General features: G+C 69.8%; 40 protein-coding genes and 1 pseudogene (1 of these 41 cut by a window edge). 22 read left to right on the top strand and 19 right to left on the bottom strand.

Going from position 1 to position 43,274, the window contains the following annotated elements; all coding sequences use genetic code 11:
• Window positions 1-1,893 (top strand): aminomethyl-transferring glycine dehydrogenase (gene gcvP, locus G4X40_RS15120; RefSeq protein WP_277833589.1); only part of this gene is annotated, 1,893 nt, incomplete at its 5' end.
• A 201-nt stretch (window positions 1,894-2,094) separates the two neighbouring features.
• Window positions 2,095-2,268 (top strand): hypothetical protein, encoded by a 174-nt coding sequence (locus tag G4X40_RS15115; protein WP_277833587.1) that lies wholly within the window; start codon window positions 2,095-2,097, stop codon window positions 2,266-2,268.
• 114 nt (window positions 2,269-2,382) lie between these two features.
• Here G4X40_RS15115 and G4X40_RS15110 read toward each other — a convergent pair whose 3' ends face one another.
• Window positions 2,383-4,566 (bottom strand): malate synthase G, encoded by a 2,184-nt coding sequence (locus G4X40_RS15110; RefSeq protein ID WP_277833586.1) that lies wholly within the window; start codon window positions 4,564-4,566, stop codon window positions 2,383-2,385.
• Between the two features lie 255 nt (window positions 4,567-4,821).
• On the opposite strand from G4X40_RS15110, the gene dapF reads away from it, so the two are divergent.
• The 3 genes from dapF (at window position 4,822) to G4X40_RS15095 (ending at window position 8,438) form a co-directional block, all read left to right on the top strand.
• Window positions 4,822-5,709, top strand: coding sequence for a diaminopimelate epimerase (gene dapF, locus G4X40_RS15105; RefSeq protein WP_277833641.1), 888 nt, complete (start codon window positions 4,822-4,824; stop codon window positions 5,707-5,709).
• Between the two features lie 75 nt (window positions 5,710-5,784).
• A complete protein-coding gene (gene hflX / locus G4X40_RS15100; RefSeq protein ID WP_277833585.1) occupies window positions 5,785-7,260 on the top strand; it encodes a GTPase HflX in 1,476 nt (491 codons plus the stop codon).
• Between the two features lie 104 nt (window positions 7,261-7,364).
• Window positions 7,365-8,438, top strand: coding sequence for an SdiA-regulated/phytase-like domain-containing protein (locus G4X40_RS15095; RefSeq protein WP_277833584.1), 1,074 nt, complete (start codon window positions 7,365-7,367; stop codon window positions 8,436-8,438).
• 21 nt (window positions 8,439-8,459) lie between these two features.
• Here the strand turns inward: G4X40_RS15095 and lexA are convergent, their stop codons facing one another.
• Window positions 8,460-9,161 (bottom strand): transcriptional repressor LexA, encoded by a 702-nt coding sequence (gene lexA, locus G4X40_RS15090; RefSeq protein ID WP_277833583.1) that lies wholly within the window; start codon window positions 9,159-9,161, stop codon window positions 8,460-8,462.
• 288 nt (window positions 9,162-9,449) lie between these two features.
• On the opposite strand from lexA, the gene G4X40_RS15085 reads away from it, so the two are divergent.
• Both G4X40_RS15085 and nrdR read left to right on the top strand, forming a co-directional pair.
• Window positions 9,450-9,959, top strand: coding sequence for a LysM peptidoglycan-binding domain-containing protein (locus tag G4X40_RS15085; protein WP_277833582.1), 510 nt, complete (start codon window positions 9,450-9,452; stop codon window positions 9,957-9,959).
• 305 nt (window positions 9,960-10,264) lie between these two features.
• The gene (gene nrdR, locus G4X40_RS15080) at window positions 10,265-10,747 is read left to right on the top strand and encodes a transcriptional regulator NrdR (protein ID WP_277833580.1); all 483 of its coding nucleotides are present in this window, start codon (window positions 10,265-10,267) and stop codon (window positions 10,745-10,747) included.
• 25 nt (window positions 10,748-10,772) lie between these two features.
• On the opposite strand, the gene hrpA is transcribed toward nrdR, so the two are convergent.
• Window positions 10,773-14,693, bottom strand: coding sequence for an ATP-dependent RNA helicase HrpA (gene hrpA / locus G4X40_RS15075; protein ID WP_277833578.1), 3,921 nt, complete (start codon window positions 14,691-14,693; stop codon window positions 10,773-10,775).
• A 72-nt stretch (window positions 14,694-14,765) separates the two neighbouring features.
• Between hrpA and G4X40_RS15070 the strand changes: the two genes are divergently transcribed.
• Window positions 14,766-15,995, top strand: coding sequence for an aminotransferase family protein (locus G4X40_RS15070; RefSeq protein ID WP_277833577.1), 1,230 nt, complete (start codon window positions 14,766-14,768; stop codon window positions 15,993-15,995).
• A 4-nt stretch (window positions 15,996-15,999) separates the two neighbouring features.
• Here G4X40_RS15070 and G4X40_RS15065 read toward each other — a convergent pair whose 3' ends face one another.
• Window positions 16,000-16,248, bottom strand: a complete 249-nt coding sequence (locus G4X40_RS15065) for a hypothetical protein (RefSeq protein ID WP_277833575.1) — start codon at window positions 16,246-16,248, stop codon at window positions 16,000-16,002.
• A 17-nt stretch (window positions 16,249-16,265) separates the two neighbouring features.
• On the opposite strand from G4X40_RS15065, the gene G4X40_RS15060 reads away from it, so the two are divergent.
• Window positions 16,266-16,949: a C40 family peptidase gene (locus tag G4X40_RS15060; protein WP_277833574.1), complete on the top strand. Its 684-nt coding sequence runs from the start codon at window positions 16,266-16,268 to the stop codon at window positions 16,947-16,949.
• Between the two features lie 350 nt (window positions 16,950-17,299).
• Window positions 17,300-17,863, top strand: coding sequence for a LysM peptidoglycan-binding domain-containing protein (locus G4X40_RS15055; protein WP_277833573.1), 564 nt, complete (start codon window positions 17,300-17,302; stop codon window positions 17,861-17,863).
• A 96-nt stretch (window positions 17,864-17,959) separates the two neighbouring features.
• On the opposite strand, the gene G4X40_RS15050 is transcribed toward G4X40_RS15055, so the two are convergent.
• Window positions 17,960-18,550 (bottom strand): dihydrofolate reductase family protein, encoded by a 591-nt coding sequence (locus G4X40_RS15050; RefSeq protein ID WP_277833571.1) that lies wholly within the window; start codon window positions 18,548-18,550, stop codon window positions 17,960-17,962.
• 69 nt (window positions 18,551-18,619) lie between these two features.
• Between G4X40_RS15050 and G4X40_RS15045 the strand changes: the two genes are divergently transcribed.
• Window positions 18,620-19,192, top strand: a complete 573-nt coding sequence (locus tag G4X40_RS15045; RefSeq protein WP_277833570.1) for a TetR/AcrR family transcriptional regulator — start codon at window positions 18,620-18,622, stop codon at window positions 19,190-19,192.
• Between the two features lie 84 nt (window positions 19,193-19,276).
• Here the strand turns inward: G4X40_RS15045 and G4X40_RS15040 are convergent, their stop codons facing one another.
• Entirely contained in the window at window positions 19,277-19,810 is a 534-nt protein-coding gene (locus G4X40_RS15040) for a carboxymuconolactone decarboxylase family protein (RefSeq protein ID WP_277833569.1), read from the bottom strand.
• Window positions 19,810-20,397: a peroxiredoxin gene (locus G4X40_RS15035; RefSeq protein ID WP_277833567.1), complete on the bottom strand. Its 588-nt coding sequence runs from the start codon at window positions 20,395-20,397 to the stop codon at window positions 19,810-19,812. Before G4X40_RS15035 ends, G4X40_RS15040 begins: the two co-directional genes overlap by 1 nt.
• Window positions 20,398-20,544: 147 nt before the next feature.
• Between G4X40_RS15035 and G4X40_RS15030 the strand changes: the two genes are divergently transcribed.
• Window positions 20,545-21,459: a hydrogen peroxide-inducible genes activator gene (locus G4X40_RS15030; protein ID WP_277833566.1), complete on the top strand. Its 915-nt coding sequence runs from the start codon at window positions 20,545-20,547 to the stop codon at window positions 21,457-21,459.
• 9 nt (window positions 21,460-21,468) lie between these two features.
• Here G4X40_RS15030 and G4X40_RS15025 read toward each other — a convergent pair whose 3' ends face one another.
• Window positions 21,469-22,692, bottom strand: a complete 1,224-nt coding sequence (locus tag G4X40_RS15025) for an MFS transporter (protein ID WP_277833565.1) — start codon at window positions 22,690-22,692, stop codon at window positions 21,469-21,471.
• 91 nt (window positions 22,693-22,783) lie between these two features.
• Window positions 22,784-23,527, bottom strand: a complete 744-nt coding sequence (locus tag G4X40_RS15020) for a LysR substrate-binding domain-containing protein (protein WP_277833564.1) — start codon at window positions 23,525-23,527, stop codon at window positions 22,784-22,786.
• A 33-nt stretch (window positions 23,528-23,560) separates the two neighbouring features.
• On the opposite strand from G4X40_RS15020, the gene G4X40_RS15015 reads away from it, so the two are divergent.
• From G4X40_RS15015 to G4X40_RS15000, 4 genes and pseudogenes are all read left to right on the top strand, one after another.
• Window positions 23,561-23,983, top strand: coding sequence for a DUF5997 family protein (locus tag G4X40_RS15015; protein WP_277833562.1), 423 nt, complete (start codon window positions 23,561-23,563; stop codon window positions 23,981-23,983).
• Between the two features lie 45 nt (window positions 23,984-24,028).
• Window positions 24,029-24,814, top strand: a complete 786-nt coding sequence (locus G4X40_RS15010; RefSeq protein WP_277833561.1) for an isocitrate lyase/PEP mutase family protein — start codon at window positions 24,029-24,031, stop codon at window positions 24,812-24,814.
• A 271-nt stretch (window positions 24,815-25,085) separates the two neighbouring features.
• A pseudogene (locus G4X40_RS15005) lies at window positions 25,086-25,385 on the top strand (IS30 family transposase); the annotation flags it as partial.
• 56 nt (window positions 25,386-25,441) lie between these two features.
• A complete protein-coding gene (locus tag G4X40_RS15000; protein ID WP_277833559.1) occupies window positions 25,442-25,615 on the top strand; it encodes a hypothetical protein in 174 nt (57 codons plus the stop codon).
• Between the two features lie 45 nt (window positions 25,616-25,660).
• Here G4X40_RS15000 and G4X40_RS14995 read toward each other — a convergent pair whose 3' ends face one another.
• The 4 genes from G4X40_RS14995 to G4X40_RS14980 form a co-directional block, all read right to left on the bottom strand.
• Entirely contained in the window at window positions 25,661-26,245 is a 585-nt protein-coding gene (locus G4X40_RS14995; protein WP_277833558.1) for a DUF3558 family protein, read from the bottom strand.
• Window positions 26,242-26,568, bottom strand: coding sequence for a hypothetical protein (locus tag G4X40_RS14990; protein ID WP_277833556.1), 327 nt, complete (start codon window positions 26,566-26,568; stop codon window positions 26,242-26,244). The genes G4X40_RS14995 and G4X40_RS14990 overlap by 4 nt, the downstream gene beginning before the upstream one ends.
• 76 nt (window positions 26,569-26,644) lie before the next feature.
• Complete coding sequence (locus G4X40_RS14985) at window positions 26,645-29,194, bottom strand: DEAD/DEAH box helicase (protein WP_277833554.1); 2,550 nt, start codon at window positions 29,192-29,194, stop codon at window positions 26,645-26,647.
• A 9-nt stretch (window positions 29,195-29,203) separates the two neighbouring features.
• Window positions 29,204-30,172 carry a proteasome assembly chaperone family protein gene (locus G4X40_RS14980; protein ID WP_277833553.1) on the bottom strand — a complete coding sequence of 323 codons (969 nt, stop codon included), beginning with the start codon at window positions 30,170-30,172 and terminating at the stop codon, window positions 29,204-29,206.
• A 263-nt stretch (window positions 30,173-30,435) separates the two neighbouring features.
• Between G4X40_RS14980 and G4X40_RS14975 the strand changes: the two genes are divergently transcribed.
• Together G4X40_RS14975 and G4X40_RS14970 are read left to right on the top strand one after the other, a co-directional pair.
• Window positions 30,436-31,113: a sensor domain-containing protein gene (locus G4X40_RS14975; RefSeq protein ID WP_277833551.1), complete on the top strand. Its 678-nt coding sequence runs from the start codon at window positions 30,436-30,438 to the stop codon at window positions 31,111-31,113.
• A 134-nt stretch (window positions 31,114-31,247) separates the two neighbouring features.
• Complete coding sequence (locus G4X40_RS14970; RefSeq protein WP_277833550.1) at window positions 31,248-32,396, top strand: DUF4192 domain-containing protein; 1,149 nt, start codon at window positions 31,248-31,250, stop codon at window positions 32,394-32,396.
• Here the strand turns inward: G4X40_RS14970 and galE are convergent.
• Both galE and G4X40_RS14960 read right to left on the bottom strand, forming a co-directional pair.
• Window positions 32,373-33,362: a UDP-glucose 4-epimerase GalE gene (gene galE, locus G4X40_RS14965; RefSeq protein ID WP_277833549.1), complete on the bottom strand. Its 990-nt coding sequence runs from the start codon at window positions 33,360-33,362 to the stop codon at window positions 32,373-32,375. The genes G4X40_RS14970 and galE overlap by 24 nt on opposite strands.
• 14 nt (window positions 33,363-33,376) lie before the next feature.
• Window positions 33,377-34,069 carry a metal-dependent transcriptional regulator gene (locus G4X40_RS14960; RefSeq protein WP_277833548.1) on the bottom strand — a complete coding sequence of 231 codons (693 nt, stop codon included), beginning with the start codon at window positions 34,067-34,069 and terminating at the stop codon, window positions 33,377-33,379.
• A 268-nt stretch (window positions 34,070-34,337) separates the two neighbouring features.
• On the opposite strand from G4X40_RS14960, the gene G4X40_RS14955 reads away from it, so the two are divergent.
• Together G4X40_RS14955 and G4X40_RS14950 are read left to right on the top strand one after the other, a co-directional pair.
• Window positions 34,338-35,510, top strand: a complete 1,173-nt coding sequence (locus tag G4X40_RS14955) for an acetoin utilization protein AcuC (RefSeq protein WP_408642218.1) — start codon at window positions 34,338-34,340, stop codon at window positions 35,508-35,510.
• Window positions 35,494-38,208: a bifunctional acetate--CoA ligase family protein/GNAT family N-acetyltransferase gene (locus tag G4X40_RS14950; RefSeq protein WP_408642212.1), complete on the top strand. Its 2,715-nt coding sequence runs from the start codon at window positions 35,494-35,496 to the stop codon at window positions 38,206-38,208. The genes G4X40_RS14955 and G4X40_RS14950 overlap by 17 nt, the downstream gene beginning before the upstream one ends.
• Before the next feature lie 72 nt (window positions 38,209-38,280).
• Here the strand turns inward: G4X40_RS14950 and G4X40_RS14945 are convergent, their stop codons facing one another.
• The 3 genes from G4X40_RS14945 to G4X40_RS14935 form a co-directional block, all read right to left on the bottom strand.
• Entirely contained in the window at window positions 38,281-39,252 is a 972-nt protein-coding gene (locus G4X40_RS14945) for a sigma-70 family RNA polymerase sigma factor (protein WP_277833546.1), read from the bottom strand.
• A gap of 194 nt (window positions 39,253-39,446) precedes the next feature.
• Entirely contained in the window at window positions 39,447-40,949 is a 1,503-nt protein-coding gene (locus G4X40_RS14940; RefSeq protein WP_408642211.1) for a DUF7782 domain-containing protein, read from the bottom strand.
• 42 nt (window positions 40,950-40,991) lie between these two features.
• Complete coding sequence (locus tag G4X40_RS14935; RefSeq protein ID WP_277833545.1) at window positions 40,992-41,366, bottom strand: DUF3099 domain-containing protein; 375 nt, start codon at window positions 41,364-41,366, stop codon at window positions 40,992-40,994.
• Window positions 41,367-41,500: 134 nt separating this feature from the next.
• On the opposite strand from G4X40_RS14935, the gene G4X40_RS14930 reads away from it, so the two are divergent.
• A complete protein-coding gene (locus G4X40_RS14930) occupies window positions 41,501-41,740 on the top strand; it encodes a DUF3039 domain-containing protein (protein WP_277833543.1) in 240 nt (79 codons plus the stop codon).
• On the opposite strand, the gene G4X40_RS14925 is transcribed toward G4X40_RS14930, so the two are convergent.
• Window positions 41,710-42,792: a YihY/virulence factor BrkB family protein gene (locus G4X40_RS14925; protein ID WP_277833542.1), complete on the bottom strand. Its 1,083-nt coding sequence runs from the start codon at window positions 42,790-42,792 to the stop codon at window positions 41,710-41,712. The two genes, G4X40_RS14930 and G4X40_RS14925, sit on opposite strands and share 31 nt — an antisense overlap.
• Before the next feature lie 175 nt (window positions 42,793-42,967).
• Here G4X40_RS14925 and G4X40_RS14920 point away from each other — a divergent pair, with 175 nt between their 5' ends.
• A protein-coding gene (locus G4X40_RS14920) for a DEAD/DEAH box helicase (RefSeq protein ID WP_277833637.1) crosses the window boundary here: on the top strand, window positions 42,968-43,274 show its 5' portion. 1,442 nt of this gene lie beyond the right edge of the window; the window shows 307 of its 1,749 coding nt (coding positions 1-307); the start codon lies at window positions 42,968-42,970; the stop codon falls past the right edge of the window.

Below are 43,274 nucleotides of genomic sequence, written 5' to 3'. Positions count from 1 at the left end.
GCGCTGCAGACCCGTGAACAGCACATCCGTCGTGAGAAGGCGACCTCCAACATCTGCACCGCGCAGGTGCTGCTGGCGGTCGTCGCCGCGATGTACGCGAGCTACCACGGCGCCGAGGGGCTCAAGGCGATCGCGCAGCGGGTGCACGGGCACGCCCGCGCGATCGCCGAGGGGCTCGAGGCCAAGGGCGTCGAGATCGTGCACCGGCGGTTCTTCGACACCGTGCTCGCGCGGGTGCCCGGCCGGGCGCGGTCGGTCGTCGACGGCGCGAAGGCGTGGAACATCAACCTGCGGCTGATCGACGCCGATCACGTCGGCATCGCCTGCGACGAGGCCACCACCGCGCAGCACGTCGGGACGGTGGTCGCCGCCTTCGGGCCGGGCCTGGGATCGACCGCGCCGCTCGAGGAGATCGCCGACCGCACCTCGCCGTACCTGCAGCACGAGGCGTTCACCAGGTACCGCACCGAGACCGCGATGCTGCGGTACCTGCGGGCATTGTCGGACAAGGACATCGCGCTCGACCGCAGCATGATCCCGCTCGGCTCGTGCACGATGAAGCTCAACGCGACCGCCGAGATGGAGCCGATCACCTGGCCCGAGTTCGGCGGGCTGCACCCGTTCGCGCCCGGCGAGGACGCGCCCGGCATGCTGTCGCTGATCCACGACCTCGAGGACTGGCTGGTCGCGATCACCGGCTACGACCGGGTGAGCCTGCAGCCGAATGCCGGTAGCCAGGGCGAGTACGCGGGCCTGCTCGCGATCCGCAACTACCACCTGTCCCGCGGCGACGAGCACCGCACGATCTGCCTGATCCCGTCCAGCGCGCACGGCACCAACGCCGCGTCCGCGGTGATGGTCGGCATGAAGGTGGTCGTCGTCGCGTGCCGTGAGAACGGCGACGTCGACGTCGACGACCTGCGCGCGAAGGTCGGCAAGCACGCCGGCGAGCTGGCGGCGATCATGATCACCTACCCGTCGACCCACGGCGTGTACGAGCACGAGATCCGCGAGATCTGTGCCGCGGTGCACGACGTCGGCGGTCAGGTGTACGTCGACGGTGCGAACCTGAATGCGCTTGTGGGCCTTGCCCGTCCGGGACGGTTCGGCGGCGATGTGAGCCACCTGAACCTGCACAAGACCTTCTGCATCCCGCACGGTGGGGGCGGTCCGGGTGTCGGCCCGATCGGCGTGCGCGAGCATCTGGCCGAGTTCCTGCCGGGGCACCCGTTCGTCCCGGAGCTCGGCAAGGGCGGGGCGGTCTCGGCCGCGCCGTACGGCAGTGCGTCGATCCTGCCGATCACGTGGGCGTACATCCGGATGATGGGCGGGGACGGATTGCGCCGCGCGACGCTGACCGCGATCGCGTCGGCGAACTACATCGCGCGCCGGCTCGACGAGCACTTCCCGGTGCTCTACACCGGCGAGAACGCGATGGTCGCGCACGAGTGCATCCTGGATCTGCGGCCGTTGACCAAGGAGACCGGGGTGACGGTCGACGACGTCGCGAAGCGGTTGGCCGACTACGGTTTCCACGCACCGACGATGAGCTTCCCGGTCGCCGGGACGCTGATGGTCGAGCCGACCGAGAGCGAGGACCTCGCGGAGATCGACGCCTTCTGCGAGGCGATGATCGCGATCCGCCGCGAGATCGACCGGGTCGGCGCGGGTGAATGGCCGGTGGACGACAACCCGCTGCGCGGGGCTCCGCACACCGCGGCCTGCCTGGTCGGAGAGTGGGAGCACCCGTACTCGCGGGAGATCGCCGCCTATCCGCTCGGCGTGGACGCGCCGCGGCCGAAGGTGTGGCCGGCGGTGCGCCGCATCGACGGCGCCTACGGCGACCGCAACCTGGTGTGCTCGTGCCCGCCGCTGGAGGCGTTCTCGGAGTAGATCCGCGTCGACCGCGCGCACGGGCGGTTGTGTGGACGTGAGCCCGGCGCCGATCGGTGCCGGGCCCACGTCGTGCAGGATGGTTTAGTCGGCCGAAGGACCGTTGTGTCCCGGCCGATGCCGGAGGACGATGAGGTGATCGTCTCGGTGGTGTAGGTCGCCTGCGACGTGCAGCCGGGACCATCCCGAAAGGCAAAGAAGATGCGTACGACCCTCGCACGAGCTCTCGCCGTCGGTGCCATCGTCGTCTCACTCGGTGCCGTCGCTGCCCCGGCAGCCTCAGCGCAACAGCAGCGTCCGCTGGGTAACGGCTCTCTGAACATCTGCTTCGTCGTGCCGCTCCCCGGCTCGGCGAACCTGCTCTGGTGCCTGTGATCTGACGATCGGCATCGCAACAGCGGTACACCCGAACACGCGAACGCCGCGCGAGCGCTGAGGGTCAGCGGTCGCGCGGCGTCCGGAGTCGCGGTCTGATCAGGCAGATACCGATCAGGCGCCCACGGCCTTGTACTCCCGGCGACGGCGGTGCAGGATCGGCTCGGTGTAGCCGTTGGGGTCCTGACCCTCGAGGATCAGTTCCTTGGCGGCCTGCCAGGCGATGTTGGTGTCGAAGTCCGGAGCCATCGGCCGGTAGTCGGCGTCGCCGGCGTTCTGGCGGTCGACGACCGGTGCCATCCGCTTGAGCGACTCGACGACGAAGTCGGCGCTGACCACGTCGTGCCGGATCCAGTTCGCCAGCAGCTGGCTCGAGATCCGCAGCGTGGCACGGTCTTCCATCAGGTCGACGTCGTTGATGTCGGGCACCTTCGAGCAGCCGACACCGTGGTCGATCCAGCGGACCACGTAGCCGAGGATCGACTGGCAGGAGTTGTCGACCTCGTTGCGCTTCTCCTCGTCGGTCCAGTCGGTTTTCGGCGCGAGCGGGATCTGCAGGATGTCGTCGACGGTGGCGCGCGGGCCACCGTCGACGATCTCCTGCTGCCGCTCGAACACGTCGACGCGGTGGTAGTGGGTGGCGTGCAGGGTCGCGCCGGTGGGCGAGGGCACCCAGGCGGTGTTGGCGCCGGCCTTGGGCTGGCCGATCTTCTGGTCGAGCATCTCGGCCATGAGCTCGGTCATCGCCCACATGCCCTTGCCGATCTGCGCCTTGCCGGGCAGCCCGGTCGCCAGGCCCTTGTCCACGTTCCAGTCCTCGTACGAGGTCATCCAGTGGGACTTCTTCATCTCGGCCTTGCGGATCATGGCGCCGGCCTCCATGGAGGTGTGGATCTCGTCGCCGGTGCGGTCCAGGAAGCCGGTGTTGATGAACACGACGCGCTCGGACGCGGCCTTGATGCAGGCCTTGAGGTTGACGGTGGTGCGCCGCTCCTCGTCCATGATGCCGACCTTGAGGGTGTTGGCCGTCAGGCCGAGGACCTGCTCGACCCGGCCGAACAGCTCGGTCGTGAAGGCGACCTCCTCGGGACCGTGCTGCTTGGGCTTGACGATGTAGATCGAGCCGGTGCGCGAGTTGCCGAGCTCGTTGTCGGCCTTGAGGCCGGGGATGGCGCACAGGCCGGTGATCAGCGCGTCGAGGATGCCCTCGGGCAGCTCGTTGCCGTCGGCGTCGAGCACGGCGGGGTTGGTCATCAGGTGGCCGACGTTGCGCACGAACAGCAGCGACCGTCCGTGCAGGCGCAGCTCGGAGCCGTCCGGCGCGGTGAAGACCCGGTCGGCGTTGAGCTTGCGGGTGAAGGTCTTGCCGCCCTTGGCGACCTCTTCGGTCAGCGTGCCGGCGTTCAGGCCCAGCCAGTTGCGGTAGCCGATGACCTTGTCGTCCGCGTCGACCGCGGCGACCGAGTCCTCGAAGTCCATGATCGTGGTGATCGCGGACTCGAGCACCACGTCCTTGACGCCGGCGGTGTCGGTCGAGCCGATGGGGGAGTCGGCGTCGATCTGGATGTCGGCGTGCAGGCCGTTGTTGCGCACAAGCACGTTGGTCGGCGCGGCCTTGTCGCCGAGGTAGCCGACGAACTTCTCGGCGTCCTTCAGTCCGGTGGTCGTGCCGTCGGTCAGCTCGACCTTCAGCGCCGCACCGTCGACGAAGTAGCGCTTGGCGTCGGCGTGGCTGCCGTTCGCCAGCGGCGCCGCCGTGTCGAGGAACTCACGCGCCCAGGCGATGACCTTGTCGCCGCGGACCTTGTTGTAGCCAGGCTTGCCGCCGGGCGCCTTCTCCGCGCCGTTCTCCTCGGAGATCGCATTGGTGCCGTAGAGCGCATCGTAGAGCGAGCCCCAGCGCGCGTTCGCGGCGTTGAGCGCGAAGCGGGCGTTGAGCACCGGCACCACCAGCTGCGGGCCGGCGGTCGCGGTGATCTCGGTGTCGACGTTCGCGGTGGTGGCCTCGAAGTCGGCGGGCTCGGGGACCAGGTAGCCGATCTCGGTCAGGAACTGCTTGTACGCGGGCAGATCCACGGTGCCGGGGTTGGCGCCGTGGTACGCGTCGAGCTTGCTCTGCAGATCGGCGCGCTTGGCCAGCAGCGCCCGGTTCTTCGGAGCCAGGTCGGCGAAGACCTGGTCGGCGCCCGCCCAGAAGGCGTCGGCCTCGATGCCGGTGCCGGACAGGGCCTCGTTGTTGACGAAGTCGTAGAGGACCTCGGCGACCTGCAGGCCGCCGACGGAAATTCGCTCGGTCATGTGTGCCTCACTGTCGGGTGCGAAGGATACGGGCCCATCGCAGAACGGACTCACGGGTGGATCGTCACCGCGGTGGCATCAGCATCGTGAAGTTTCACGATGTGAAATCCATGCGCTGTCTGGTGAAATTCTACGCGGGGCGGGTTGGGGCGGACAAACAATGTCGGGGTCAGGGTGGTGAGCATCTCCCTCCGGTGACCGGGAGCGGGTGGCCGCGCCCCTACAGTGGTGTGCATGAACCTCGGCGGTAACGGGATCGCATTCCTCAAGGGTCACGGTACGGAGAACGACTTCGTCGTGTTGCCGGACCGCGAGGTCGACCTGGACCTGTCCACGGCGCGGGTGACCGCGCTGTGCGACCGTCGCCGCGGCATCGGCGCGGACGGCGTCCTGCGGGTGGCCAGGACCGGTGCGCTGGTCGAGCGCGGAGTGCTGCCCGGAGAGGTGCTCGACGAGGTGGCCGCCGACGACTGGTTCATGGACTACCGCAACGCCGACGGCTCGATCGCCGAGATGTGCGGCAACGGCGTGCGCGTGTTCGCACACTTCCTGCACGCCTCCGGCTGGGAGGAGCGCGCCGAGTTCGTCGTCGGCAGCCGCGCCGGAGCCAGGCCGGTCCGGGTGCACGGGGGAGTCGATGCGGGGGGCGCCGCGACGGTCGGCGACGTGACGGTGTCGATGGGCCGGGTGCGTGAACTGGGGACGTCGTCGGCGTCCGTGGGCGGGGCGACGCGCACGGGACTCGGCATCGACGTGGGCAACCCGCACCTCGCCTGCGTCGACCCTGCGCTGGACGCGGCGGCGCTGGCGGCCCTCGACCTCACGGTCGCGCCGGTGTTCGACCACGACATGTTCCCGTCCGGGGTGAACGTCGAGGTGCTCACGCCGCTCGCCGACGGCAGCGTCGACATGCGGGTGTTCGAGCGGGGCGTCGGCGAGACCCGCTCCTGCGGCACCGGGACGGTCGCGGCGGCGGCCGCGGCTCTGCGGACCGCGGGGGAGTCGGCGGGATCGGTGCAGGTCCGGGTGCCCGGCGGTGCGGTGTCCGTGACGATCGGGCCCGACGGTGCGACGCTGCGCGGCCCGTCGGTGCTGCTCGCCCGCGGCGAGCTCGACGCGCGCTGGTGGGACTCGCTCGGCTGATCCGGCCGTGTCCGGCTACGCCCACAGGTAAACGGAGTGCGCACGGGAGCGTCAGCGTGGGACCATGGGTTCTGTATGACGAACTCAGAACAGACTCCCGCCTCGCCGTCCGCATTCGAATCGCGACACGACCGTGACCCGTCGGTCGGCGAGCTGCAACTCGAAGATCGCAGCTCGCTCAAGCGCGTCGCCGGGCTGTCCACCGAACTGACCGACGTCACCGAGGTCGAGTATCGGCAACTGCGACTCGAACGCGTGGTGCTGGTAGGCGTGTGGACCTCGGGCACGGCTGCGCAGGCGGAGGCAAGCCTCGCCGAGCTGGCCGCACTGGCCGAGACTGCCGGCTCGGAGGTGCTCGAGGGGCTGATCCAGCGCCGCGACAAGCCGGACGCGTCGACGTACATCGGCTCCGGCAAGGCCGAGGAACTGCGCGAAGTGGTCCAGGCCACCGGTGCTGACACCGTGATCTGCGACGGCGAACTGACCCCGGCGCAGCTGACCGCGCTGGAGAAGGTCGTCAAGGTCAAGGTCGTCGACCGCACAGCGCTGATCCTCGACATCTTCGCCCAGCACGCCACCTCACGCGAGGGCAAGGCGCAGGTCTCCCTGGCGCAGATGGAATACATGCTCCCGCGGCTGCGCGGCTGGGGCGAGTCGATGTCGCGGCAGGCCGGCGGGCGAGCCGGCAGCAACGGCGGCGTCGGTCTGCGCGGTCCCGGCGAGACCAAGATCGAGACCGATCGCCGTCGTATCCGTGAGCGCATGGCGAAGCTGCGCCGCGAGATCAAGGGCATGAAGCAGGCCCGCGACACCAAGCGCACCCGCCGGCACCGCACCGAGATCCCCGCGGTCGCGATCGTCGGCTACACCAACGCGGGAAAGTCGAGTCTGCTCAACGCGCTCACCGGGTCCGGCGTGCTGGTGCAGAACGCGTTGTTCGCGACCCTGGACCCGACCACCCGGCGCGCCGAGTTGCCGGACGGGCGCGAGTTCGTGCTCACCGACACGGTCGGTTTCGTCCGTCACCTGCCCACCCAGCTGGTCGAGGCGTTCCGCTCGACGCTCGAGGAGGTCACCGAGGCGGACCTGCTGCTGCACGTCGTCGATGGGTCAGATCCGCTGCCGCTGGACCAGATCAAGGCGGTGCGCGAGGTCGTCACCGAGGTGCTGCGCGAGAACGCCGGCGGTACCGCACATGTGCACGGCTCCCCGAACTCTGCTCCGGCGGAATTGTTGGTGGTCAACAAGATCGATGCCGCCGACCCGGTCATGCTGACGCAGTTGCGTGGTGCTCTGCCCGGTGCGGTGTTCGTGTCGGCGCGCACCGGCGAGGGGCTCGCCGAGCTCCAGTCGGTGCTGGCGGAGCGGTTGCCGCGGCCCGATGTCGAGGTCAGCGTGCTGCTGCCGTATACGCGCGGTGATCTGGCGGCGCGGATCCACAGCGACGGGCAGGTGCTCGAGTCCGCGCACGAGCCGCACGGGACGCTCATCCGGGCGCGGGTGCCGCGCGCCCTGGCGCCGGCGCTGGCAGAGTACGCCCACCGCAGTTGATGCGTCGCGGGGTCGCGGCGGCGGTCGCCGTGCTGGGGGCCGCGGTGGGGGCGGCGGCGCCCGCCGGACATGCCGATCCGGCGTCGGCCGTGGATCCTGTGCCGGTGTCCGATAAGCGGTTCGAGGTCCTGTGTACCCCGGACCTGCGGGGCGCCGACCCCGGTGACCGACCCGGATTGATCGAGTTGTCGGGGTTGACATGGCGGGACGGAACGCTGTTCGCCGTCGGCGACAGTGGCTCGGACGATCGTGTGCTCGCACTCGACGGTGAATGTCGTGTGCGGCGAGGGCTCCCTGTCACGGCTGCGCACGTCGACGTGGAGGATCTCGCGAGCGGTCAGGACGGCACGCTGTGGCTGGCCGACACGGGGGACAACGGTCGCCGCCGCGCATCAGTGGCCTTGCTGGGCATGGGCCCGGATGATCGGTCCCGCATGCTGATCCGGCGTCTCGCCTATCCGGACGGCCCGCACGACGCGGAGGCGTTGCTCGTCGGTCGCGACGGACGTCCGGTAGTCGTCACCAAGGAGTTGCTCGGCGACAGCGGTGTCTATGTGCCCGCGGACGGTGCCGCATCGAACGCGCCTGCGCCGAGTGCTGATACCGGTCATGGCGTCGCCGACACGAGGGCGCCGCGGCAACTCGTGCGCGTGGCGACTGTCCGCCTGGGGCCGACGGACACCCCGGGCGGGCCGCTGCCACTGGCGAACTCGGTACTGGTCACCGGCGGCGCGGTGAGTCGCGACGGCACCGTGTGCGCGCTGCGGACCTACACGGACGTCTACCTCTATTCGGCGCCGGACGGAGACCTGGTGCGGGCGCTGGACCGGCCGGTGCTGCGTGTGCCGCTGCCCGATCAGCCCCAGGGCGAGGCGATGACCTTCAACGACGCGGGCGACCTGATCGCCGGATCGGAGGCCGACTACGCAGTCGGGTCAGAGGCTGGCGACGGGCCTTTGCCGGCATTGCCGTCGCTGGTGGTGCTGCGCGGCGCCGTCGGTTTGGTCGGCGCCGCGCGACCGACCGGCGCTCGTGTGGGCCGGTCGCCGACTGAACACTCGCGACCGGATGAGGGCGCCGTTGGTGGGGCGATTGCGGTGGCGGTCGGCGGTGCCGCGCTGGCGGTGGCGGTGGCGGTGGCGGTCGGCGTCGCCGCTTGCGTTCGCCGTCGACGCTGAGTCGATCGTCCGCAGAAGTGCTCAGACCTTGCGCATCACGGTGACGACCTTGCCGAGAATGGTTGCGTCGTTGCCGGGGATCGGTTCGAACAGGGGGTTGTGCGGCAGCAACCAGACTTTGCCCTTGGTCTGTTTGAAGGTCTTGACGGTGGCCTCGCCGTCGATCATCGCGGCGACGATGTCGCCGTTCTCGGCGACATTCTGCTGGCGCACCACGACCCAGTCCCCGTCGCAGATCGCGGCATCGATCATCGACTCGCCGACCACCTTGAGCAGGAACAGCGACCCGGTGCCGACCAGCTCACGCGGGAGCGGGAAGACGTCCTCGACCGCCTGTTCCGCGAGAATCGGTCCGCCCGCGGCGATTCGGCCGAGCACCGGGACGAATGCCGGGGACGGGGCGTCACCGTTCGGTCCCGCCGCAGATTCGGACGCCTCGGGGAAGAGCCCCGAGTCGCGGACGTCGACCGCCCTGGGCCGGTTGGGATCTCGACGCAGGAATCCCTTGCGTTCGAGGGTGCGCAATTGGTGGGCGACGGAAGAGGTCGAGGTGAGCCCGACCGCGTCGCCGATCTCGCGGATGCTCGGCGGGTAGCCACGCTCGTCGACCGATTTGGCGATGACCTCCAAAACCCGTCGCTGCCGATCGGTCAGTGACTCGATCGGGGCCCGCTCGGCAACCCCCTCGCCGGAGCCTGTTCCGCTCGACTTCGCGCCTGCCATGGTGGGGCCTCCTGAGTTGTCGCTGTGACTGCCCTCGGCCGGGTGGCCGTGGACGATGGCCCCGGGATGGGACGCGTGTGGTTCAACTGTCGTCCAATGTAGCCACGAAACCGCTTCGTCTCAAACATCTGTTCGAGATTTATTTGGCGTGTCGCAGACATTGTCGTATCGGTCTGGTAGACATCGAACATGCGTTCCCTCGAACGCGTGATCGAGACCCGGTTTCGGTCTCCGGTGGGCGCCGGTCCGGCGACCCCGAAGGCCGATCGACGAAGGCGGAGAACAGCGATGGACGCGTACACAGTGTTCCCGAACCGCATGGGCGAACCGGTGTTCCGGGCCGGCAATGGCGTCGATGGGCACGGGGGTTCGGTCGGTGGTGGATGCCGGCCGGCCGCGGACCGGCGGCGGGTGGCGTCGGACGGGTGCAGGCCCGGTGGCATGCCGATGTGCTATCCGTCGGCGGGCGTGCGGTTCTCCCGGGAGCGGCACCGACCGGTCGCGGACTCGGGCGGGGTCGGCGTCGTGCTGCTCACCGCGCTGATCACCGTGGCAACGGTGCTGGCGTTGGTCGGTCTCGCACATGTGCGCGCCGGCGACACGGGCTCGAACCTGCCGACGTCGGTGGGTGTCGTTCAGGTGCGCTCCGGTGAGGGGCTGGGTGAGCTCGCGCATCGGGTGGCGCCCGGAGCGGGTACCGGGGTGATGGTCGAGCGGATCAAGGAGCTCAACGGCCTCGCCGATTCGACTGTGCGGCAGGGTCAGCAGTTGCTCGTGCCGATGGCGCAGGTGAGGTGACGTCATCCGTGCGCAGCCGCGACCGGGTGACCTGCTGCGTCGTCCGGGTGGTCGGAGGAAAAGGGGGATTGCATGAGGCGGAGTCGGGCCGTCGCGGGGCCCTGGTTGCACCGGGAGGTCTCGGCGCATAACGTCGACAAGCCACAGGTGAAGTCGTCGACGCCACCGTCCGGCGTGGATCCGGCGACGATCGGATCGGCGCCGCCGAGGTCGGCGGCGACGAGCAATCCGGTCGGGACTCACTCGGTGTGCGACCACACTCCGGTCGGCACCCAGGCGGCACCGCCCGGAGCGAAGGAGTCCAGATGCACTGTCCGTTCTGCCGATACCCCGACTCGCGGGTGGTCGATTCGCGGGAGGCAGACGAGGGGCAGGCCATTCGCCGCCGTCGCTCGTGTCCGGAATGCGGGCGCAGGTTCACCACTGTCGAGACCGCTGTCCTGTCGGTCGTCAAGCGCAGTGGGGTCACCGAGCCGTTCAGCCGCGAGAAGATCGTGCGCGGGGTCCGCAGTGCGTGCCGCGGCCGCAAGGTCGACGACGACGCACTCAACCTGCTCGCGCAGAAGGTCGAGGAGACGGTGCGCGCCTCCGGATCGGCGGAGATCCCGAGCCAGGAAGTCGGCCTGGCGATCCTCGGGCCGTTGCGGGATCTGGACGAGGTCGCGTACCTCCGCTTCGCCTCGGTCTACCGGTCCTTCAGCTCCGCGGAGGACTTCGAGAAGGAGATCGGCGACCTCAGGGCCTACCGCAAGGAGGCCCAGGAGGCGGAGGCCGAGGCGGACTCGTGATCCGATCCGCGGGGTCGGACCGGCGTCATCTCTCGAGGTCGGCAACCGCTTTGCGCACGCGCTTTTCCGAGACCGGATAGGCCGTGCCCAGGCGCTGGGCGAACAGGCTGACGCGAAGTTCCTCGATCATCCAATGGATCTCGAGGACCTCCGGTCGCCGCTGCCGGGCGGGCGCCAGCCGGTCGAGGATCCGCTGGTAGTCGCCGTAGACGCGTTCGAGGGCGTCCATGCCCTGACGGTCGCGGTCGGCGGATCCGGGCAGTGCCCGCAACCGTGCGGCCGCCGCGGCGAGATACCGGGGCACCTGCTCGAGCCGGGCGCTGCCGAACTCCAGGATGAAGCCGCGGTGCACCAGATCGTCGAGTTGTTCGCGCACATCGTCGGCCGCGGCACCGGAGTGGTCCTGGAGCACGACCTCGAGATCGTGTGCGGCGCCGAGGATCGGACTGACCAGCCTCAGGATGCGGGACGTGCGGTGCGGGAGTTGGCGGCGCACGTTCTGGGCGAGCGTGTCGAAGGCTGCCGGATCGCGCACGGGCCCACCGGATTCGGCCATCAACTCGTCGACCGCGCATTCACGGCATTCCTCGACCAGGCCGCTCAGCCCGCCGTACCGGTACTGACCGAGCGTCAGCCGATCCGCGTTGCCGAGCTGGGACAGCACGGTTTTCGCGGCGACCGGGCACGTCTCCATGAGCAGGCGCCGGGTGCCGGAGCGCATCGCGGCCTGCTGAGCCTCGGCCGTGGGGAACACCTTGACCGCGACGCCGCCGTCTGCGGGCGAGAGCGCCGGGAACCCCCGCACAGTCTGCCCCCCGAGTTTCTGCGAGACCTCGGCGGGGATCGTGCCGAGGGTCTGGGTGGTCCACGACGTCGACGCAGGACGTTCGGCGGCACTGTTGGCCGCGGACGCCACCGCGCCTGCCTTGCTGCTCAGCTCCCGCTTGAGTGCGTCGAGGTCCTTGGCGCGGCCGAGTTCGGTGCCGCCGGCGTCCACCGCGACGAAGGTCATCCGCAGATGTGCGGGCAGCTCGCCGGGACGGAAGTCGTGCGGGCTGATCGGCGTCGACCCGAGTCGGGTCAGTTCCCGTGCGAGCGCGTTCACCAGCGGCTCGCGGCGTGGGGTGACGGCGGACAGGGCGGCGGTCGCGTAGTCGGGCGCCGGAACCACGTTGCGGCGCAGCTGCTTCGGCAGGCCCTTGATCAGCGCGGTGACCAGGTCGTGTCGCATGCCCGGGACCAGCCAGTCGAATCCGACCGGCTGGACCTGCGGGAGCAGGGCGATCGGGATCCGCGCCGTGACGCCGTCGTCGTCCTTCCCCGGCTCGAACTGGTAGGTCAGCGGGAACTGCAACTGTCCCTGGCGCCAGGCGTCCGGATAGTCGGCGCCGGAAACGGCGCCGGCGTCCTGGTTGACGACCGTGGCGGTGTCGAAGTGCAACAGCTGCGGTTCGCTGCGGCGGCGCTTCTTCCACCAGTTGTCGAAATGCCGGGCCGAGGTCACCTCGGCGGGGATCCGTTCGTCGTAGAACGCGAACAGGCTGTCGTCGTCGACGACGATGTCGCGCCGGCGCGCGCGGTGTTCGAGTTCCTCGACGTCGTCGAGCAGTGCGCGGTTGTGGTGGAAGAACCCGTGGTGGGTCTGCCACTCGCCCTGCACGAGGGCGTGCCGCAAGAACAGGTCCCGCGACACCTCGGGATCGATCGAGCTGAAGGTGACCGGCCGCTTGGCGACCAGCGGCACGCCGTAGAGGGTGACCTTCTCGTAGGCCATCGCCGAGCCGCGCCGGCTGGACCAGTGCGGCTCGGAGTAGCTGCGCTTGACCAGGTGCGGCGCGAGCGCTTCGGCCCACTCCGGTTCGATCCGCGCCGCGATCCGGCCCCACAGCCGGCTTGTCTCGACGAGCTCGGCCGCCATCACCCAGCGCGGCGGTTTCTTGAACAGGGCCGACCCGGGGAAGACCGCGAACCGCGCGCCCCGGGCGCCGAGGAAGTCGCGCTTGTCGCCTTCCCGCAGGCCGATGTGCGAGAGCAGTCCGGCGAGCAGGGCCTGGTGGACGGTGGCCTCGGCCGCTGCGTCCTGGTTGCGCGACCAGCCGAGATCTTTGGTGATCTGGTGAAGTTGGCCGTGCAGGTCCTGCCATTCGCGGATGCGCAGCCAGTGCAGGAACTCGTCGCGACACATCCTGCGGAACTGGCCCGACGACAACTCGCGGCGTTGGGTCCTGAGGTATTCCCACAGCTTCAGATAGGTGAGGAAGTCGGAGTTCTCCACCGCGAACCGGGCGTGCTTGGCGTCCGCGGCCTGTTGGTGTTCGGCCGGCCGTTCGCGCACATCCTGGATCGACAGGGCCGAGACGATGACCAGCATCTCGCGCAGACATCCGTTGCGATGACCCTCGAGCAGCATGCGGGCCATCCGCGGGTCGACCGGCAGGGCGGCGAGCGAGCGGCCGATCGCGGTGAGCGTGGGCCCCTTTTCGGACTCCGCGCCGTCGATGGCGCCGAGTTCGGTGAGCACCGCCAGGCCGTCCCGGATGCTGCGCGGGTCCGGCGGTTGCACGAACGGGAACGCCGCGACGTCACCGAGTCCGAGCGAGGCCATCTGCAGGATCACCGCCGCGAGGTTGGTGCGCAGGATCTCGGGCTCGGTGAACTCCGGCCGGGACTCGAAGTCGTCCTCCGAGTACAGCCGGATGCAGATGCCCTCGGCGACACGGCCGCAGCGTCCGGACCGCTGACGCGCCGAGGCCTGCGAGATCGGCTCGATCGGCAGGCGCTGGACCTTGGTGCGCACCGAGTATCGGGAGATCCGCGCGGTGCCCGGGTCGATCACGTAACGGATGCCCGGCACCGTCAGCGAGGTCTCGGCGACATTGGTGGACAACACGACTCGTCGTCCGGCATGCGGGGTGAACACCCGGTGCTGTTCGGCCGCGGACAACCGCGCATACAGCGGGAGGATCTCGGTACTGCGCAGCTTGCGGTCGCGCAGGGCGTCGGCGGTGTCACGGATCTCGCGTTCGCCGGACAGGAACACCAGGACGTCGCCGTCACCCTCGCGGCCCAGTTCGGCGACCGCGTCGCAGATCGCCTCGACCGGATCGCGGTCCACCAGCTGGTCGCCGACCTGCTCGGTCAGCGGCCGATAGCGGACCTCCACCGGGTAGGTGCGGCCGGAGACCTCCACGATCGGGGCCGGCACCCCGTCGACGGCGAAGTGCTCGGCGAACCGCTGCGGGTCGATGGTCGCCGAGGTGATGATCACCTTCAGGTCGGGCCGCCGGGGCAACAGCTGCTTGAGATAACCGAGGATGAAGTCGATGTTGAGGCTGCGCTCGTGGGCCTCGTCGATGATCAGCGTGTCGTACTGGCGGAGCATCCGGTCGCGCTGGATCTCGGCGAGCAGGATGCCGTCGGTCATCAGCTTGACCAGCGTCCGGTCGGAGGCGTGATCGGTGAAGCGCACCGTGTAACCGACTGTTTCCCCGAGCGGCCGGTCGAGCTCCTCGGCGATGCGCTCGGCGACGGTGCGCGCGGCGATGCGCCGGGGCTGGGTGTGCCCGATGGTCCCGCGCACGCCGCGGCCGAGCTCGAGGCAGATCTTGGGGATCTGGGTGGTCTTGCCGGATCCGGTCTCGCCGGCGACGACGACCACCTGGTGTTGCTCGATCGCGGCGGCGATGTCGTCGCGGCGGGCGCTGACCGGCAGCGACTCGGGATAGCGGATCGGCGGGACCGATGCGCGTCGCATCTCGACCCGCGACTGCGCGCGGGTGATCTGCTCGGCGATCTTGTCGTGGTCGGGGCCGGAACGTGCGCGGTCGAGTCGGCGTCGCAGCCGGTGCTCGTCGAGCAGGGTCAGCTCGGACAACCGGGACCGCAGTTCGCCGCGGCTGGGGCGGTCGGGCTGCGCGGCGGGGGTGGGGTCGGTGGTGGTCGACATGCTGGTCACAGCCTAACGGCCCGGTTCCCGTGGCATAGTCGCGGTAGACGATCGAGAGGTGGAGGAGCGACGATGGGTTCGGCGTTGTGGCACGGGTTCGCGGACATGGGTGCGGTCGAGCGGGACGGGGCGTTTGTCGTCACCCGCGGTGAGGGCGTCCACATCTGGGACTCGGCCGGCAATCGGTACCTGGATGCGACCGCCGGGTTGTGGTTCACCAACGTCGGGCACGGCCGCACCGAGATCGCCCGGGCCGTCGCCGACCAACTCGGCAAGATCGCGCACTTCTCGAACTTCGGCGACTTCGCGTCCGACGTGACGATCGCGTTGGCCGAGCGGCTGTCGGAGATCGCGCCGGTCCCCGGCAGCAAGATCTTCTTCACCTCCGGCGGATCCGACTCGGTCGACACCGCCGCCAAACTCGCCCGCCGCTACTGGCACGAGCAGGGCAAGCCCGGCAAGACCATGGTCGTCGGGCGGGAGCGGGCCTATCACGGCATGCACGTGGCCGGCACCGCGCTGGCCGGGATCCCGGCCAACCGCGAGGGCTACGGCGAACTGATGCCCGATGCGGCGACGGTCGAATGGGACGAGGCCAAGAGCCTGCTCGAGCTGATCGAGCGCCTCGGCGCGGACCGGATCGCCGCGTTCTTCTGCGAACCCATCATCGGCGCCGGCGGTATCTATCTGCCGCCCAAGGGCTACCTGTCCGAGGTGCGGGAGATCTGCCGCGACCACGACATCCTCTTCGTCGCCGACGAGGTCGTCACCGGGTTCGGCCGGATCGGCGGCAACTCGTGGTTCGCGTCGAGCAGATTCGACCTGCAGCCCGACATGATGACCACCGCCAAGGGGTTGACCTCCGGCTATGTGCCGATGGGTGCGGTGTTCGTGGCGCCCGCCGTGGCCGAACGGTTCTATGCCGGCGGCATCTTCTTCCGGCACGGCTACACCTACGGCGGGCACGCGGGCGCCGCGGCGGCAGCGATGGCGAACCTCGACATCGTCGAGCGGGAGAATCTCCTGGGCGAGGCGGCTCGACTCGAATCCAGCCTGCACCGGCACCTCGCGCCGCTCGCCGAGCATCCGCGGGTGGCCGAGGTGCGCAGCGGGCTCGGCGCGGTCGCGGCCGTGCAACTCGCCGACCCGTCCGAGGCCGCCGGCTTCCTCAAGACGCTGCGCGAGCACGGGGTGTCGGGCCGCGCCGCCGGTCAGGGGGCGATGCAGTTCTCACCGGCCTTCGTGATGAGCGACGATCAGGTCGCCGAGCTGGCCCAGCGGGTGGCGGCAGCTCTCGGCTGATCGGTCAGCGCGAGCGGCGCAGCAGGCGGCGGATCCGCCGGCGCACCATATGTTCGGGGTCCGGCGCCGGCAACGAGAGGGTGCCGGCGGAGCTCGCCTGGGCGAGCCTCACGTGCAGACGCTCGCGAACCTCGTCGGGCGTGTACGCCCGGCGCTTGCGTTCGGCCCGCACCGCCAGTGCCCCTGTGGCGACGACCCCGGCAACTCCGGCCAACCCGACCCACTTGCCGACCTTCCCGGCATCGATACGCATCGCCCTAGGCTAGGTGGATGAGTCGGCGCATGCACGAATCCCGGGTGAGCCTGCAGGCAGCGGCCGAGGCGACACGGACCGGCGACATCTGGATCTTCCGGGGCACGTCCGGCGCGGACCGGGCGATCCAGGCGCTGACCAACAGCCCCGTCAACCACGTCGGGATGTCGGTCGTGCTCGAGGACCTGCCGCCGCTGATGTGGCACGCCGAACTGGGGCACTCGCTGCCGGACATGTGGACCGGCAAGCACCAGCGCGGCGTGCAACTGCACGACCTGCGCGACGCGGTACGGGTGTGGGGGACCCGATACGGGCAGCGGGCCTGGCTGCGGCAACTGGCCGATCCGGTCGCCCGGGAGCAGGAGGACGCGCTGTTGCGCACCATCGCACGACTCGACGGCACTCCCTTCCCGTCGACCGCGTCATTGCTCGCGCGCTGGTTCGGCGGCCGGGTGCCGCGGTCACCCCGCAACGCCCGCAATGTCGCGGGGGCGGAGACCGCCTACTGCGCGGAGGTCGTTGCGGCCACCTACGAGTCGATGGGGCTGCTCGGCGGCGGGCGCAAGACGAACTGGTACGACCCCGGCCGGTTCTGGAGCGGTGACCGACTCCCGTTGGCGTCCGGCGTCGCACTCGGGGACGAGATCGAGGTCGTCCTGAGCCCGGACGATCTGGTCTCCGGGGCCGCTCCAGAGGCCTGAAGCGGTGGCTCACGCCACAGAATCGGCGTGTCGATAGTCACATAACGGACATGTAACGCACGGTGTGTCGACTTGCAGAATCGCCGCGGTGCGCTGCGGAAACGGCGTCGGCTTCCGCTCGGAGCGGCACATTCGTACCGGAAACGGCGGCTGTGATCATTTCGTGACCATCGCCTACGGTCGTGTCAGCCCGAAACAGCCGGGCACCGCCGACGCGCTACCGCCAGGTCCTGTTCCGTGCGTCGGACGCAACCGATTCCCCGGAACAGGAGTGCGACGAACCCCCGCTCGCCACGCGCCTCGAGCGCGCGAGCGCGCCGTGCCGGCGGCAAGGAGAGGATTTCATCCGTATGACCCGCTTCACCCCCAAGCGCGCCCTCGGTGCCGTCGCCGCGACCGCCGCCCTCGCCGCCATCCCGATGGTGCTGACCACCGGCACGGCCAATGCGGCCGAGCACAACTGGGACGGCGTCGCCAACTGCGAGAGCAGCGGCAACTGGTCGACCAACACCGGCAACGGTTTCTACGGCGGCCTGCAGTTCACCCAGAGCACCTGGAACGCCTACGGCGGCAGCGGCAACGCCGCCAACGCCAGCAAGGCCGAGCAGATCCGCGTCGCCGAGAACGTCCTCAACGGCCAGGGCGTCGGCGCGTGGCCGGTGTGCGGCCAGTACCTGACCTCGGGCGTCACCTCCGATGTGGCGGAGCCTGCCCCGCAGACGCCGATCCAGCAGGTCGCCTCGCAGGTCGCCGAGTCGGCGCCGGTGCAGGCGGTCGGCGGTTCGACCTACGTCGTCCAGCTGGGCGACACCCTCTCGCAGATCGCCGCCGCGCACGGCGTCTCGCTGGCGAACCTGGCCTCCCAGGTGCAGAACGCCGATCTGATCTTCCCGGGTCAGGCCCTGTCGCTCTGATCTGTGCGAGCTTGATCCGACCGGCCGCGGTTCCGCGGCCGGTCGGACGACCCGCGACCCCGCCGGTGACGTCTCCCCGGCGGGGTCGCGGCATGTTCAGCTCTGCGGCGTCCGTTCGAACCAGGTGACCCGAGCGCCGTTGTCGAAGGATTCCGACCGGGCCGGGGAGAACGCGGTCGGCCGGAACGCTCCGGCGAAGGCCGGCAGGCCGGTGCCGGCGACGACCGGATACTGCTTGACAATCAACTCGTCGATCTCCGGCAGGAGTGCGGCCGCGAGCTTCCCGCCGCCCGCCAGCCAGATGTCCAGCCCGTCTTCGGCTTTGAGGCCGCGCACCGCGGCGATCGGATCGTCGCTGACGACCTCGACGGCGGGATCGAGCGCAGCTCCGTCGCTGCCGAGTATCGACGAGACGACCAGTTGGCGCAGGTGGGCGTAGGGGCTGGTGACGTCGACGGCGAGCGCCGGCTCGTAGGTGCGCCGGCCCATGATCACGGTGTCGAACGCGTGGTTGGGGGTGTCCGCGAGGCCCGCCTGGGCGCGGAGGTGGGTCGGCACCGTCTCCGGGTAGCGCGTGTTGATCCAGGCCGCCATGGCGTCGGAAAGCGGGTAGAAGTCGACCTCATCGGCGGGTCCGGCGATGTATCCGTCGAGCGAGACGCCCACGTAGTACACGAGCTTGCGCATTGACCACTCCGTTCGTAGTACTCTGCCTGTGGTGGTGTGAACCGTAGTACTACATCTGGAGTGGTGTCAATGCGGAGGAACGAGGGACGGCGAGTGGCGCTGGTCGACGCCGCCATCGAGGTGCTGGCGCGAGAAGGGGCCCGCGGGTTGACCTTCCGTGCGGTGGACGCGCAGGCGGACGTGCCGACCGGTACCGCGTCGAACTACTTCGCCAATCGCGATGCGGTGCTGATCGGGGCCGGTATGCGTGTCTATGAGCGGCTCAAGCCCGACGACGAGGTGCTCGACGCGGCCGTCGCCGGGCCGCGCGACCGCGCGCACCTGACGGACCTCATGCGCGATACGGTCCGGCGCGTCGCCGAGTTCCGGACCGGCCATCTCGCGCTGCTCGAGCTTCGTCTGGAGGCGACCCGCAGGCCTGAATTGCAGACCGTGCTCACCGAGCGGGTGCGGCAGGATCTCGACTTCAACATCGCCAACCATCTCTCGGGCAGGACGGGGGACGATGCGACGACCGTGGTGCTGCTCTATATGACGCTCAACTGGCTGATCCTCGACCGGCTCACGCTGCCGGAGCTGTTCTCGGACACCGAACTCGACGGCCTCGTCATCGCCGCAGTCGAGCGGATCGCGCCCCGCTGAGCGAGCGGCGGACGTGACCGCACGACAAACGACAGCGGCTCCGACACGTGAGTGTCGGAGCCGCTGTCGTTGTGCGAGAAGAGATCAGGCGGTGACGAGAACTTCGTTCGCGATGATCGCCTGGGCGACGCCCTGCAGGGTCGCGGCGACCTTGACGGCCTCCCAGACCTGTTCCTTGGTCAGCCCCTCCTTGCGGACGACCGCGTCGTGGGCCGCGGTGCAGTCGTGGCAGCCGTTGACAGTGGAGACCGCGAGGCTCCAGAGCTCGAAGTCGGCCTTCTCGACGCCGGGATTGCCGATGATGTTCATCCGCAGCCCCATGCGCACCTGGGTGTACTCGTCGCCGAGGAAGCTCTTGGCCCGGTAGGCGACGTTGTTCATGCCCATGATCGACGCGGCGCCGAGCGCGGCGTCATAGGCCTCCGCGGACAGCGTGTCGGCGGCCTCCTCGGCGACCTCGCGCAGCACCGTCGCCGACCGGGTGGCGGCAGCGCAGGCGAGGAACGTGCCCCACAGCTGCTGCTCGCTGAGCTCGGTCGAGCGGGCCAGTGAGCTCAGGTTGAGCTTGAGGTCCTTGGCGTACTCGGGCAGAGCGGCCTTGAGGTTGTCGATCGACATCAGACGGCCTCGGTCATGAGCTCGCCGGCGTCGATGGTCGGGTCGCCCTTCTTCCAGTTGCAGGCGCACAGCTCGTCGGACTGCAGCGCGTCGAGCACCCGCAGCACCTCGTCGACGTTGCGGCCGACCGACCCCGCAGTGACGGAGACGAACTGGATCTCGTTGTTCGGGTCGACGATGAAGGTGGCGCGGTCCGCGACGCCGTCGGCGTTGAGCACGCCGGTCGCGGCGACCAGCTCACGCTTGAGGTCCGAGAGCATCGGGAACGGCAGGGTCTTGAGGTCCTCGTGCTGCGCACGCCACTGGAAGTGGACGAACTCGTTGTCGACCGAGGCGCCGAGCACCTGGGCGTCACGGTCGGCGAACTCCTCGTTCAGCTTGCCGAACGCCGCGATCTCGGTCGGGCAGACGAAGGTGAAGTCCTTGGGCCAGAAGAAGACCACGCGCCACTTGCCGGCGTAGTCGTCGCTGGAGACCTGGGTGAAGTAGTCGTCGGGCTGCTGCGCGTTGACCTTCGACAGGTCCCCGCCGATGACGGCGGTGAGGTTGTAGGCCGGGAACTGGTCGCCGATGGTGAGCAAGGGCATGGTGTCTCCTCTGATTGTCAACGGGGCGATTCGAGTCGCGAAAGGGGCTCGCACGGGGTGGGCGCGGCTGTCGGCAACTCGCTGTCACCAATTGTGCCCGAATTTCACCAAAAGGTAAAGCCTGTTGCTTCCGGTAGACTTATAGGCATGTCGGATCAAATCTATCAGCCCACGTTGGCCCAGTTGCGCGCCTTTGTGGCGGTCGCGGAGCACCGGCACTTCGGCACTGCGGCAGCGCATTTGGGGGTGAGCCAGCCGACACTGTCGCAGGGGCTCGCCGCGCTCGAGGCGGGCCTCGGTGTCCGACTGGTCGAACGCAGCACGCGGCGTGTGATGGTCACCAGCGAGGGCGCGCAGTTGCTGCCGCAGGCGATGCGCACGCTCGAGGCCGCCGAGGGATTCGTGGCGGCCGCCGCGGGTGTGGGGGAGCACCTGGCCGGCCCGGTGCGCATCGGCCTGATCCCGACGGTCGCCCCCTATGTGTTGCCGGCCGCACTGCCCGCGCTGCGGGACAGGTTCCCGGCGATGCGCCCGCGGATCATCGAGGACCAGACCGCGCGGCTGCTCGAGTCGCTGCGGACCGGTGCGGTCGACGTGGCGGTGCTGGCGCTGCCGTCGGAGGCGCCGGGTGTGGTCGAGATCCCGCTGTACCACGAGGATTTCGTTCTCGTCGTGCCCGAGGGCGATCCACTGGCGGGACGGGTCGACGTGCCCGCGTCGGCGCTCTCCGGGCTGCCGCTGCTGCTGCTCGACGAGGGGCACTGCCTGCGCGACCAGACCCTCGACCTGTGCCGATCGGTGGACGCGACGCCGGTGATGGGCGACACCCGCGCGGCGTCGCTCGCGACCGTGGTCCAGTGCGTGGCAGGCGGATTGGGCGCGACGCTGGTGCCCGAGTCGGCGATAGAGGTCGAGACCGCGCACGGGGCGCTGGCGACCGCGCGGTTCGCCGAACCGGTTCCCGGCCGCACCATCGGGCTGGTCCACCGCGGCTCGAGCGGCCGCGGCGACGAGTACCGCGAACTCGCCGAGGTACTGGCCAAGGCCGGGCCACAGAATTAGGGACAACGCTCAGTTGCCGGCGGTCGTGACCTGTTCCGTCCGGGCCGTGGCAGACGGATGGAACGCGCGCGCGAGCACGATCAGCGCCGCCGCGAACACCAGCGGAATGGCGAATCCGACCCGCAGGTTCGACAGTGCCGCCACGCCGCCGACGATCCCGCCGCCGATGATGGTGCCCGCGTAGTTGAACAGGTTCAGGCGCGCGATGACGCCGTCGGTCTGGTCCGGCGGCGCCAACCGGCCGGCGGCGCTGAAGCACAGCGGCGCGACCACCGGTGCGCCGAGGCCGACGACGAGGAAGCCGGCGATCGCCATGGCGGGGTTCTGCGCGAGCACCACGATCAGCAGCCCGACTGTGCCGATCGCCGCGCCGATGCGCACGACCGCGATCTCGCCGTGGCGCCGCACCCAGTAGTCGCCGGTCAGCCGCGAGACGAGCCCCGCGCCCTGATAGGCGGCCAGGGCGAGCGCGGCCGTCCCGGCGGAGGCCAGCAGCAGTTCCTTCAAGTACAGCGCCGACCAGTTGCCGACGCTGAAGTCGATCGCATAGAACAGCGCCATCGCCACGCCGAGCGCGACGAACGGGCGCCACGGGATGGTCAGCGGTGCGGCGGCCTGCCGCTGTTGTGCCGCGGCCTCCCCGGCGGCCTGGGTGAGCAGGCGCGGACCGGCCGCCGCGGCGACCACGGCGACCGCGACCGCCGCCGCGACGATGGAGGCGGTCAGGCCGATGTGGATCGTCGAGCACAGCGACACCCACAGTGCGCCGACGATGGATCCGACGCTCCACACGGCGTGGAAGGACGACAGGATCGAGCGTCCGTAGCGATGTTGGATACTCACGGCCTGCATGTTGGTTGTCGCGTCGACCATGCCGAGTCCGGCGCCGTAGACGATCATGCCCGCGAAGAACACGACGGTCGTCGGGGCGACGCCGATCAGGATTCCGGTGGCGGCGACGACCAGCAGCCCCGCGATCAGTGTGGCCTTGCTCGAGGTGCGGGCCGCGACGAACTCGGCCAGCACGCTGCCGGCGCCGGCGAGCAGTGAGACCAGCACGACCGCGACCACGATCGTGGAGTCGCCGAAACCGAAGCGGTCCTTGAACTGGGGGAGCTGCGTGAGCACCGCCGCCAGGAAGAACCCTTGGGCGGCGAACGCGACCGCGGTGGCCACGCGGGCCGCGCGCGGCAGCGGCAGCGCCGCCGACTCGGGGGAGGTGATGTTGCTCATGGTCGTGGTGTGCCTTCGCCGCCGGGACATTCTGGGTGAGACCCGGGACACAGTAGACCCGAATATGGACGTGTGTCCATGTGCGTCTGGGTCAGCGGCGTTTGCGCCGGCCGCGCGCGGGCGGGGCGGTGCGCTTGGCGGGTTTGCCGGACTTGCCGGATGCACCGCCGCGTTGTGGTGCGGGCTTCTTGGCGGGTTTGCGGGCCGGCTCCGCGGGCGCGGTGGTGCGCCCGCGTGAGCTGTTGACGGTGCGCCCGCGCACGATCCCGATGAACTCCTCGACGACGTCGGTGGTGGCGTCCTCGAGCCAGGCAAGGCCGATGTTCGACTCCGGTGCGCCCCGCAGGGGTCGGTAGGTGAGGTCGCGGCGGTGGTGCAGTCGGGCGAGCGACTGAGGCACGATCACGACACCCACACCGGCCGCGACCAGTTCGACGGCGTCGGCGGTGGTCGCGGGCCGCTCCTTTGCGGGGGTGCCGGGCAGCACGTTCCATTCGAGCAGGTCGTCGAGCGGGTGCAGCACCAACTCGTCGGCCAGATCGTCGAGGCCGACCTCGTCCACCGCGGCGAACACATGGTCCTTGGGGACGACGACCACCGGGGTCTCGGCGTACAGCGGGATGACGCTCAGTCCGGTGCGGTCGACCGGCAACCGCAGCAGTCCCGCGTCGGCGTCGCCGGCACGCAGCACGGTGTCGGAACCGGGCGCTGCGGTCGGGACCAGTTCGAGTCGGACGTCGGTGACGCGTTCGCCCCAGATGCGTACCCACTTGGCGGGGGTGACGCCGGGCACGTAGGCGAGCCGAAAGGTGCGCGGCCCGGTTGGCTCGGTCATGGCATCAGGCTAACGGGTCGATAGGCTGGGGCCATGTCGTCGCAGCCGAACGCCCATGCCATGAAGCCCGCCACGGCGGCCAAGAAGCTGGGTATCTATCTCGAGGCCACACCCGTCGAGTTTCAGGCCGGTGCCGTCACCCGTGAGGAGTTCGCCGAGTTGCGCACCAATCCGCCGCAGTGGCTGCAGACGCTGCGCAGCGACGGGCCGCACCCGCGCCCGGTGGTCGCCGAGCGGCTGGGCGTGTCGATCGCCGGATTGGCTCGCGGCGGTGTCAGCGAGGCCCTGACGACCGCGCAGATCGAGCAATTGCTGGCCGACCAGCCGGACTGGCTGGTTGCCGAACGGGCCAGTCTGGTGGACGTGCGCGGCGAGGAGAAGCGGGTCCGCGAGCAGCACGCGGCGCGGCGCGGGCAGTCGAACCGCAAGCCGCGCACGGGCAAGCCGTTCGCCTGAGCTTTTACATGTGAGCTGTCGGGCCGCGGGATTACCCTGCGAGCCATGGCGACAGTTGACGACCTCCGCGACCTGCACCACGGCTCCGAGATCCTGATGATGCCCAACGCCTGGGACGTCGGATCGGCGAAGATCCTCGCGCACCTCGGGTTCCGGGCGGTCGCCACGACCAGCAGCGGCTCGGCCGCCGCGCGCGGCAAACTGGATGGCGGTCTCGACCGGGACACGGTGCTGACCCACGTCCGGGAACTCGCCGAGGCGGTCGACGTGCCGGTGTCGGCAGATCTGGAACGGTGCTTCGCCGACGCCCCCGAGGGTGTGGCGGACACGATCCGCGCCGCCCGGGCGACCGGCGCCGCCGGTGCGTCGGTGGAGGACTGGAGCGGCGACGCGATCTACGACGCGGCGCTCGCGGCGGAACGGGTGGCGGCCGCGGTCGAAGCCGCCGCGGGCACGCTGGTGATCACCGCCCGGGCGGAGAACCACATCCACGGCATCGACGATCTGCGCGACACCATCGCGCGACTGCAGTCGTTCCAGCAGTCCGGCGCCGACGTGCTGTTCGCGCCGGGGATCCGCACCCGCGAACAGATCGCCGCGGTCGTCGGCAGCGTCGACGTGCCGGTCAGCGTGTTGGTGCGCCCGGGCATGATGCCGGTCGCGGAACTCGCCGCACTGGGGGTGCGGCGAGTGTCCGTCGGCGGGGCCTTCGCTTTCAACGCCTATGCGGCACTGGCCGATGCGGCGGGGGAGTTGCTGTCGGCGGGGACATATGGGTTCGCGGAGGGGGCCGGTCGGGGAAGTGGGTTGGCGCGTCAGGCGTTCGGCTGACGGCGGTGACACGTTGGCACACGGCCGGCTGTCGCAACTCGCGCGAGCGCGGCGACTGCCGTTGCCGCACAACGCAGAGATTATGGAGTCGCTGGAGCGCTATTTCCCGCGGTGCCCCGCGGGCGGGAACGTCCTGACAATGCTGGCCTGGCATGATCTACGCGCAGGCCATGTCGGCGACGGTGCGTTGGTGACGATGTCCGGTGGCACGCCGTATGTGCAGGCCCTGCGTCGGCGTGAACCGAGAAATCCCCGCCCGTCCCCACGTTGTAAGCACCTGCGTGGCTCACTGACCTGGGACCAGGGATGCGAAATGGCCGGACACAAGCAGTTCACCGTTGCCACGAACGTGCCGGTCTACTTCTGCGATCCGCACTCGCCATGGCAACGCGGCTCCAACGAGAACACCAACGGGCTGCTGCGCCAGTACTTCCCGAAAGGCACGGACCTCTCAGTCCACAGCGCCACCGACCTGGAACTGGTCGCACAACGACTCAACGGCCGCCCACGCAAAACGCTCGGCTGGAAGACTCCAGCCGAGCGTCTGCGTGATCTACTGATCGCCGTCTAAACCATCAGGTGTTGCGAAGACCCCTAGCATCCGCCGGGTTCGACGGGGTGGCGTGGATGTCGCGGCGCTGCAAAAGTGACTGCGCCTACGTCCTGTTCGGCGACCGCGTCGCGCCCGGTGACCTCGAGCAGGACCCGGGATTTGGCCGGATCTTCGGGACCGGTCTGGATCTCGACCGGCTGATCGACTGGTGCGCCACTGTGCGGGTGGACGTCATGCCGCCGATCTGACGATCCCTGCCACGATTGCTTCTTCGTTCTGTACTTGGTGCCCGTTCATGCGCCAGGAGGGAGGACAGCCGCGATCGCTTCGGCAGTGTTCGTGATCTCAGTGCACTCCTCCAGGCCTTGATCCAGCGCCTTCTCCCGATCCGACCTGGTCAGCATGACCTCTCCGTATGACGTCTGAAAGAACAGTGCACAGCCGCCCGGCTCGCGAGGATCGCGGGCGATGACTCCATTTCGACCGGCGATCAGCACCTGCGTGTAGTCGTTCGTGTCGGCATTGTTCTGCTGCTGGTCCTTCAGCGAGCGGCCCATCGACGAGACAGTGAGTAGGTGCAGGTCCGACTGGTACATGCATGACGTCGCCAGGTAAGCCTTCCCGGACTGCTCAACGCCGTGAATGGGCTCCTGCCGCTGACGGGACGTGGGGTCATAGCCGAGCTTCACCAGAGCGTCACGCACCGAGTCCGAACAGGGATCGAGGGATTCCGCTGCTACGGCAGGCGTGCTGGCGGACGAGTGTGTGGTGGCCGGCGTCGACGTATTCGGCGCTGACCCGGCTTCCACTGAATTCGATGCGCATCCACCTAGGACGAGGCTCAGACCGGCCGCAGCGATGAGGGATGGAACTCTCATTGGTTGATCTCCCTATCGATCCCGCGGAGGGCCTGACTGAATTCCTGTTCCATTTGTTCAAAGCCCACGCCGCCAGCAGCGAAGTTGTTCCGCATACGTGTGGCGGCTTCGATGAACTGCTCGAGACGGTCATAAAGCTCGTGTCCTTTTCGTTCGAACCCGGCTTTGAGTTGCTGCGCTGAATCAAGCGAGCCGAACCCGCTGAGATACTGCAACGACCTGGCCTTGTGCTGTTGAACCCTAAGCCCGTCGATCAGCTCGTCGCAGGCCTTGACGCATTCGTCAATTGTCTCGCGGCTCAGCCTCAGTGACTTTCCCCCCACGACAACCTCCCCGTTACTGCGTGATCGCCGGTGACGGTACCAGGGCCGCGCAGCAGACCGCGGCCTCTGCCATTCTCTACCCCTCGACGACCTCGAACTCGTCGAACACGACCTCGCCGGCGGCATCCGTCTCGGCCAGGTTGACCTCGCCGATCAGCGCCCAGCCGTGATCGCCCATCGGGTCGGCGAGGGTCTGGCGCACCCGCCACACCTTCTCGCCGTCCTCCGACGCATCTTCGGAGACCGAGAACAGTTGCGGGCCACGGGCGTCCGGGCCGGTGCCGATCTCGTCGTACTCGTCGAAGTACAGCTCCAGCAGCTCTTCCCAGTCCTGCGCATCGAGGCCGTCGTCGAGCGCGGCCAACTCGGCCCACCGTCGGCGTGCCGCCAGCTGCACCCGCTTGAACATCGCGTTGCGGACCATCACCTTGAGCGCCCGCGGGTTCGCCGACAGCGCGCGCACCGACTCGGCACCGTAGGCGACCTGCGCATCCTCCTGCGCGTCACCCGGATTGACCAGCTGCTCCCACTCATCGAGCAGCGACGAGTCGACCTGGCGGATCAGCTCGCCGAGCCACTCGGTCAGATCCTCGAGCTCCTCGTCGCGCGCCTCCGGCGGAACCGTCTGCCGCAGCGCGCGGTACGCGTCGGCCAGATACCGCAGCACCAGGCCCTCCGACCGGGTCAGGCCGTAACGGGAGATCAGGTCCGAGAACGTCATCGACTGCTCGACCATGTCGCGCACCACCGACTTCGGCGACATCGCGAACTCGCCGACCCACGGATGCCCGGACCGATACGTCTCGTACGCGGGAACGAGCAGCTCCTCCAACGGCTTCGGCCAGGTGACCTCCTCGAGCAGCTCCATCCGCTCGTCGTACTCGATGCCGTCGGCCTTCATCTGCCCGACCGCCTCACCGCGGGCGGCGTGTTGCTGCGCCATCAGCACCTGGCGCGGGTCGTCGAGCGTCGACTCGACCACCGACACCACGTCGAGTGCATAGGTGGGCGCCTCGCGGTCGAGCAGCTCGAATGCGGCGAGCGCGAACGGGGACAGCGGCTGGTTGAGGGCGAAGTCGCGCTGCAGGTCGACGGTGAGCGTCGCCCAGCGGCCGTCCGCGTCGGGCTCGTCGAGGCGCTGCACGATCTGCGCATCGAGCAGCCCGCGATACAGCTCGATCGCCCGCAGGATGTGCTTGCGCTGCCGCGGACGGGTCTCGTGACTGTCTTCGAGCAGGTGCCGCATCGCGTCGAAGCAGTTGCCCGGGCGGGCAATGACATTGAGCAGCATGGAGTTGGTCACGCGGAATCGCGACGTGAGCGGCTCGGGATCGGCGGCGACGAGGCGCTCGTAGGTCTGCTCGCTCCAGTTGACGAACCCCTCGGGTGCCTTCTTGCGCACCACCTTCCGGCGCTTCTTCGGGTCGTCGCCGGCCTTGGCCAGCAGGCGCGCGTTCTCGACCTCGTGCTCGGGGGCCTGCACGACCACGGTGCCCATCGTGTCGAAGCCCGCGCGGCCCGCGCGTCCCGCGATCTGATGGAACTCGCGGGCGCGCAGGTGCCGGGTGCGGATGCCGTCGTACTTGGAGAGCCCCGTCAGCAGCACGGTGCGGATCGGCACGTTGATGCCGACGCCGAGCGTGTCGGTGCCGCAGATGACTTTCAGCAGGCCGTCCTGCGCGAGCCGTTCGATCAGTCGGCGGTACTTCGGCAGCATGCCGGCGTGGTGCACGCCTATGCCGTGGCGCACCAGTCGTGAGAGCGTCTTGCCGAATCCGGTGGCGAAGCGGAACCCGCCGATCGCCTCGGCGATCGCCGCCTTCTCGTCTTTGCTGCACAGGTTGATGCTGGTCAGCGCCTGCGCGCGTTCGAGCGCCGCGGCCTGGGTGAAGTGCACCACGTACACCGGGGCCTGGTGGGTGGTCACCAGCTCCTCGATGGTCTCCTGAATCGGCGTGAGCACATACGAATAGGTCAGCGGCACAGGACGTTCCGCACCCGCCACGTGCGCAGTCGGCCGCCCGGTCCGGCGGGTGAGGTCCTCGCGGAAGAACTCCACGTCGCCGAGCGTCGCCGACATCAGCAGGAACTGAGCGTGCGGCAGTTCGATCAGTGGCACCTGCCACGCCCAGCCGCGGTCCGGCTCGGAGTAGTAGTGGAACTCGTCCATCACCACCTGACCGATGTCCGAGTCCGCCCCTTCGCGCAGCGCCAGGTTCGCCACGATCTCCGCGGTCGCGCAGATGATCGGCGCCGAGGAGTTCACCGACGCGTCGCCGGTCATCATGCCGACGTTGTCCGCCCCGAACACTTCGCACAGCGCGAAGAACTTCTCGCTGACCAGCGCCTTGATCGGCGCGGTGTAGAAACTGCGCTGACCGCGCGCCATCGCCACGAAGTGCGCACCGAGCGCGACCATCGACTTCCCCGAACCGGTCGGGGTGGCCAGGATGACGTTGGCGCCGGAGACGATCTCCAGGAACGCCTCGTCCTGGGCGGGATACAGTGACACCCCGCGCTCGGTCGTCCACGTCACGAACGCCTCGTACAGCGCGTCCTCGTCGACCTCCTGCGCCCGTGTCCCGGAGGTGTCGGCGGGGCGGGGCAGGAGATCGGTCAGCAGCATTCGTCCAGGTTAGTGGCCCGGGCCGTCCTGATCGTCGCCGGGCAGATCGTCGCCGGGCAGATCGTGGCCGGACTGTTCGGCCAGGAACCTCTCGAACTCCGCGCCCAGCTCGTCGCCGCTGGGCAGATCGCCCGCGGTGGCCAGGAGCGAGGACTGCTGCTCCTGCGCGGTGACGTACGCGTCGTACTGTGCCTCGAGCGCGGTCACCACCGACTCGACCTCGTCGTTGCCGTTGATCTGCTGATCGACCTGCTCGCGCATGCGGGCGGCCGCATCGTCGAGCGCGGCCAGCGGCAGGTCCAGGCCGGTGTTCTCGCTCAGGCACTCGAGCAGCTTTTGCGCGGCCTCCGGATAGTCGGCCTGCGACAGGTAGTGCGGCACGTGCACGGAGAATCCGACCGTCTCGTGGCCGTGCTGGGTCATCCGCAGCTCGAGCAGCGCGGCGGCGCTGCCGGGGACCTTGAGGTCGCCGTCCCAGCGCTGATGGTCGCCCAGCAGTTCCGAGTCGCTGCCGTGCGCGGTCACCGACAGCGGCCGGGTGTGCGGCACCGCCATCGGGATCGCGTTGAGCCCGACCGTGCGGCGCACGCCCAACTCGTCGGCCAGCAGGCGCACGGCGGTGGTGAACCGCTCCCAGCGCAGGTCCGGCTCCATCCCCGCCAGCAGCAGGAACGGCGTGCCCGCGCTGTCGCGGGCGGCGTACAGATTCAGTTCGGGGGCCGCGTAGTCGGTGAACCGGTCATGCTTGAAGGTCATCATCGGGCGACGCGACCGGTAGTCGATCAGCTCGTCGACCGCGAACGAGGCGACCAGCTCGGTCTCGAGCGACTGACGCAGGTGCGCGGTCGCCAACCGGACCGCGTGGCCGGCGTCGGTGAAACCCTCGAGGCCGTGCACGAGGACCGGGCCGCTGCCGTCCTCGGAGGTCAGCTGTGGGGCTGGGAACTCCAACTCGTACATGCGCGAGTGCTCGCTCATGGCTGGCCTCCTTCTGATCGATCCGCATGAATGCTGCGGAAACAGTGTCCACTACGCGCGTGCTCACGCTCACGTCGGCCTCACGCGCTCCACCGAGCTCGGTGGCCTGTGACGGCTACAACGCACCGCGGCCGGCCAGCATTCCGTCGGGGACGCACCGGCGCGGTGATCGTCGCGATCGCGGGTGGGATGTGCCAATGTGAGGCGTCGCAGGCTACTTACGTTCGGAGGACAGCGTGGTCAGGAGCCGGGAAGGCGCATCCGTGGTGCTCGCGGGTGTGATGGGGGCGGCCGTGCTGCTGGTGGCGGGGTGCTCGTCGACGGTCGACGGGCAGGCGATACCCGCGTCGGCGCACACCGTGCCGGCGGCGTCGGTGACGAACCTGGACTCGGCACTGCCCGCGCCGGCGAGCTTCCCGGCGGGCTACACGGCGACGCCGCTGCCGCACGACCAGGCGCGGGAGGCGGCCGCGGACCTGTCCGGGGTTCCGGGCGGGTCACGCGTGACGCCGTTGCACTGCGAGCCGCCGCGTCTCCCCACCGACCCGGCGGACCTGGCGATGACCAGCGCGACGAACACGGGCGACGGTTCGGTGCTCGCGGTGCTGCTCACCCGCGTGGACGAGCCGCTGACGACGCTGTCGAAACAGGTCGCGCGGTGTACCGAGATGACCGCCACTCAGTTCGGTGCGAAGGCCACCGTGCGCCGGACGACGGAGCCGACGCCGAGCGCGCCCGGGGCCGACGACACCTTCGCCTATGGACAGACGACGACGTCCGGACCGAAGAATCTGCAGCTGACCCAGACGACGCTCAACGATCTCGCGCAGGTCGGTGACGTGCGGGTGACGGTCACCTTCATGTCGCAGCGGGGCGCCGAGCCCGACCGCAAGGCGGTCGGCGAGTTGCTGTCGGCGACGGTCGCGAATCTGCACCGCTGAGCAGATAGCACCCGGGTCCGACGGATCGTCGGCCGGCGCACCGCGCCGAGCAGGTTGTGCACAACCATCGGGGCTGTCCACAGATGGCCGGGCAGGCGCGCCGGACGACTGTGCGGCGGGCGAGGGTGGGGGACATGACTTCTTCGACGAACCCGCCCACCTCGGAACTGCAGCCCGAGCCGCTGCACATCGACGATCCCGGGGCGCTCATCGCCGCCACCCCCGCGATGCTGGGATTCCTTCCGGTCCGGTCTCTCGTGCTGGTCTGCCTGGTCGGCGGGCCGCAATACACCGTGAACGCGGTGCTCCGACATGATCTGTGCTGGGCCGACGAGGAGACGGGCGACGGGTCCGGACACGCGATGACGCCGGTGCTGCAAAGGTTCTCGGACTTCTGCGCCCGCGAAGAGATCGAGGCGGCGATCGCGCTCGTCATCGATGACGAGGCCGACGGTGAAGTGCTTGCGGGTGGTGACCGGTCGAGTTCGGCCCGGCGGCACCGGTGGCTGGCGGCGGATCTCGCCGAGGTGCTCGAACGCGCCGGGACCGAACTGCGCGGAGCTCACCAGGTGCCGCGGATCGCCGCGGGGGAGCGGTGGACAGACCTCGGCCGGGACCCGCGCGGTGGGGCCGTGCCCGATCCGGCGTCGTCACCGGTGACCGCCGCGCACGTGTTCGGCGGCCGCGTCATCCGGTCGGACCGCGGCGAACTCGAGGAGCTGCTGTCGCCGGGGCTCGAACTGCGGCGAGAAGCATTGGCGGAGTTGATCGACCGTGCCCGGGACAGGGTGCGCCTCGCCCGCGAACTCGGCGGGCCGCGCGCCTCCCGGAAGGAACTCGAGTTCGTGCTCGGCCGCATCGCCGACGAATCCGCCGAGTCACTGGACGCCGAGGAACTCGTCGAGATCGCATTGGCGCTGACGAATCCGGCGGTACGCGACTGCCTCTTCGCGCTCGCACTGGGCGACCACGCCGATGCTGCGGAACGCCTGTGGCTCACGCTCACCCGCGTGCTGCCGGACTTCGAACGAGCAGAGGCCGCGACACTGGTCGCGTTCGGCGCCTACGTGCGCGGTGACGGTCCCTTCGCCGGTGTGGCGCTCGACGCGGCACTGGAGGCGGACCCGCTCAACCGCATGGCCGGGCTGCTCGACGACGCCCTGCAGCGCGGAATCCGGCCGGAGCGGATCCGGGAACTCGCGTACACCGCGTTCGGCTGCGCGCGCCGGCTCGGTGTGAGGCTGCCCCCGGCGGCCGAGTCAGTGCACGCCGGCGGCGTGTGACCGGTCGCCGAGCTCGACCAGGTACGCCCATGCGTCCGCAACGATCTCGTCGAGGTCGGTGTGCTGGGGCCGCCAGCCGAGCTCGTCGATCGCGCGGGCACTCGAGGCCACCAGCACCGCAGGGTCGCCGGCGCGGCGTGGGGCGTCGACCACCGGGATGGTCCGGCCGGTGACGCGCTCGCAGGCGGAGATGACCTCGCGCACGGTGAAACCCTCACCGCTGCCGAGGTTGTAGATGTCGTGCGATCCCGGACGGGCATGAGACAACGCGAGCAGATGGGCCTCGGCCAGATCCAGCACGTGGATGTAGTCGCGCACCGCGGTGCCGTCCTTGGTGGGCCAGTCGTCGCCGAACACCGCGATGTTCGGGCGCTGACCGAGCGCGGCCTGCAGCACCAGCGGGATCAGATGGGTCTCGACCAGCCGGTTCTCGCCCGCGCCGTGGTAGGCGCCCGCGACGTTGAAGTAGCGCAGGCTCACCGCGGCCAGGTCGTGCGCGTTCGCATAGGAGGTGATGGCGTGGTCGATCGCGAGTTTCGTTGCGCCGTAAGGGTTCGTCGGCCGGGTCGGCATGTCCTCGGTGATCGGCAACCGCTCGGGCTCACCGTAGGTGGCGGCGGTCGACGAGAAGACCAGCCGGCCGGTGCCGGTGCGGCGCATCGCCTCGAGCAGCGTGAGCGTCGTGACGACGTTGCCCTGCCAGTACTTCTCCGGCTTCACGACAGACTCGCCGACCAGAGATTGCGCCGCGAAATGCAGCACGCCGTCGAACCGGTCGGATCCGCCGAGGACGTCACCGGCGAGTTCGGCGACATCGCCCTGGACAAAGGTGGCCGCATCCGGCACCGCGTCCCGGTTGCCCGTGGACAGGTCGTCCACGACGACGACCTCGTGGCCACGCTCGAGCAGCACCCGCGCACAGGCCGAACCGACATAACCGGCGCCGCCGGTGACCAGCAATCTCACAGAGGACTCCCCGCTCAGATGCGCTCGACCTGGACGGCGCGCGCCATCTCTTCGGGCAGGTCGAAGGACTGGTGGCCGGTGGCGGTGATGGTCGCGAAGCCGGGCCGGGTCTCGACCGTCACGCGCGCGCTGGGCACCACGCCGGCGTCACGTAGGCTCGCGATCAGCTCGGTGTCGACCTGGACGTGCTCGGCGAGACGCCGCACGACCACCGCGGTGGGCTCGCCGTTCGGGATCTCGTTGAGCCGCATCAGCAGCCCCGCGCCGGAGCCGTCGCCGTTGCGGTCGAGTCCGAGCTCGGGCAGTCCGGGGATCGGGTTGCCGTACGGGGAGATCGTCGGGTTCTCGAGGACCTCGACGAGCCGCCGCTCGACCTCCTCGCTCATGACGTGCTCCCATCGGCAGGCCTCGGCGTGGACGTCCTCCCAGGGGAGTCCGATGACGTCCACCAACAGGCGCTCGGCGAGGCGGTGCTTGCGCATGACCGCGATCGCCAGGCCGCGGCCCTTGTCCGTCAGCTCGAGGTGGCGGTCGCCGGCGACCGCGAGCAGGCCGTCGCGCTCCATCCGCGCCACCGTCTGGCTGACGGTCGGCCCGCTCTGCTCGAGACGCTCCGCGATGCGTGCGCGCAGCGGCACAATGCCCTCTTCTTCGAGCTCGTACACGGTACGGAGATACATCTCCGTGGTGTCGACCAGATCCTTCACGCTGATTTCCCCTTCGTCAGTCCAAAGTCTACCGGGACAGATCGAAAACTCGTGCGCTGCGCGGGCGCCGTGGCGTACGGTGCGTTCGCTCGCGCGCCGGTGCGCTCGGAAGTAGCGTCGAGCCATGTCTTCCAGGCCGCCCGCAGAGGCGGGAAACCCTCGATCGTCGGCAGACGGTCTCGGGGCGGAGCCGGTGGCGGATCGAGCGGATCCCGCCATCGTGTGGACGCCGGAGTATCTGTCGTACAAGTTGAGCGCCAACCATCCGATGGATCCGGTCCGCCTCGACCTGACGATGGCGCTGAGCGCTGACCTCGGGCTGCTCGAGGGGGTCGAGACGCTCAGGCCGTCCTCGGCGACCGACGCCGAACTGCTGCGCGTACACACCCCCGAGTACGTCGACGCGGTGAAACTGGCGCCGCGCGGCGGGGCGGTCGAATTGCTGCTGGCGGGCAACCACGGGCTCGGTACCGAGGACACGCCGATCTTCGCACACATGCACGAGGCCGGCGCGATCATGGCGGGCGGCACGATCGCCGCGGCGCGGGCGATCGCGACGGGGCGCGCCAGGCGGGCCGTCAACATCGGTGGCGGGCTGCACCATGCGATGCCCGACCACGGGTCGGGCTTCTGCGTGTACAACGACGTCGCGGTGGCCATCGCATGGCTGCTGGACCACGGATTCGACCGGATCGCCTACATCGACGTGGACGTGCACCACGGCGACGGTGTGCAGCGGGCGTTCGTCGGCGATCCGCGGGTGATGACCGTGTCCATCCATCAGCATCCGGCGACGCTGTGGCCGGGCACCGGGTGGCCGGCCGAGGTCGGAATGGGGGACGCCGAGGGCACGGCGGTCAACGTCGCGGTGCTGCCGGGGACCGGTGATGCCCTGTGGCTGAGGGCATTCCACGCGGTGGTGCCGAGTGTGGTGCGGGCGTTCAAGCCGCAGATCATCGTCAGCCAGTGCGGCGTGGACAGCCACCGGGAAGACCCGCTCGCCGACCTGGCGCTGACCGTCGACGGGCAGCGTGCCGCGTTCCTCGCCATGCGTGCGCTGGCGGACGAGTGTGCGGACGGCCGCTGGCTGGCCGTCGGCGGCGGCGGTTACGGCCTGGTCCGGGTGGTCCCGCGGGCCTGGACGCACCTGATCGCCGCCGTGCTCGGGCGCGAGATCGATCCGGCCGCAGCGGTTCCCGAGTCGTGGCGGCGCCGCGCCGCGACCCTCGCGCCGAACGTCGAGGTCCCCGTCGTCATGGGCGACGGCGGTGACGTGCGGTTCTCGCGGTGGGATGGCGGACCGCCGCGGGCGCCGGTGGTGACCGTGCCCGGCGTCGACCGCAGCGAACGCGACCTGGCGCGCCTGGACTCGGCGATCGCGGACACCCGCCGCAACGTCTTCCCCCTGCTCGGACTCGACCCGGATGACCCACGTGACTGAATCAACCGAACCCAACCCGACCGATGCGGCCACCACCCCCGGTGAGGCACTGGAGGCGCACCCGTTCCCGCAGCAGTGGGAGGCCGACGTGCTGGCCACCGACGGCGGGGCCGTGCACCTGCGGCCGATCCTGCCGGGCGACGCAGAGCGTCTGATCGACTTCCACGCGCGGCTGTCCGAACGCACGCGGTATCTGCGCTACTTCGGCCCGTACCCGACGATGCCCGCGCGCGACGTCAAACGGTTCACCACCGTCGACCACCACGACCGGGTGGCACTGATCATGATGCTCGGCGGCGACATCATCGCGGTCGGGCGCTACGAACGGCTCAAGGACGTCGGCGACGGGACCTCGGCCGAGGTCGCCTTCGTCGTCGCCGACCATCATCAGGGCCGCGGGCTCGGTCCGATCCTGCTCGAACACCTGGCCGGGGCAGCCGCAGAGAACGGTTTGCACAAGTTCGTCGCCGAGGTCCTCGCCGAGAACCGGCACATGATCTCGGTGTTCCGCGAGGCCGGCTACCAGGTCAGCCGCAGCTTCGACGGCGGCGTGGTGCACCTCGAGTTCGCGATCGACCCGACCGAGGCGCTGCTGTCGGTCCGCAACGCCCGCGAGCGCGCCGCCGAGGCCCGCAGCGTGCGCAACCTGCTCACCCCCCGTTCCGTCGCGGTGATCGGCGCGTCCACCGACAACACCAAGGTCGGCAACGTGGTGCTGGCCAACCTTCTCGGAGCGGGTTTCACCGGTCCGGTGTTCCCGGTCAACGCCGACCACCGCTCGGTCCGGGGGGTGCGTGCCTACGCGTCGGTGCGCGACATCCCCGACGACGTGGACCTCGCGGTGGTGGCAGTGCCGGCGCCCAGCATCGACGACGTGCTCGACGACTGCCTGGCCAAGGGCGTCAAGGCGCTGGTCGTGGTGTCGTCGGGCTTCAGCGAGGTCGGCGGCGAGGGCCGCGAGTCGGAACGCCGGCTGGTCCTGGCCGCCCGCGCCCACGGCATGCGTCTGGTCGGGCCGAACGCGCTGGGGGTGGCGAACACCGACCCGGCGACCGCTCTCAACGCCACCCTCGCCCCGGTGGTCCCCGGTCGCGGCCGGATCGGGTTCTTCTGCCAGTCCGGCGCACTGGGCATCGCCATCCTCGACGGGGCAGCGCAGCGTCATCTGGGATTGTCGACGTTCGTCTCGGCGGGAAACCGCGGCGACCTGTCCGGCAACGATCTGCTGCAGTACTGGGACTCGGACCCCGACACCGACGTCGTGATGCTGTACCTGGAGAGTTTCGGCAACCCGCGCAAGTTCTCCCGGATCGCCCGCCGGGTGGGGCGCACCAAGCCGATCGTCGCGGTCAAGAGCGGGCGGCACGCGGTGCCGCCGGCGTTGGCGGCGACCGGCGTCGAGATCGACGACGCGAGCGTGCGGGTGTTGTTCGAGCAGTCCGGCGTCATCCAGGTCGACTCGATCGCGCAACTTTTCGACACCGCACTGTTGCTGGGCTATCAGCCGCTGCCGCAGGGGCCGCGGCTGGCGGTGGTCGGCAACTCGTCGGCGCTGGGGATCCTTGCGGCGGACGCCGCACGCGGCGAGGGACTGGAGGTCTCGGACCCGGTTGACCTCGGCGCCCGCGCCACCCCGGAGGACTTCGCCAGGGCGGTCTCGGCGGCGATCGCGTCGGACAGCGCCGACGCGGTGATGGTGGTGTTCGTGCCGCCGATCACCGTCATGGTCGAGCCGTACGCGAGGGCGCTGCGCGAAGCGGCCCGGGGCACCCCGAAGCCGATCGTCACCACGTTCCTCGCCGCGGAGGGGATTCCCGACGTGCTCGCGGTGCGCGACGTGGACGGCAATCCCGTGCGCGGATCGGTGCCGTCGTATCCGGGCCCGGAGCGGGCGGCGCGGTCACTGGCGCGGGCGTGGCGCTACTCGGCGTGGCGGGCCCGGCCGGTGTCGACTTTCCGCCGGTTCGAGGACATCGACGCGGAGCGCGCGCGGTCCCTCGTCGACTCGTGGGTCGCCGACGGACAGGGGCGCTGGCTCACCGACGAGGAGTCCTCCGAACTGCTGGGGTGCTACGGGATCGACGTCGTCGAATACCGCACCGCGGCCAGTGCGGAGGAGGCGGTGGCCGCGGCCGCCGAATTGGGCTATCCGGTGGCGGTGAAGGCCATCGGGGAACCGTGGCGACGCCGCGCCGACCTGGTCGGGGTGCGCCTGGACCTGCCCGAGGCCGAGTCGGTGCGCTGGGCGTTCCGCGACCTGGTCGAGGTCACCGGCGAGTCGGAACTCCAGGTGCAGCGCATGGCGACCAAGGGCATCCAGTGTGTGATCGGCGTGCAGGATGACCCGTCGTTCGGTTCGCTGATCTCGTTCGGCCTGGCCGGGGTGATCTCGGACCTGCTGGGGGACCGCGCCTTCCGGGTGCTGCCGGTCACCGAGCGGGAAGCGGCCGACCTGATCGGTGCGCCGAAGGCGGCGCCGCTGCTCGACGGCTATCGCACCGGGCAGGCCGCCGACCGCGACGCGCTGATCGACCTGGTGCACCGCGTGTCCGCGCTGGCCGACGACGTACCCGAGATCCGCGAATTGTCCTGTGAGCCCATCCTCGCGGCGGAGACCGGCGCGGAGGTGCTCGAGGCCCGGGTGCGGCTGGGCCCGGAGCCCAATCAGTTCGACCTCGGGCCGCGCCGGCTGCGCTGACCGGACACGAAAGGGGCGGCGAGCCTGCGCTCGCCGCCCCTCGGGTTCGGGTCTTCGGTCGGTCCGGGTCTGTCAGCTGGCGTAGGCGCGCAGCCGGTCGGCGCGCTCACCCTGGCGCAGCTTGCCCATGACCTCACGCTCGATCTGGCGCACCCGCTCGCGGGACAGCCCGAAGAGCTTGCCGATCTGGTCGAGGGTGCGCGGCTGGCCGTCGTCGAGACCGAAGCGCAGCCGGATCACCTGCTGCTCGCGCTCGTCGAGCGTGGCCAGCACCGTCCGGACATCGGTGTGCAGCAGCCCGGCGATGACCGCGGCCTCGGCGGAGGTGGCCTCCGAGTCCTCGATGAAGTCGCCGAGCGGCGCCTCCTCGTCGCTGCCCACCGGCATGTCCAGGCTCACCGGGTCGCGGCTGTGATCGAGCAGGTCGGTGATCTTCTCGACCGGGATGCCGGACTCGGCCGACAGCTCCTCGTCGGTGGCCTCACGGCCGAGCTGCTGGTGCAGTTCACGCTTGATGCGTGCCAGCTTGTTGACCTGCTCGACCAGGTGGACGGGCAGCCGGATCGTGCGGGACTGGTCGGCCATTCCGCGGGTGATCGCCTGACGGATCCACCAGGTCGCGTAGGTCGAGAACTTGAAGCCCTTCGCGTAGTCGAACTTCTCCATCGCGCGGATCAGCCCGAGGTTGCCCTCCTGGATCAGGTCGAGCAGCGGCATCCCGCGGCCCGTGTACCGCTTGGCCAGCGACACGACCAGGCGCAGGTTGGCTTCGAGGAGGTGGCTGCGGGCGGCCTGCCCGTCGCGGACGATCGTGGCCAGGTCGCGCTTCTTCGCGGCGCCCAGGCGCGGCTTGGCGGCCAGCAGATGCTGCGCATACAGGCCCGCCTCGATGCGCTTGGCCAACTCCACCTCTTCAGCGGCGTTGAGTAGCGCAGTCTTGCCGATCCCGTTCAGGTAGACGCGAACCAGATCTGCCGAGGGGCTCTGGGCGTCGATGTCGGAACGGGAGCCGCTGGTGCGCGGCTGGGCAAGGCGAGTGGTCATGACGTGCCTCCTGATCGGTGGTGTCTCATAGCGTCAACGCGTGGACACACCGGAAAAGTTCCCCCAGCCGATCAGTTGAAACCGTCTTGACCTGGGTAAAGACGACCGCAGGTCTGAGAAGATCCTGAGAAGTGATCGTCCGGGGAACCCCGCGGCTCGGCGGACCCGACGGAGGGGCCGCTGACCCGGCCGGGTCAGGAACCGGGCCCCGCCGGCCGGACCAGCCCGTGCCGGACCAGCCCGTCGATCAACTCCACCGCGCGCACGGTCAGTTCCGCCTCCGGGAGCTCGTGTGCGAACGACAGCAGCGAGACCAGCTCGCCGAGCGGAAGGCCCTCGGCGCACAGGCCGGACAGCAGCGACACGGCCAGGTCGTCGACCTCGTGCTGCCAGCGCGGGCCGTCGCCGCGGTGCACCCGCGCCACCACCTCGTGCCAGCCGGGCTCGGGCGCGCTCGGCAGCGACACCCGCTCGAGCGCCGTCGCCGGCGCGAGCGTGAACCGCGAGCCCATCAGGTCGTGTTCGCGCAGCCAGGCGATCCGATGCAGGTAGTCCAGTGCCTCCGCTCCCAGCGGGTCGTCGAAGCCGTGCCGCAGATCCTCGGCGAGCAGCCCGGTGGCCTCGTCGGTGCGCCGCAGATAGACGAAGCCGAACCCGACCCCCTCGACGCGCTCGTGCGCGAACGTGTCGAACCACGCCTCGGCCTGCCCGGCGACGGTGCGGTCGCGCGGGTCCAGCCCGGCGTCGCGCATCCAGGTGCCCACATACAGCGCCGGGTCGGCGACGTCGCGCTGCACGACCCACGCCTCGACGCCGTGGTCCGGCAGCCACGACGAGACGCGTTCGCGCCAGTCCTGCCCCTGAACGTGCACCCACGAGGCGAGCATGGCCGCGGTGCCGCCGGGGGTGAGGTGCTGCGGCGCCCGCCCGATCATCAGCTCGCTGGCGCCGTCGAGGGCCAGCCCGGAGTCGCGGTAGGTATGATCGACCCCACTGCCGCCGACGACGAACGGCGGGTTGGCGACGATCTGGTCGAACCCGCGCCCGGCGACCGGATCGAACCAGGGGCCGTGCAGCAACTCGACGTCGACGTCGTTGAGCGCGCACCCGGCGGACGTCAGGGCGAGGGCGCGGGCATTGACGTCGGTGGCGGTGACCTGGCGGGCGTAGTCGGTGGCACGTACGGCCTGGACCCCGCAGCCGGTGCCGATGTCGAGCACGCTGCCGACGGGTGCGGTCGGGGTGGCGGACAGCAACGACAGCGACGCATGCCCGACGCCGAGCACATGCTCGGGTTCGGCGGTCAGGGCGCGCATGCTGCCGTCGAGGTCGGAGATCATCCACCGGGTGCCGGTGCCCGCATCCATCGGCCGCACGTCGAGCGCGGCGCGCACGCGGTCGCCGTCGCGTTCGAGCAGTCCCGCCGCGATCGCCCGCTCGAGCGGCACCGGGTCGAGCGCGGCCCGCGCCTCGGATTCGGCGCAGTCGTCGACGAGCAGCAGCAGACGCACCAGCGTGCCGAGACGTCCACCGTCGGCGCTGGCCCGCCGCACGGGAACCGGTTCGCCGCGGGTGAGCGCCCGGTGCGCGTCGGGGCCGAGCAACCCGAGCAGCGAGTCGGTGTCGTAGCTTGCGCGCAGGAAGCACTCGCGGAGCAGGGGAGCGAGCGCGGTCAGGTCATCGGTCACAGGAGCCACCCGGCGATCCTTGCAGGGCCAGTGACCGGGGACGCTAGAGGCTCAGCCCTCGATGGTCTTGTGGGCGGGGCCGTCCAGTTCCGGCGCCGGCGGGGTCTTGTGGTCGTAGCGGCGCGGCTCGTCCTTGGTACGCGGCGGACGGTCGTTCGCGATCAGCACCGCCATCCACGGCAGCGGGATCGACACCGCGATGATCGCCAACGCGATCCATCCGTTGTGCCAGGTGGTGTACGCGAGCGCGGCGAGGACCAATGCGGGGATGCGCACGCCCATCATGATCGAGTACTTGCGGATCCGGGCGCGCTGCTGTTCCTCGAAGGATGCCTGCGCCTCGGTGATCAGGACGGGGCGTTTGTCGTCCGGCCTACGGTCTGAGGAACCGTCTGCGGGCGCGCCCGATCCCGAACTGATTGCCATACCCCCACTGTTCCACTCCGTCGACGCGACCGCACCACCAGGGGAGGAATTGACCCGGCCCGGTCGGGAAGACGGAAGGGCCGGGGCGCACCGCGTCATGGTGCGCGGCCGGTGCGGTGCGGCATCATGGAACGGTGAGCACTCAGATCCAGGAACGCCCGGACACCACCACCGACGAGCGCACCGACGACGACGCCCCCAAGTTCTTCCACTACGTCAAGAAGAACAAGATTGCCGAGAGCGCGGTGATGGGCACGCACGTCGTGGCGCTGTGCGGGGAGGTCTTCCCGGTGACGAAGTCGCCGAAGCCCGGCTCGCCGGTGTGCCCGGAGTGCAAGAAGGTCTACGACGGACTGCGCCCCGGCGGCGACTGATCGTCCGTCGGCAGCCCCCCCGCCGCCGACTGCGCGGCCAGCCACTCGCGCATCTGCTCGATCCGGGTGGCGCGGGCCGGCCAGAACTCCTGGACGGTCGCGTTGAGTTCCGCGCCGAGCACGACCGCGAAGCCCAGGAAGAACGTGAACAGCAGGAACGCGATCGGGGTGGCCAGCGCCCCGTAGGTGTAGCCGGTGCTGGTCACCCAGCCCAGGTAGAAGCGCAGCACCGTGGCGGCCGCGAGGAAGAACACGCCCGCGAGCAGTGCGCCGCCGGCCAGCCGATGCCACGGCAGCGGTTTGGGCAGCGCGAGGCGGTACAGGGTGGTGAGGCCGAGCAGCAACAACACGCCGACCGCGGGGTAGTACAGCGTGTCGAGCAGCTGCGACCCGAGCGTGTGCCACGACTCCGGCAGGATCTTGCCGATCAGTGACGGTCCCAACGCGACCACCGGCAAGATGAACACGCCCAGCAGCAGGAAGAACACGTAGAGGATCAGGGCGAAGATCCGCTGCCACACCGGGTTGCGGTGGTCCTGCTGGCCGTGCGCCTCGCAGATCGAATCGACGAAGCACGAGATCGCGGACGAGCCCGCCCAGAACGACAGCAGGAACCCCAGTGAGACGATCTCGCCGCGCCCGCGTGCGAGCATGTCGCCGATAGTCGGGTTGATGATCTGGTCGACCACGTTCGGGCTGAACACCCGCCGGCTGGCGCTGACGATCTTCGACTCCACGATGTCGACCGTGTTCGGACCGAACCAGCCGCCGACGAATCCGAGGCTGCCGAGCAACCCGAGCAGCAGCGGCGGCAGCGACAGTGTCTGCCAGAACGCCGCCTGCGCGGACTTGCCGAAAATCGAATCGTCCCAGGCGCGCACCACGGTCCGGCCGATCACCTTTCCGGGGGTGCGCAGGACGTCGCGCACCGACCGGTGCCCGCGCGGCGTGGGCGTGCAGTCGTCGGGTTCCGGGACACGCCCGGGGTCGGGTGCTGCCTCGGGTGCGGTCGGGTGGGGTCGTGCGGTGTTCGGGTCGGTGCTGTCGGTCATCGTGTGTTCAGCATCCCCGACCCGGGCGCAGGTCCGGCGTCATCGTCGGTCGTGTCCGGCATTTTCTCGGCGGCGGGCCCGGTGTGACGGCGCTCATGTCGGTGGTCCGGTTAGGCTCGTCGATGCTGTCGGGTGCGTGCCGGAGTGTGGATCTGGGGAAGGTTGGTCGTCTGTGCTGGGTGAACCACGTCACGACAACGCGGAGCCGGCGCCGACGGTTCCAGGCGGTGCGCCGCTGCGCGTGTGGCAGCGCCGCGCGCTGGCCAAGTACCTGGCCACCAAGCCCAAGGACTTCCTCGCGGTCGCCACGCCGGGCGCCGGCAAGACGACGTTCGGCCTGCGCATCGCCGCGGAACTGCTCGCCGACCGCACCGTCGACCAGATCACCGTCGTCGCCCCCACCGAGCACCTCAAACACCAGTGGTCGGAGTCGGCGGCGCGGGCCGGCATCGCGCTGGATTCGAACTTCTCCAACTCGACCG

It is taken from the genome of Speluncibacter jeojiensis (assembly GCF_029589495.1).
Taxonomy (GTDB): Bacteria; Actinomycetota; Actinomycetes; order Mycobacteriales; family Mycobacteriaceae; genus Speluncibacter; species Speluncibacter jeojiensis.
Note: the sequence above shows the minus strand (reverse complement) of the source record. Positions and strands in the feature narration are given on the sequence as shown.

Bases quoted from the DNA above. Each gene is read 5' to 3' on its own strand.
- G4X40_RS15115 (WP_277833587.1), top strand. From the start codon at position 2,095: ATGCGTACGACCCTCGCACGAGCTCTCGCCGTCGGTGCCATCGTCGTC.
- G4X40_RS15110 (WP_277833586.1), bottom strand. From the start codon at position 4,566: ATGACCGAGCGAATTTCCGTCGGCGGCCTGCAGGTCGCCGAGGTCCTC.
- hflX (WP_277833585.1), top strand. From the start codon at position 5,785: ATGACGAACTCAGAACAGACTCCCGCCTCGCCGTCCGCATTCGAATCG.
- lexA (WP_277833583.1), bottom strand. From the start codon at position 9,161: ATGGCAGGCGCGAAGTCGAGCGGAACAGGCTCCGGCGAGGGGGTTGCC.
- G4X40_RS15085 (WP_277833582.1), top strand. From the start codon at position 9,450: ATGGACGCGTACACAGTGTTCCCGAACCGCATGGGCGAACCGGTGTTC.
- nrdR (WP_277833580.1), top strand. From the start codon at position 10,265: ATGCACTGTCCGTTCTGCCGATACCCCGACTCGCGGGTGGTCGATTCG.
- hrpA (WP_277833578.1), bottom strand. From the start codon at position 14,693: ATGTCGACCACCACCGACCCCACCCCCGCCGCGCAGCCCGACCGCCCC.
- G4X40_RS15070 (WP_277833577.1), top strand. From the start codon at position 14,766: ATGGGTTCGGCGTTGTGGCACGGGTTCGCGGACATGGGTGCGGTCGAG.
- G4X40_RS15065 (WP_277833575.1), bottom strand. From the start codon at position 16,248: ATGCGTATCGATGCCGGGAAGGTCGGCAAGTGGGTCGGGTTGGCCGGA.
- G4X40_RS15060 (WP_277833574.1), top strand. From the start codon at position 16,266: ATGAGTCGGCGCATGCACGAATCCCGGGTGAGCCTGCAGGCAGCGGCC.
- G4X40_RS15055 (WP_277833573.1), top strand. From the start codon at position 17,300: ATGACCCGCTTCACCCCCAAGCGCGCCCTCGGTGCCGTCGCCGCGACC.
- G4X40_RS15050 (WP_277833571.1), bottom strand. From the start codon at position 18,550: ATGCGCAAGCTCGTGTACTACGTGGGCGTCTCGCTCGACGGATACATC.
- G4X40_RS15045 (WP_277833570.1), top strand. From the start codon at position 18,620: ATGCGGAGGAACGAGGGACGGCGAGTGGCGCTGGTCGACGCCGCCATC.
- G4X40_RS15040 (WP_277833569.1), bottom strand. From the start codon at position 19,810: ATGTCGATCGACAACCTCAAGGCCGCTCTGCCCGAGTACGCCAAGGAC.
- G4X40_RS15035 (WP_277833567.1), bottom strand. From the start codon at position 20,397: ATGCCCTTGCTCACCATCGGCGACCAGTTCCCGGCCTACAACCTCACC.
- G4X40_RS15030 (WP_277833566.1), top strand. From the start codon at position 20,545: ATGTCGGATCAAATCTATCAGCCCACGTTGGCCCAGTTGCGCGCCTTT.
- G4X40_RS15025 (WP_277833565.1), bottom strand. From the start codon at position 22,692: ATGAGCAACATCACCTCCCCCGAGTCGGCGGCGCTGCCGCTGCCGCGC.
- G4X40_RS15020 (WP_277833564.1), bottom strand. From the start codon at position 23,527: ATGACCGAGCCAACCGGGCCGCGCACCTTTCGGCTCGCCTACGTGCCC.
- G4X40_RS15015 (WP_277833562.1), top strand. From the start codon at position 23,561: ATGTCGTCGCAGCCGAACGCCCATGCCATGAAGCCCGCCACGGCGGCC.
- G4X40_RS15010 (WP_277833561.1), top strand. From the start codon at position 24,029: ATGGCGACAGTTGACGACCTCCGCGACCTGCACCACGGCTCCGAGATC.
- G4X40_RS15000 (WP_277833559.1), top strand. From the start codon at position 25,442: ATGTCGCGGCGCTGCAAAAGTGACTGCGCCTACGTCCTGTTCGGCGAC.
- G4X40_RS14995 (WP_277833558.1), bottom strand. From the start codon at position 26,245: ATGAGAGTTCCATCCCTCATCGCTGCGGCCGGTCTGAGCCTCGTCCTA.
- G4X40_RS14985 (WP_277833554.1), bottom strand. From the start codon at position 29,194: ATGCTGCTGACCGATCTCCTGCCCCGCCCCGCCGACACCTCCGGGACA.
- G4X40_RS14980 (WP_277833553.1), bottom strand. From the start codon at position 30,172: ATGAGCGAGCACTCGCGCATGTACGAGTTGGAGTTCCCAGCCCCACAG.
- G4X40_RS14970 (WP_277833550.1), top strand. From the start codon at position 31,248: ATGACTTCTTCGACGAACCCGCCCACCTCGGAACTGCAGCCCGAGCCG.
- G4X40_RS14955 (WP_408642218.1), top strand. From the start codon at position 34,338: ATGGATCCGGTCCGCCTCGACCTGACGATGGCGCTGAGCGCTGACCTC.
- G4X40_RS14950 (WP_408642212.1), top strand. From the start codon at position 35,494: ATGACCCACGTGACTGAATCAACCGAACCCAACCCGACCGATGCGGCC.
- G4X40_RS14945 (WP_277833546.1), bottom strand. From the start codon at position 39,252: ATGACCACTCGCCTTGCCCAGCCGCGCACCAGCGGCTCCCGTTCCGAC.
- G4X40_RS14935 (WP_277833545.1), bottom strand. From the start codon at position 41,366: ATGGCAATCAGTTCGGGATCGGGCGCGCCCGCAGACGGTTCCTCAGAC.
- G4X40_RS14925 (WP_277833542.1), bottom strand. From the start codon at position 42,792: ATGACCGACAGCACCGACCCGAACACCGCACGACCCCACCCGACCGCA.